Annotated in this window: 52 protein-coding genes and 2 riboswitches (1 of these 54 cut by a window edge); of the genes, 47 read left to right on the top strand and 5 right to left on the bottom strand. The window is 33.7% G+C overall.

Annotation, left to right across the window (positions count from 1 at the left end; all coding sequences use genetic code 11):
- Positions 1 to 47 precede the first annotated feature (47 nt).
- The 13 genes from NH288_RS01160 (at position 48) to NH288_RS01100 (ending at position 15,026) form a co-directional block, all read left to right on the top strand.
- A complete protein-coding gene (locus NH288_RS01160; protein WP_265212430.1) occupies positions 48 to 2,141 on the top strand; it encodes a Tex-like N-terminal domain-containing protein in 2,094 nt (697 codons plus the stop codon).
- Entirely contained in the window at positions 2,142 to 3,848 is a 1,707-nt protein-coding gene (locus NH288_RS01155; RefSeq protein WP_265212428.1) for a proline--tRNA ligase, read from the top strand.
- A 66-nt stretch (positions 3,849 to 3,914) separates the two neighbouring features.
- Positions 3,915 to 4,781: a class II fructose-1,6-bisphosphate aldolase gene (gene fba, locus NH288_RS01150; RefSeq protein ID WP_265212426.1), complete on the top strand. Its 867-nt coding sequence runs from the start codon at positions 3,915 to 3,917 to the stop codon at positions 4,779 to 4,781.
- Between the two features lie 60 nt (positions 4,782 to 4,841).
- Positions 4,842 to 6,149 (top strand): transcription termination factor Rho, encoded by a 1,308-nt coding sequence (gene rho / locus NH288_RS01145; protein WP_265212425.1) that lies wholly within the window; start codon positions 4,842 to 4,844, stop codon positions 6,147 to 6,149.
- 67 nt (positions 6,150 to 6,216) lie between these two features.
- Positions 6,217 to 6,420 carry a 50S ribosomal protein L31 gene (gene rpmE / locus NH288_RS01140; RefSeq protein WP_106460557.1) on the top strand — a complete coding sequence of 68 codons (204 nt, stop codon included), beginning with the start codon at positions 6,217 to 6,219 and terminating at the stop codon, positions 6,418 to 6,420.
- Positions 6,421 to 6,469: 49 nt separating this feature from the next.
- On the top strand, positions 6,470 to 7,264 hold the full coding sequence (gene prmC / locus NH288_RS01135; protein ID WP_265212424.1) for a peptide chain release factor N(5)-glutamine methyltransferase: 795 nt from the start codon (positions 6,470 to 6,472) through the stop codon (positions 7,262 to 7,264).
- A 3-nt stretch (positions 7,265 to 7,267) separates the two neighbouring features.
- Entirely contained in the window at positions 7,268 to 8,344 is a 1,077-nt protein-coding gene (prfA, locus tag NH288_RS01130) for a peptide chain release factor 1 (protein WP_265212423.1), read from the top strand.
- Positions 8,345 to 9,274, top strand: coding sequence for a cation diffusion facilitator family transporter (locus NH288_RS01125; protein WP_265212421.1), 930 nt, complete (start codon positions 8,345 to 8,347; stop codon positions 9,272 to 9,274).
- 10 nt (positions 9,275 to 9,284) lie between these two features.
- Positions 9,285 to 10,328 carry an L-threonylcarbamoyladenylate synthase gene (locus tag NH288_RS01120; protein ID WP_265212419.1) on the top strand — a complete coding sequence of 348 codons (1,044 nt, stop codon included), beginning with the start codon at positions 9,285 to 9,287 and terminating at the stop codon, positions 10,326 to 10,328.
- A gap of 2 nt (positions 10,329 to 10,330) precedes the next feature.
- Positions 10,331 to 10,960: a uracil phosphoribosyltransferase gene (gene upp / locus NH288_RS01115; RefSeq protein WP_106460552.1), complete on the top strand. Its 630-nt coding sequence runs from the start codon at positions 10,331 to 10,333 to the stop codon at positions 10,958 to 10,960.
- Positions 10,961 to 10,969: 9 nt separating this feature from the next.
- Positions 10,970 to 12,250 (top strand): UDP-N-acetylglucosamine 1-carboxyvinyltransferase, encoded by a 1,281-nt coding sequence (gene murA / locus NH288_RS01110; protein ID WP_265212417.1) that lies wholly within the window; start codon positions 10,970 to 10,972, stop codon positions 12,248 to 12,250.
- Entirely contained in the window at positions 12,251 to 14,407 is a 2,157-nt protein-coding gene (locus NH288_RS01105) for an ATP-dependent RecD-like DNA helicase (protein WP_265212416.1), read from the top strand.
- Positions 14,397 to 15,026: a ComF family protein gene (locus tag NH288_RS01100; RefSeq protein ID WP_265212415.1), complete on the top strand. Its 630-nt coding sequence runs from the start codon at positions 14,397 to 14,399 to the stop codon at positions 15,024 to 15,026. The genes NH288_RS01105 and NH288_RS01100 overlap by 11 nt, the downstream gene beginning before the upstream one ends.
- Positions 15,027 to 15,059: 33 nt before the next feature.
- Here NH288_RS01100 and scfB read toward each other — a convergent pair whose 3' ends face one another.
- The 3 genes from scfB to NH288_RS01085 all read right to left on the bottom strand — a co-directional run bounded on the left by scfB (position 15,060) and on the right by NH288_RS01085 (position 18,119).
- A complete protein-coding gene (gene scfB / locus NH288_RS01095; protein WP_265212414.1) occupies positions 15,060 to 16,448 on the bottom strand; it encodes a thioether cross-link-forming SCIFF peptide maturase in 1,389 nt (462 codons plus the stop codon).
- A gap of 136 nt (positions 16,449 to 16,584) precedes the next feature.
- Positions 16,585 to 16,734: a six-cysteine ranthipeptide SCIFF gene (gene scfA, locus NH288_RS01090; RefSeq protein WP_106460548.1), complete on the bottom strand. Its 150-nt coding sequence runs from the start codon at positions 16,732 to 16,734 to the stop codon at positions 16,585 to 16,587.
- 44 nt (positions 16,735 to 16,778) lie between these two features.
- Complete coding sequence (locus tag NH288_RS01085) at positions 16,779 to 18,119, bottom strand: aminotransferase class I/II-fold pyridoxal phosphate-dependent enzyme (protein WP_265212413.1); 1,341 nt, start codon at positions 18,117 to 18,119, stop codon at positions 16,779 to 16,781.
- 87 nt (positions 18,120 to 18,206) lie between these two features.
- Between NH288_RS01085 and NH288_RS01080 the strand changes: the two genes are divergently transcribed.
- The 9 genes from NH288_RS01080 to NH288_RS01040 all read left to right on the top strand — a co-directional run bounded on the left by NH288_RS01080 (position 18,207) and on the right by NH288_RS01040 (position 28,071).
- Positions 18,207 to 19,076, top strand: coding sequence for an LCP family protein (locus tag NH288_RS01080; RefSeq protein ID WP_265212412.1), 870 nt, complete (start codon positions 18,207 to 18,209; stop codon positions 19,074 to 19,076).
- A 39-nt stretch (positions 19,077 to 19,115) separates the two neighbouring features.
- The gene (locus tag NH288_RS01075) at positions 19,116 to 19,634 is read left to right on the top strand and encodes an adenine phosphoribosyltransferase (RefSeq protein ID WP_265212410.1); all 519 of its coding nucleotides are present in this window, start codon (positions 19,116 to 19,118) and stop codon (positions 19,632 to 19,634) included.
- Positions 19,635 to 19,787: 153 nt separating this feature from the next.
- Positions 19,788 to 20,711: a DnaJ domain-containing protein gene (locus tag NH288_RS01070; protein ID WP_265212408.1), complete on the top strand. Its 924-nt coding sequence runs from the start codon at positions 19,788 to 19,790 to the stop codon at positions 20,709 to 20,711.
- Between the two features lies 1 nt (position 20,712).
- Positions 20,713 to 23,298, top strand: a complete 2,586-nt coding sequence (clpB, locus tag NH288_RS01065; RefSeq protein WP_265212407.1) for an ATP-dependent chaperone ClpB — start codon at positions 20,713 to 20,715, stop codon at positions 23,296 to 23,298.
- A 189-nt stretch (positions 23,299 to 23,487) separates the two neighbouring features.
- Positions 23,488 to 25,608, top strand: coding sequence for an anaerobic ribonucleoside-triphosphate reductase (nrdD, locus tag NH288_RS01060; protein WP_106460542.1), 2,121 nt, complete (start codon positions 23,488 to 23,490; stop codon positions 25,606 to 25,608).
- A complete protein-coding gene (gene nrdG / locus NH288_RS01055) occupies positions 25,605 to 26,105 on the top strand; it encodes an anaerobic ribonucleoside-triphosphate reductase activating protein (RefSeq protein ID WP_265212406.1) in 501 nt (166 codons plus the stop codon). The genes nrdD and nrdG overlap by 4 nt, the downstream gene beginning before the upstream one ends.
- A 24-nt stretch (positions 26,106 to 26,129) precedes the next feature.
- Positions 26,130 to 26,717, top strand: a complete 588-nt coding sequence (locus tag NH288_RS01050; protein ID WP_265212405.1) for a LemA family protein — start codon at positions 26,130 to 26,132, stop codon at positions 26,715 to 26,717.
- 10 nt (positions 26,718 to 26,727) lie between these two features.
- Positions 26,728 to 27,555: a TPM domain-containing protein gene (locus NH288_RS01045; protein WP_106460539.1), complete on the top strand. Its 828-nt coding sequence runs from the start codon at positions 26,728 to 26,730 to the stop codon at positions 27,553 to 27,555.
- 9 nt (positions 27,556 to 27,564) lie between these two features.
- Positions 27,565 to 28,071, top strand: coding sequence for a nucleoside 2-deoxyribosyltransferase (locus NH288_RS01040; protein WP_106460538.1), 507 nt, complete (start codon positions 27,565 to 27,567; stop codon positions 28,069 to 28,071).
- Positions 28,072 to 28,226: 155 nt separating this feature from the next.
- On the opposite strand, the gene NH288_RS01035 is transcribed toward NH288_RS01040, so the two are convergent.
- Complete coding sequence (locus NH288_RS01035) at positions 28,227 to 28,742, bottom strand: folate family ECF transporter S component (protein WP_265212403.1); 516 nt, start codon at positions 28,740 to 28,742, stop codon at positions 28,227 to 28,229.
- Positions 28,743 to 28,764: 22 nt separating this feature from the next.
- Positions 28,765 to 28,854: riboswitch (THF riboswitch) on the bottom strand.
- Positions 28,855 to 28,888: 34 nt separating this feature from the next.
- Positions 28,889 to 29,644, bottom strand: a complete 756-nt coding sequence (locus NH288_RS01030; protein WP_265212402.1) for a nitroreductase family protein — start codon at positions 29,642 to 29,644, stop codon at positions 28,889 to 28,891.
- A gap of 56 nt (positions 29,645 to 29,700) precedes the next feature.
- On the opposite strand from NH288_RS01030, the gene NH288_RS01025 reads away from it, so the two are divergent.
- The 25 genes from NH288_RS01025 to NH288_RS00905 all read left to right on the top strand — a co-directional run.
- Positions 29,701 to 32,043, top strand: coding sequence for an ATP-dependent DNA helicase (locus tag NH288_RS01025; RefSeq protein WP_265212401.1), 2,343 nt, complete (start codon positions 29,701 to 29,703; stop codon positions 32,041 to 32,043).
- On the top strand, positions 32,024 to 33,394 hold the full coding sequence (gene rlmD, locus NH288_RS01020) for a 23S rRNA (uracil(1939)-C(5))-methyltransferase RlmD (protein ID WP_265212399.1): 1,371 nt from the start codon (positions 32,024 to 32,026) through the stop codon (positions 33,392 to 33,394). The genes NH288_RS01025 and rlmD overlap by 20 nt, the downstream gene beginning before the upstream one ends.
- Positions 33,395 to 33,396: 2 nt before the next feature.
- The gene (locus NH288_RS01015) at positions 33,397 to 33,657 is read left to right on the top strand and encodes a DUF2700 domain-containing protein (RefSeq protein WP_265212398.1); all 261 of its coding nucleotides are present in this window, start codon (positions 33,397 to 33,399) and stop codon (positions 33,655 to 33,657) included.
- An 18-nt stretch (positions 33,658 to 33,675) separates the two neighbouring features.
- Positions 33,676 to 34,572, top strand: a complete 897-nt coding sequence (locus NH288_RS01010) for an NERD domain-containing protein (RefSeq protein WP_265212397.1) — start codon at positions 33,676 to 33,678, stop codon at positions 34,570 to 34,572.
- A gap of 218 nt (positions 34,573 to 34,790) precedes the next feature.
- Positions 34,791 to 36,917, top strand: coding sequence for a catalase (locus NH288_RS01005; RefSeq protein WP_265212396.1), 2,127 nt, complete (start codon positions 34,791 to 34,793; stop codon positions 36,915 to 36,917).
- Positions 36,918 to 37,005: 88 nt separating this feature from the next.
- Positions 37,006 to 37,650 carry a hypothetical protein gene (locus tag NH288_RS01000; protein ID WP_265212394.1) on the top strand — a complete coding sequence of 215 codons (645 nt, stop codon included), beginning with the start codon at positions 37,006 to 37,008 and terminating at the stop codon, positions 37,648 to 37,650.
- A gap of 33 nt (positions 37,651 to 37,683) precedes the next feature.
- The gene (locus tag NH288_RS00995) at positions 37,684 to 38,523 is read left to right on the top strand and encodes a hypothetical protein (protein ID WP_265212392.1); all 840 of its coding nucleotides are present in this window, start codon (positions 37,684 to 37,686) and stop codon (positions 38,521 to 38,523) included.
- Between the two features lie 32 nt (positions 38,524 to 38,555).
- A riboswitch (Fluoride riboswitch) is annotated at positions 38,556 to 38,635 on the top strand.
- Between the two features lie 43 nt (positions 38,636 to 38,678).
- Positions 38,679 to 39,875 (top strand): cation:proton antiporter, encoded by a 1,197-nt coding sequence (locus tag NH288_RS00990; protein WP_265212390.1) that lies wholly within the window; start codon positions 38,679 to 38,681, stop codon positions 39,873 to 39,875.
- Positions 39,876 to 39,931: 56 nt separating this feature from the next.
- Positions 39,932 to 40,705: an FAD-dependent thymidylate synthase gene (thyX, locus tag NH288_RS00985; RefSeq protein WP_106460101.1), complete on the top strand. Its 774-nt coding sequence runs from the start codon at positions 39,932 to 39,934 to the stop codon at positions 40,703 to 40,705.
- 74 nt (positions 40,706 to 40,779) lie between these two features.
- Positions 40,780 to 41,481, top strand: coding sequence for an ABC transporter ATP-binding protein (locus tag NH288_RS00980; protein WP_106460102.1), 702 nt, complete (start codon positions 40,780 to 40,782; stop codon positions 41,479 to 41,481).
- A 1-nt stretch (position 41,482) separates the two neighbouring features.
- Positions 41,483 to 44,779, top strand: a complete 3,297-nt coding sequence (locus tag NH288_RS00975; RefSeq protein WP_265212388.1) for an FtsX-like permease family protein — start codon at positions 41,483 to 41,485, stop codon at positions 44,777 to 44,779.
- A gap of 76 nt (positions 44,780 to 44,855) precedes the next feature.
- On the top strand, positions 44,856 to 45,425 hold the full coding sequence (locus tag NH288_RS00970; protein WP_106460104.1) for a histidine phosphatase family protein: 570 nt from the start codon (positions 44,856 to 44,858) through the stop codon (positions 45,423 to 45,425).
- Positions 45,422 to 46,432, top strand: coding sequence for a metallophosphoesterase family protein (locus tag NH288_RS00965; protein WP_265212386.1), 1,011 nt, complete (start codon positions 45,422 to 45,424; stop codon positions 46,430 to 46,432). Before NH288_RS00970 ends, NH288_RS00965 begins: the two co-directional genes overlap by 4 nt.
- Positions 46,425 to 48,281, top strand: coding sequence for an ATP-binding protein (locus NH288_RS00960; RefSeq protein ID WP_265212384.1), 1,857 nt, complete (start codon positions 46,425 to 46,427; stop codon positions 48,279 to 48,281). The genes NH288_RS00965 and NH288_RS00960 overlap by 8 nt, the downstream gene beginning before the upstream one ends.
- Positions 48,278 to 48,958, top strand: a complete 681-nt coding sequence (locus tag NH288_RS00955) for a metallophosphoesterase (protein WP_106460107.1) — start codon at positions 48,278 to 48,280, stop codon at positions 48,956 to 48,958. The genes NH288_RS00960 and NH288_RS00955 overlap by 4 nt, the downstream gene beginning before the upstream one ends.
- The gene (locus NH288_RS00950) at positions 48,958 to 49,485 is read left to right on the top strand and encodes a class IV adenylate cyclase (protein ID WP_265212382.1); all 528 of its coding nucleotides are present in this window, start codon (positions 48,958 to 48,960) and stop codon (positions 49,483 to 49,485) included. The genes NH288_RS00955 and NH288_RS00950 overlap by 1 nt, the downstream gene beginning before the upstream one ends.
- A gap of 54 nt (positions 49,486 to 49,539) precedes the next feature.
- Complete coding sequence (gene pyrB / locus NH288_RS00945; protein WP_265212381.1) at positions 49,540 to 50,466, top strand: aspartate carbamoyltransferase; 927 nt, start codon at positions 49,540 to 49,542, stop codon at positions 50,464 to 50,466.
- Positions 50,459 to 50,887 (top strand): aspartate carbamoyltransferase regulatory subunit, encoded by a 429-nt coding sequence (locus tag NH288_RS00940; protein WP_265212380.1) that lies wholly within the window; start codon positions 50,459 to 50,461, stop codon positions 50,885 to 50,887. The genes pyrB and NH288_RS00940 overlap by 8 nt, the downstream gene beginning before the upstream one ends.
- Position 50,888: 1 nt before the next feature.
- A complete protein-coding gene (locus tag NH288_RS00935; protein WP_265212379.1) occupies positions 50,889 to 52,079 on the top strand; it encodes a dihydroorotase in 1,191 nt (396 codons plus the stop codon).
- On the top strand, positions 52,066 to 52,929 hold the full coding sequence (gene pyrF / locus NH288_RS00930) for an orotidine-5'-phosphate decarboxylase (protein ID WP_265212378.1): 864 nt from the start codon (positions 52,066 to 52,068) through the stop codon (positions 52,927 to 52,929). The genes NH288_RS00935 and pyrF overlap by 14 nt, the downstream gene beginning before the upstream one ends.
- Positions 52,916 to 53,635 (top strand): dihydroorotate dehydrogenase electron transfer subunit, encoded by a 720-nt coding sequence (locus tag NH288_RS00925; RefSeq protein ID WP_265212377.1) that lies wholly within the window; start codon positions 52,916 to 52,918, stop codon positions 53,633 to 53,635. The genes pyrF and NH288_RS00925 overlap by 14 nt, the downstream gene beginning before the upstream one ends.
- Complete coding sequence (locus tag NH288_RS00920) at positions 53,632 to 54,531, top strand: dihydroorotate dehydrogenase (RefSeq protein ID WP_265212376.1); 900 nt, start codon at positions 53,632 to 53,634, stop codon at positions 54,529 to 54,531. The genes NH288_RS00925 and NH288_RS00920 overlap by 4 nt, the downstream gene beginning before the upstream one ends.
- A 9-nt stretch (positions 54,532 to 54,540) precedes the next feature.
- A complete protein-coding gene (pyrE, locus tag NH288_RS00915; RefSeq protein WP_265212375.1) occupies positions 54,541 to 55,113 on the top strand; it encodes an orotate phosphoribosyltransferase in 573 nt (190 codons plus the stop codon).
- 60 nt (positions 55,114 to 55,173) lie between these two features.
- On the top strand, positions 55,174 to 55,884 hold the full coding sequence (locus tag NH288_RS00910) for a glucosaminidase domain-containing protein (protein ID WP_265212374.1): 711 nt from the start codon (positions 55,174 to 55,176) through the stop codon (positions 55,882 to 55,884).
- A gap of 20 nt (positions 55,885 to 55,904) precedes the next feature.
- Positions 55,905 to 56,385: the 5' portion of a GlgB N-terminal domain-containing protein gene (locus NH288_RS00905; protein WP_265212372.1), read on the top strand. 1,181 nt of this gene lie beyond the right edge of the window; the window shows 481 of its 1,662 coding nt (coding positions 1–481); it begins with the start codon at positions 55,905 to 55,907; the stop codon falls past the right edge of the window.

The raw sequence follows: 56,385 nt of genomic DNA, 5'->3' as shown, positions 1-56,385 counted from the left end.
TTTATTAATTATATATATATTGAAAATTATTTTATTATAAGGGATTTATGAATATTACAGAAATTTTATCAAAAGAATTAAATATTAAAGAAGACTCAATAGACAATGTTATCAAACTCTTGGATGAAGGCTCAACAGTAGCCTTTATAGCAAGGTATAGGAAGGAAGTTACAGGTAACCTTACAGATGTTGAGATAAGAGATATTGAAAAAAATCTCAACAAGCTAAGAAATATCGAAAAAAGGCAGGAAGAAATAATAAATGCCATTGATAATAAGGGCCAGCTAACAGATGAATTAAAAGAAAAAATCTTAGCAACCAACACCCTTACAATCCTTGAAGATATCTACGCTCCTTTTAAATCCAGAAGAAAGACCAGGGCTGATATAGCAAGAGAATTTGGACTTGATAAGTTTTTAGATAAGCTTCTTACAGATATTAGCGATGAAGAAGCAGCCATAAAGGAAGCTATTAATTATAAGCAAGAAAATTTAGAAGATGAAAAGGAAATTATAATAAGAGCTCTAGATATACTTGCAGAAGACATTGCGAATTCAATAGAAGCTAGAAATATTATAAGAAGAGATGGCCTTGTGAGGGCATGTCTAGTGAGCAAGCTTAAGGCAGAAGAAGATGATCTTTATGAAAATTACCACGACTTTTCTAAAAAGCTTAAGGATTTGAAATCTTTCCAAATTTTAGCTATAAATAGGGCTGAAAAAGAAGATATATTGAATGTAAAGATTGAGTTTACTGATGACTACAACAAAAATTTAATCTATAAACTAGTAAGTCAGGATAAGACCTATAATTCTTACCAAGAAGGCTTGGTAAAAGCTACAATCGATGATGCTTACAAGAGACTGATGCTTCCATCAATTACAACTGAACTTAGAAATAAGTTTACAGAAGAAGCTAGCGATGAGTCTATTAGAGTCTTTGGAGATAATCTAAAGCCTTATTTATTGCAAAGGCCTATCAAAGGTCAGGTTGTAATAGGCCTTGACCCAGGTTTTAGGACGGGTTGTAAGGTAGCTGTTGTAGATAAAAATGGAAAATATTTGGATAAGGCAGTAATTTATCCGGTAGAACTCCATAAGAAAGAAAAAGAAGCGATAGCAATTCTTAAAGGTCTCATAGAAAAATACGGGGTAAGTCTTATAGCTCTTGGTAATGCAACAGCATCTAGGGAAACTGAGCTAGTTGTAAATAAACTCCTTAAGGAAGTAGAAGGTGTAAGCTATGCTATAGTAAATGAGGCAGGTGCTAGTGTTTACTCAGCTTCAGCCCTTGGAGAAGAAGAATTTCCAGACCTTGATGTAACAATAAGAGGGGCCATCTCCATGGCAAGAAGACTCCAAGACCCTATGGCAGAGCTTGTAAAAATTGAACCAAAACATATAGGAGTTGGTCAATACCAACATGACCTTGATGGTAAAAAGCTAGATTTAGAGCTTGCCAAGGTGGTTGAAGATGCAGTAAATGAAGTGGGAGTTAGTATAAATAATGCTTCCTATAAGCTTTTATCATATGTATCAGGTCTAAATCAAAATCTTGCAAAAAGAATTGAAGAAGATTTTAAAGATGGAAAGATTAAATATAGGAAGGACCTTTTAGATGTAAAGGGACTTGGAAAGAAAACCTACGAGCTTGCTGCAGGATTTTTGAGATTTCCATCATCACCCGAGATTTTGGACAATACAGGAGTCCACCCTGAAAGCTACAAGATAGCAAAAAAACTTGAAGGTTTAAACTTAGATGAGATAAACATAGAAGAAACTGCCCAAAAATTAGAGGTAGGAGAACCGACCCTTAGAGATATCATAAAAGAGCTAAAGAAGCCCGGAAGGGACCCGAGAGATGATAATCCCGAGGTTTTGACAAAAAAAGAAGTTATGAGTCTTGATGACCTAAAAGAGGGTATGATACTTAAAGGGAAAGTTAGAAATATAACTGATTTCGGAGCTTTTGTAGATATTGGAGTAGGAACAGATGGTCTTGTCCATATATCAGAAATTTCCGATAAGTTTATAAAAAATCCTCACGATGTTTTGACAAACTCTGAGGTAGTTACTGTAAAAATTATAGAAATAGATAAGAAAAAAGAAAGAATTGGTCTTTCAATGAGGAGTGTTAATTAAATGAGATTATCAAATTATTATATGCCAACCCTAAGAGAAGATCCTGTGGATGCCGAAACAGCAAGCCATAAGCTTCTAACTAGAGGTGCTTTTATCAGACGTCAAGCTTCAGGAATTTATTCCTTCCTACCACTTGGTAAAAAGGTTATAAATAAAATCGAAGCAATAGTAAGAGATGCCATGGATAGCCATGGAGCAATTGAGGTATCAACATCAATCCTACAACCTAGAGAAATTTGGGATGCATCAGGCAGATGGGAAACATTTGGTCCTGAGATGTTTAAAATTAAAGACAGACACGATAGGGAATACGCCCTAGGTCCAACAGCCGAAGAATCTTTCGTAGATTTAGTAAAAGACGAGCTTAATTCTTATAAGCAACTTCCACTTAATATCTACCAAATAGTAGATAAGTTTAGGGATGAGAAAAGACCTAGATTTGGTATAAATAGGTCACGTGATTTCCTAATGAAAGACGCCTACACCTTTGACCAAGACTATGAGGGCCTTGAAAAAGCATATGACAATATGTGGAAGGCTTATGAATATGCCTTTGACAAAATGAAGCTTGACTACAGAATAGTTGAAGGTGATACTGGAGCTATGGGTGGTAGAAAGAGTCACGAATTTATGGCCCTTGCTGAAAGTGGTGAAGGAGTCATCCTATATACAGAAAATTCTGATAAGGCCTATACAGACGAAAAGGCAAGAAGCATAGTTCCGGTTATAAAAGAAGAAGAAAAAGAATTGGAATTAGTAAAAACTACTGACAAGAAAACCATAGAAGATGTAAGCGAATTCTTAAATGAAGAAAAAATCAAATGTGCAAAGGCAGTAGACCTTTTGGTAGAAGGAGAGCTTGTATTTGTCTTTATCCCTGGTGATAGGGACTTAAATATGGCTAAACTTATTGCCTACCTAGGTGTTCCAGAGCATGAAATTTTCATGGCAGATGATGAAAGTATAGAAAAATATACTGAACCTGGCTATACAGGACCAATCGGCCTAAAGGATGTAAGGGTAATAATTGATAAGTCACTTACAGAAATTAATAACCTTGTAGTGGGAGCTAACAAGGCTGGCTACCACTATATAAATGCAAACTATAAGAGGGATTTTGATGGGGAGATTGCAGAAGATTTAACCCTAGCCAAAGAAGGCGATGATGCTTATGATGGCAGCGGAAAATATCTATCAGCTCGTGGTATAGAAGTAGGAAACATCTTCCAATTAGGAACTAAATACTCAGAAGCGATTGGGGCAAATTTCCTAGACCAAAATGGCGTTTCAAAACCATTCGTTATGGGCTCTTACGGTATAGGTGTATCAAGATCTGTATCAGCAATTGTAGAGCAAAACCACGATGATAAGGGAATAATCTGGCCTACATCTGTAGCACCATTTGAAGCCATAGTTACAATTGTAAATCCAAACAAGGAAGAGCAAAAAGAACTAGGTGAAGAGATTTATAAAAATTTAAAAGATGCTAGGATAGATGTTCTTCTTGATGATAGAAAAGAACGCCCAGGTGTTAAATTTAACGACAGGGACCTAATAGGAATTCCATATAGGATAACAGTAGGTAAGGATGCAAGTGAAGGAATAGTAGAATATTCAAAAAGATCTGATCTTGAAAATATTAACCTAAATAAAGAAGAAGCTGTAGAGACAATTATAGAAAATATCCATAAAGATTTGCAAGACTAAGGCAATAATGGGTATCATAGTAGTAAAGGATATAAATTTTAGGGCATAAGCCCGGAGGAGAAAATAATGTTAGTAAATGCAAAAGAAATGTTAGACTTAGCTTATGAAAATGGTTATGCAATTGGCCACTTCAATACAAATAACCTTGAATGGACAAAGGCAATCTTACTTGCTGCAGAAGCAAAGAAGACTGCAGTTATTATAGCATCAAGTGAAGGTGCTGCAAAATATATGGGAGGCTTCAAAGTTGTAGCTGACCTAGTTAGAAATCTTCACGATGCTCTAAATATAACTGTTCCTGTAGCAATTCACCTAGACCATGGTTCATACGAAGGTGCAAAAGCTTGTATAGAAGCTGGCTTTACATCAGTAATGTTTGATGGTTCACACTTCCCAATAGATGAAAACCTTGAAAAAACAAGAGAAATTGTTAAACTTGCTCACGAAAAAGGCATCTCAGTAGAAGGAGAAGTAGGTGGCATTGGTGGAGAAGAAGATGGTGTTACATCAGCTGGTGAACTTGCAGATGTTGAAGAATGTAAAAATCTTGCAGCATGTGGTATAGACTTCCTAGCGGCAGGTATCGGTAATATCCACGGTGTATATCCTGCTAATTGGCAAGGACTTAACTTTGAAAGACTACAAGAAATTTCTGATGCAGTTAAAATGCCAATAGTTCTTCACGGTGGTACAGGTATTCCAAGCGATCAAATCAAAAAAGCAATCAGCCTTGGAGTATCAAAAATCAACGTAAATACAGAATGCCAAATCGAATTTGCTAAGGCAACAAGAGCTTATATAGAAGCTGGCAAAGACCAACAAGGCAAGGGCTTTGATCCAAGAAAACTTCTAAAAGACGGTACAGATGCAGTACAAGCCCTAGTAGAAGAAAAAATCGAAATGTTCGGTAGCACAAATAGTGCCAAAAACTAAATAGCGATATTAAAAGAAAAAGAATAGGGGCCTTGTGCCCCTTGATTTTTTATAAGACTTATGGATAATTTAAAAGATAAAAAATTAGTTGATTTAAGAGAAATAGCAAAAGACTTAGGCATAGAATCAATTAGTAAATATAGAAAAGATGAACTAATAAAACTTATTGAAGAAGAAAATAAAAATAAGGAAGAAGAAAGTCAAGAAGCAAGAGAAAATGACCTAGGTTCTAAATTTGATTGTGACGGAATACTTGAAATATTACCAGATGGATTTGGATTCTTAAGAACCCAACTTTACGAGTCAGGTGATGATGATATCTATGTCCCACCTAAACAAATAAAGATGTTTAGGCTAAAAACAGGAGACTACATAGAGGGAATAGCTAGAGAAAAACACGACAAGGATAAGTTTTCTCCTTTAATATTTGTATCAAGTGTAAATGGGATAAAGCCAGGGGATGCCTTTAATAGGCCACCTTTTGAAGACCTAACACCAATTTATCCGAATGAGAGAATAAGTGTGGAGACAGAATCTAAACACTTATCTGGCAGAATAATTGATATAATAAGCCCTATAGGCAGGGGACAAAGAGGTCTTATAGTTTCCCAGCCAAAGGCAGGTAAGACAACCTTAATCAAAGAAATAGAACGAGCCCTAGAAAAAAACTACGATGACCTTAAAATATTGGTCCTCCTAATCGACGAAAGACCAGAAGAAGTAACAGATTTCATAAGATTTGTAAATGAATATAGGGATCCAGAAAATGTCTTGATGAGAACTGAGGTAGCTGCATCGACCTTTGACATGCCACCACAAAACCACATAGACATAGCAGAAATGGTCCTAGAGCGAGCTAAGAGGTTTGTTGAGGAGAAGAAGGATGTAGTGATTCTTCTTGACTCCATCACAAGGCTTGCAAGGGCCTATAATATCATGACACCTCAATCAGGCAGGACCCTATCAGGTGGTCTTGATCCACTAGCCCTTGTTGGTCCAAAGCAATTTTTTGGTGCTGCAAGAAATATTGAAAATGGTGGCTCACTTACAATACTAGCCACAGCCTTAGTAGATACTGGTTCTAGGATGGATGATATAATTTTTGAAGAGTTTAAGGGAACTGGCAATATGGAAATCCACCTAGATAGACGTTTATCAAATAGAAGGATATTCCCAGCTATAAATATCGAAAAATCATCAACAAGACGTGATGATCTTCTTTTATCAAAAGAAGAAATGGAAGCTATTTATAAGCTAAGAAATTCAGACCTAAATACAACAGAATCTATTCTGGAGTTAATCGATTGGATGAAAAGGACAAAATCTAACGAAGATTTTGTTAAACTGATAAATTCATCCCTTAAATAACTTGATTTAAGTATACAAAGCAGGTATAATTTTAATTGCTTATTGAAATGGAAGATAGAGGTGAATTATGAAAAAAGAATTACATCCAGAATATCACCAAGCTAAGGTAACTTGTGTGTCTTGTGGCAACGAGTTTACAGTAGGTTCAACAGAAGAAGAAATCAAAGTAGAAGTTTGCAGCAATTGTCACCCATTCTACTCTGGTAAACAAAGAACTGCTGAACGTGGTGGTAAGGTAGAAAGATTTAACAAGAAATACGGTAGAAAATAATAGAAAGAAATATAAGGTAAGGCAACTTACCTTATTTTTGTGTAAAATAATGAAAATATCAGAATTTTTAAAAAAAGATTACAACACAACACTCATAGCTCTTTCCTATATTTTAGATAAACCCAAATCTTTTATACTCTTAAATCAAAATTTAGACCTAAAAGAAGAAGAATCTAGAAAATTAAACGATATAATAAATATGAGGAAAGAATCTATTCCCCTCCAATACGCCATAGGCTGGTGGGAATTTTATAATTTAAGGCTTAAGGTTGATTCTAGAGCCCTTATACCAAGGTTTGAAACAGAGATAATTGTTGATTATATTATAAAATCTAACTTTAATAAGAAAAAAATCCTAGATATAGGAACAGGTAGTGGTGCTATAGCCCTAAGTCTTGCCTATAATCTAAAGGACTCTCTTGTCATTGGATCAGATATAGAAGATAAGGCTCTAAGCTTAGCAATTGAAAATAAAGAGTATCTAGATATAAATAATGTCGGCTTTATCAAATCTGACTTATTTGAAAATATTGAAGGCAAATTTGATTTAATAGTATCAAACCCACCTTATATCAATGAAGTAGATTATGAAAATCTCGATAAAGAGCTTTTTTATGAACCTAAATCAGCCCTTTATGGCGGTGTAGATGGCTTAGATTTTTATAGGCAAATTGTAAAAGATGCACCAAACTATCTAAATGATGGAGGACACCTAATTTTTGAAATAGGTTATGATCAAAAAGATGAGATTAATGAATTATTGAAGAATGAAAATTTTATTAAGATAAAAAACATAAAAGATTTTAACGATTTTGATAGATTTATTATTGCACAGAAAGGATAAATTATGTTTGAAAATCTAGAACATGTTAGAGAAAATTACAAACAACTTGAATTAAAACTTGCAGATCCCGCAGTTTTAGCAGATATGGATCAATTTAGAAAAGTTTCTAAAGAGTACAATTCACTAAAACCAGTAGTTGAAAAATACGAAGAAATTAAAAACGCAGAAGATACAATAGAAGAAAATCAAGAGCTTCTAAACGAGACAGATGATCAAGATATGATTGCTATGCTCAAAGAAGAAATTGATGAAAACAAGAAAAACCTTGAAGTCTTCAAAGATGAAATGCAAATTCTTCTAATACCAAAGGACCCTAACGATGAAAGAGACGTAATTGTTGAAATTAGACCAGGGGCTGGAGGTGATGAGGCAGGACTTTTTGCTGGAGACCTTTACAGAATGTATAACATGTATGCTGATAAGGCAGGCTTTAAGACTGAAGATATTGAGGTTAACACCCAAGGGGTAGGTGGAATTAAGGATGCTACCTTTGTTGTAAGAGGTGAGGGAGCTTATTCTAAATTAAAATACGAATCAGGAGTTCATAGGGTTCAAAGAGTACCTGAAACAGAATCTGGTGGTAGGATACATACATCTACAGCAACTGTTGCAGTTCTTCCAGAAGTCGATGAAGTAGAGCTTCACATAGATCCTAACGATATTAGGGTGGATGTTTATAGGTCAAGTGGTAATGGTGGCCAATCAGTAAATACAACTGACTCTGCTGTAAGACTTACCCATATTCCAACAGGCCTAGTTGTAGCCATACAAGATGAAAAAAGTCAGATAAAGAATAAAGACAAGGCCATGAGAGTTCTTAGGGCTAGACTTTATGAGTTAGAAGAAGAAAAAAGAAATAAGGAAATAGCAGATAACAGAAAAAGCCAGGTAGGTACTGGTGATAGGTCTGAAAGAATAAGAACCTATAACTTCCCTCAAGGAAGAATAACCGACCACAGGATCAATAAGACTGTTTACCAACTAGATGATTTTCTAAATGGAGATATAGAAGATATGATTAACTCCCTAATAGCAGAAGATCAAACTAGAAAGTTAGAAAAAATAGGCGAGGAAGAATAATTGTTTGATTTCCTTGCTAAAAGATTGGTAAAGGATTATAAAAATACAGATAATCCTGATGTAAGGCTAGATTTAATAAGTGTATCGTCTCTTATTGGCATAATAATGAATATCATACTTTTTATAAGTAAGATTATTTTAGGTTTTGTAAGTAAGTCTACAGCTATCTTAAATGATGCCTTTAACAACCTTTCTGATTCGGTAGTCTCAATAATGGCCTTAGTTGGTTCTAGTTTTTCTAAAAAACCAGCCGATAAGGACCATCCATTCGGGCATGGTAGGATAGAATATGTGGTATCCTTACTTGTTTCGATAGTGATTATCTATGTGGGACTTATGCTTTTTATAAACTCTGCAAAGTCTTTTAATGATAATAACCCCAACGGTCTTAGTTTACTAAGTTTTATAATATTATTTGCCGGTATCTTGATAAAAGTATACATCTATAGGTTAAATGCAAAATTATATAAGGATTTGGAATCAGACCTAAACCTAGGTGTAATGCTTGATGCTAGAAATGATATGATTTCAACCAGCGCAATTATTTCAGGTGTATTTTTGCAAAGATTTGTAAGTTTTAACCTAGATGCTGCAATGGGTATTGTAGTAGCGTTTTTTGTTATAAAGCCTGGTATAGACTTATTTAATGAAACAGTAAAATATTTATTAGGTGAAAGAATTGATGAGCATATAGAAGAAAAGATTTCTGAAATATTATTATCTGGCCAATATATAAAGGGCATGCATCATTTGGATATTCACCAATATGGTAGGGGACAGATAATAGGGTCGTGCCATGTTGAGGTTCCAGGAAATTTGACTGTCAGCGAACTTCATAGTGAAATAGACAGGATCGAAAAAATTATTAGGAAGGAAACAGGAGTGATACTTACACTTCACGCTGATCCGACTTATTGTATTTTAGATTAAAGAAGGCTAAATGAAAACAGAAGTTTTAGAGTTAGATAGAAATAACATTGATGAAAAAATAATAAAAAAGGCAGCAAGCTTGATAAATGAGGAAGAACTTGTAGCCTTTCCGACTGAAACGGTCTATGGACTTGGGGCAGATGGCCTAAATGATAAGGCTTGCCAGAAAATTTTTAAGGCTAAACATAGGCCGGCCGACAATCCTTTGATTTTACACATTTCAGATCTAGAAATGCTAGAAAAATTAGTAGATGATATAAAAGAAATGGATAAGGACCTATTTAAGCTTTGGCCAGGGCCATTAACACTGATTTTTAAGAAATCCAAGCTAATACCTGATTCAGTCACAGCTGGGGGAGATACTGTAGCTATTAGATTTCCATCAGATAGGATTGCAAATAAGCTTATAGCTTTTGCAAATACACCAATAGCAGCCCCATCTGCAAATATTTCAGGTAGGCCATCGCCAACTAATGCAGCTGATGTATTTTTTGATATGGAAGGTACCATACCAATGATCTTAGATGGTGGAGAGTCTAATATTGGTATAGAATCTACTGTTCTTGACTTATCAGAAGATGTGCCAGTGATACTTAGACCTGGCTTTTATACCTTTGAGTTTCTAAAAGAGATTATCCCTGATGTGAGACTAGATGATAGCCTTGTAGATGCAAGTGTCAGACCAAAATCTCCAGGACAAAAATATAAGCACTACGCCCCAAAGGCTAAGATGAAAGTATTTGTAGGCCAAGGAGCAAAAGATTATATTTATGATCTTGCAAATTCTTATAAAGAAAAATCTTATAGGGTAGGAATATTAGGATTTGAGGATTCTAAAGAAATATTTAAAGATTTTAATTTTATAAGCTTTGGTGATAGAAATGACTTATCTACAATGAGCCATGTTTTATTTTCTGCCTTAAGGCAGATGGATAGGATGGATGTAGATATTATTCTAGCAGAAGGTGTTAAGGAAAATCATTTGGGTAAGAGTATAATGAATAGGATGAAAAAATCGGCAGCAGGCGATGTGAATTATATAGGAGATAAATAACAATGAAAAATGTAAAAGTATTAGACCATCCAGTAATCAAACACAAAATTTCTATTTTAAGAGATATAAATACAGGATCAAATGAGTTTAGATCTCTAGTTACAGAAATAGCTATGATGTTAGCCTATGAAGCAACATCAGATTTAGAGCTTGAAGAATATGAAGTAGAAACACCAGTTGCAAAGACAACTGGCTATAGACTAACAGGGAAAAAAATCGGTATTGTTCCAATTCTCAGAGCAGGTCTTGGCATGGTTGATGGGGTATTAGAAGTCCTACCAGCAGCTAAAATTGGCCATATTGGTATGTATAGAAACGAAGAAACCCTACAACCTGTAGAGTATTATTGCAAACTCCCTAGTGATGTGGAAAATAGAGACATACTCGTAGTAGATCCAATGCTTGCTACAGGTGGTTCAGCTTGTGATGCTATAGATAGACTAAAAGAATATGGTTGCAAATCTATCAAATTATTAAGTGTAATAGCAGCGCCTGAAGCTTTCAAATTACTTGAAGAAAAGCATCCAGATGTAAAAATATATATAGCTCAATTAGATGAGAAATTAAATGAAAATGGCTATATAGTACCAGGACTTGGTGATGCCGGCGATAGGCTATTTGGCACTAAATAAGGACTTGATATGGCGGGAAAAGAAATTTTAGTAATAAATTCTAATGGACCTCTACAGGGAGAAGTGAATATTTCTGGAGCGAAGAATTCGGCTCTTCCAATACTAGCTGCCTGTGTCTTAGGTACAGAAGAAATAATATTGGATGGTGTTCCTGAGCTTAAGGATGTAGAGATAATGGTCGAAGTCCTTAAGCATTTAGGAAGTGAAGTAAAGTATTTAGACACTAATACCTTAAGCATAAATTCAGCTTCAATTAATACCTGCGAGACACCTTTTGATTTAATGGATAAGATGAGAGCTTCATTTGTTGTTATGGGTCCTCTCTTATCAAGATTTAATGCAGCTTATACAAAGGCTCCAGGCGGATGCAATATAGGAAGCCGTCCAATAGATTTGCACTTAAAGGGTTTTGAGGCTTTAGGAGCATCTAATATAATAAATGATGATGAGATATCTATAGAAGCAAAAGATGGTCTAGTAGGTACAGAGATATACCTAGACTTCCCATCAGTAGGGGCTACACAAAATATTATCATGGCAGCGACTCTTGCAAAGGGTAAGACCACTCTAGAAAACGCAGCCAAGGAACCAGAAATAGTAGACCTTGCTTCTTTCTTATCAAAAATGGGAGCAAATATAAAGGGAGCTGGTACATCAACAATTGTAATTAATGGTGTAGAAAAGCTAAAGGGAACAAGACATACCATAATTCCTGATAGGATAGAAGCAGCAAGCTATATGACAGCTGCAGCAATGACTAGGGGAGAGGTATTGATTAATAATGTTATCGGCAGCCACATCAGACCTGTTATAGCGAAGCTTGTTGAGATGGGCGTTGAAGTAGAAGAGATTGAAGATGAGGATAAGATTATTGTAAGGGCAAATAAGGGCAAGCTTAAGGCTACCAACATTCAAACCCTTCCTTATCCCGGTTTTCCAACAGATGCTCAAGCTCAATTTATGGCGCTAATGACAGTTTGCGAAGGTGAGAGCAGGATTCAAGAAACTGTTTTTGAAAATAGGTTCATGCACGTAAATGAACTATCAAAAATGGGGGCTGTTATCGCAACATCTGGTAATAGGGCGACAATTGCAGGTGTTGAAAAACTTCATGGAGCAGATGTAAAGGCAACAGATTTAAGAGCAGGCGCTGCCCTTGTAATGGCAGGACTTGTAGCTGAAGGCACTACTAGAGTATTTGACATTTACCACATAGATAGGGGCTATTCAAATCTAGTAGAAAAACTTACCAAGCTTGGAGCAGATATTAAGAGAGTTAGAGTAGAATAAATGAAAATAGAAGGCATAGTAACAAACATTAGGTATAGAAATGATGAAAGTGGTTATAGTGTAATGACCCTTGAAACTACTGATTCAGATATTACCATTGTTGGTACTATGCCTATTTTTAATGAGGGAGATAGGATACAAGTAGAGGGAGATTTAACCTATCATGATAAATATGGTGAGCAGATAAATGTCAGAAATGTAAGTCTTAAAAAACCATCAGATAAAGAATCAATAATTAAATTTCTATCAAACTCAAATATAAGAGGAATTGGACCTAAAACTGCTAAGGCCATCTATCAAAAATTCGGAAATGAGTCTCTGGACATCCTATATGACGATACAGAAAGGCTTATAGAAGTAGAAGGAATTGGCAAGAAAAAACTAAGAGATATAAGCTTATCGGTAGAAGACACTAGAGATTCTAGACAAACTATGGAATTTTTAAATAAGCTAAGAATTTCTTACAATCTTTCTATGAAAATCTATAATAAATATGGTGAAAATACCAGAGATATAATAAGGGCAAATCCTTATAAGCTTATAGAAGATATAAAGGGAATCGGTTTTAATATGGCAGATAGCCTTGCTCGTAGTATGGAAATGAAAGTCAATTCATCATTCCGTATATCAGCAGGACTTTCCTATGTGATTGATTATGAGGCTGATTTTAATGGCCATACAAGCTTAAAATTAGAAGATTTGATAATTAAGACCCAAAATTTACTAAAAGTAGATAAAGACCTAATATCTAGACAAGTTGAAGAAGATTTGCTTTCTGGCAAACTTGAGCTGGTAGTAATAGATGATGTCTCCTATGTATATGCCAAAAGTCTTTATAAGGCAGAAAAATCTGTAGCAATGAACTTAGCCAAAAAAATTGCTGCCTCTTACATTTTTGATGTAAGTATAAATGAGGACTTAGATCCATATTCCAAAGAACAAAAAGAAGCAATAAATAAGGCCTTTGAGAATATGCTACTTGTAATAACTGGTGGGCCAGGTACTGGTAAAACAACCATAATCAACGCTATAACAAAGATACTTGATGATAATGATCTATCCTATGCCTTGGCAGCTCCAACTGGTAGGGCGGCCAAAAGAATGCAAGAATCAACAGGTAAGGAAGCTTACACCATCCATAGACTTGTGGGTATCAGGCCAGATATGCCGATAGCTGAATATAACGAAGAAAATCCAATCGAAAAAGACTATATAATCGTCGATGAGATGAGTATGGTTGATATTTACCTAATGAAAAATCTTCTTGATGCGATCGGGGAAAATACTGCTCTAATTCTAGTGGGAGATAGCGACCAGCTTCCATCAGTAGGCCCTGGTAATGTCTTATCAGATATTTTAGAAACCAATATTAATTCAGTGAGGCTTGAAAAAATATTTAGGCAGGCAGGAGAATCTAATATAGTTTTAAATGCCCACAGGATAAATAAGGGTGAATATCCATTTTTAAACCAACCGGGCAAGGATTTTTTCTTTATAAATGCAAATTCTAAAAATTTTAAAGAAAGACTTCTGGAATTAATAAAAGATAGGCTACCAAATTTCTATAAACTTGATCCAATAAATGATATCCAAGTTTTATCTCTATCAAGAAAGACAGCTTGGGGAGTCGATTCTATCAATGAAGCTATCCAAGAAACTATAAATAAGCAAAATATTTTTTTGAAGATCAATAATAAGACTTTTAAACTCTATGATAAGGTCATGCAGGTTAGGAATAATTATGATTTAAAGGCAATAAATATAGTGGAAAATGACGATGGGGTTTATAATGGAGATATTGGCATTATCAAAGAAATAGACACCAATGAAGAAAGTCTTAAGGTTGAGTTTGAAGATGGTAAGGTCATAAAATATAAAAAAGAAGACATAAAAGATCTTGACCTATCCTATGCCATCACAGTTCACAAGTCTCAAGGCTCAGAATTTAAGTGTGTAATAATTCCTATGATGCAGGTGGCACCTATGCTTTTAACTAGAAACTTACTTTATACTGGTATAACTAGGGCTAAGAGCCTTGTAATACTATTGGGTGAGAAGAGATTTATAAAAACAATGGTCGACAATAATAGGTCAAATAAGAGAAATACCAACCTAGCCTATTGGATAGGGGAAATGGAGTCTATACTTGCTGATTGATTTTTTATTTTTAGACCCTAACAAGTGTTATATTTGTAAGGAAGAATATATCTACAAATACCATATCTGTAGAAATTGCTTTGACAAACTAGACTATGTAGACAATGAATTTCTAGTAGGAGATACCAAGGCCTATGCCATGTTTTTTTATGATGATTTTTTTAAAAAACTAATAGGGGATTATAAGTTTGAAAGAAATACATCCCTTTCCAGAGTTTTTTCTGAATTTCTGTATGAATATGGGACTAGGAAAGGCTTATTTGATGCTGATTATATATTGACATCTCCATCTTCAAAATCAACTCTAATAGATAGGGGATTTGATCAAATAAGGATGATTACAGATGACTTTATAGGAAAGATAAGGCCAAGCTATCTGGATGAATTTAGAAAGGTTAAAGACACCAAGACCCAGCATGATTTAGGCAGGGAGGAAAGGAGTCTCAACCTAGTTGATGCTTTTGCTTGCCAAAAAGATTTGACAGGCAAGTCTGTTCTTATTATCGATGATATCTTAACAACGGGAAATACAGCTAAGGAAATCATTAAAGTATTAAAAGCATCTCATGCCAAAGAAATAAAAGTATTGGCCCTTGCTTCAGAAAAAAGGGTAATCTAAAAGCCAAGCACAAGCTTGGCTTTATTTGTGCCTTTAGGCAAGACTTTCTTCTTTTTCAGCTTCCTTAAGGAATTCATAAATTTTTACGGCTAGGGCCATTTCAATTCTTTTTCTAAATAATTTGCAAGAATATTCGTGGGTGTGATTTAGATCGCCTGTGGCATTGTAGTTATTTGCCGCACAGCCTCCTGAACAATACATATTGGCCCAGCATGACCTACACTCTTCTTTAGAATAGCAGTTGCAGGTTTTAAAGCGATTTACAAGCCCCTTATTTTTTACTCCATCATAGATATTTCCGATTATAAAGTCTTCATTGCCTACAAATTGATGGCAAGGATAGAGGTCGCCTGTAGGGGTTACTGCCATGTACTCTGTACCAGAACCGCATCCAGAAAGTCTCTTGTGGATACAAGGCCCATTTTCAAGATCAATCATATAGTGGTAGAAAATAAATTTATCATCCTTATCGATTGCTTCCATCATTATGTCAGCAAGTTTCTCATATTGATCATAGAGGATATCAAGGTGCTCATCTTTTAGAGCATATTCATTATCAGGTGAACCAACAACAGGTTCAAGGGATGTCCTCTTAAAACCTAGGTCAAGATAAGTCTTGATATCTTCTGTAAAATCAAGGTTATTGGCTGTATAGGTTCCTCTCATGTAATATTCCTTATCACCACGTCTTTCGACAAGTTTTTGGAATTTTGGAACTATAAGGTCAAAGGAACCTGTTCCCTTCATAGTTTTTCTGAAATGGTCGTGCTTTTCGCGTCTTCCATCTAGGGATAAGACAACATTTTTCATGTTCTCATTTAAGTAGTCAATATTTTCGTCGTTTAGAAGTAGGCCATTGGTTGTAAGGGTGAAGTTAAAGTGCTTGTTAAATTCTTCTTCCTTACTTCTAGCATAGTCTACTGTGTATTTTACAACGCTTAGGTTCATCAAAGGTTCACCACCAAAAAAGTCAATATCTAAATTATAGTGGCTTCCAGAATTTTCTAGTAAAAAGTCAATAGCAGCTTTGGCTACTTCCTTAGACATAATCGCATCAGGTCCATGATAGGTTCCACCCTTAGCAAAGCAATAATCGCAGGTAAAATTACAGGTATGGGCTACATTTAGGCAAAGGGCCTTGATAGTTGTAGGTTTTTTTGTTACATCTATGGCAAGGTCCTTGAAATTATCTTCTGTAAACAATTGGCCGCTTTCAATAAGGTCGCTTACTTCATTGAAGGCAGCTTCTAATTCTTCATCTGTCACATTGTACTTAAGGCTTAAATCTGTTTTTAGCTTATCTATGTCAGAATTCTTGTAAGATTCTATTATGTCGTATGTAAGGTCATCTACTAGATGAACAGAACCACTGTATATATCTAAAACAATATTAAAACCCTTAGCTTTATATTGATGTATCATTATTCCTCCTATGGTTTTTTAACCTAATATATTATACTTAATTACTAGGAATATAAAAGTTAAGAATACAAAAAGACCCTCGCAATTACCCAAAAAATCAGATAAGATTTGCAAAGGCCTTCTAATATGTAAGCTCTTATTTATTTTTTTTGCTAACACATTCTTGGTTTGCAACTCCGCAAGATGTTTTGCAAGCAGATTGGCAAGAAGTTTGGCATTCACCACAACCACCATCTTTTTTGCTCTTGTGTAAGTTTCTTGTATTTAATGTAAGAATTCTTTTCATAATACACTCCTTATAATTCATCTTTGTATATAATTATAGCATTTTTATTCACTTTTGTCAATAAGGCAAGAAATTTCATCTTCGATATTTAAAGAACGACCCTTTGATTTCATAAAATCTAGGCAAGCCAAGGTATTTTCATCAATGATTTCTCCTGGTGTAAGGATAGGAATGCCAGGCGGATATGCATAGATAAATTCTCCTGCAATGTGACCTACAGAATTTTCTAGTTTTATCATGATCTTTTCTTTTTCGTAGGCCTCATATAGTTCGTATTTTTTTATAGGCTTTGGATAGGTAAACTTATAAGAATTATTTCCTTTTAAAAGTGCCTTATCAATTTTTATTAAAACTTTTTCTAAATATTTAAAAGCTTCTTCACTATCAAAAATACTTGCTATTAAAAGGGCGTAGGATGGATAGGCCATCTCTATTTCTATCTTATTATTTCTAAGTATTTCTTGTAAATTTACACCGTTTATATTTGTATCTTTGCAAGAAATTAAAATTTTAGACCTATCTTTATCCTTATGGTCAATTAGCTTTAAGTTTTTAAGCTTAAGGTCATATAGCTTATCTAAATTATCATTTAAATCATCCATCATCCCATAAAACTTGTCGAAATTTTCTATCATTTCATCTATGGATTGTAAAATTAGATAAGATGGGGATGATGTTTGAAAAATCGCCATACTTTCCTTAAGACTTCCTATCAAAGATTCATCATTTACCAAAAGAGCGGCTGATGGGGTAAGGGCTGAGAGATTTTTGTGAAAGGATGTAACAGCTAGGTCAAAGCTATTTTTATAAAGTTCATTTAGGTATAGGTGGCTCCCGTGGGCTAGGTCTACAAAAAGTTTGGTCTCATATTTTTGGCATATGCCATAAATTTTTTCTAAATCTAGTATATAACCTTCATAGGAAGGACTTGTCACCACTACAGCCCCATAGGATTTGTTTTTTAATTTATTCTCTAAAACATTATAATCGATACCTGCTACAGCGCTTACCTCATCTGTTATTATATCGATGTAGTCAAGTTTGCATTTATTTATGAGAGCGGCATTATAAACAGCCTTATGGGATGACCTCTCTATTAGAAGATTTTTATTGTTTTTGCTGAGGCTTCTTATTGCTGCAAGGATGCCATTTGTTGATCCATTTGTAGAAATTATAGCATCTTTTACTCGATAATTTTCGGCAATAGCTATCTGCATTTTTACAAAGATTTCTTTGGGGTCATTGAGGTTATCAAGTCCTTCTATTTCTGTAAAATCTCTTAAATATCCCAGGTCATTTCTTAAAAGCTTCGATCTTTTGTGGCCTGGCATATGGAAGGGATAGGTATTTTCATTTAGATATTCATCAATTTTTTTAATTAACATGATTCCTCCTGTCTTTATTATAGCCTAACTTACAAATATTTTAAGAAAATCTTTTAAAAAGGGTGTAAAATAGTCATAGGTGATAAAATGAAAAATAATATGATAAAAATAATTAAATCGGTACTTGTATTTTTGATGTTTGTAGTGGTTTTTGCTGCAGGTTTTCTCTTACTAAACTTTTTTAAAAATGATGGAGCTGGTGGTGAAATTTTTGATATTTCAAATGACAGAGGGTTTATGTTCTTGCTTGCAGGAGTAGATTCGACTGGAGAAGATACTGGCACAAGAACAGACACGCTTATGCTTGTCAATGTAAATAAGGATAAAAACACCATAGACATGATTTCAATCCCAAGAGATTCCTATGTTTCAATTAGGGGGTCAATGGATAAGATTAATGCAGCCCACTCTTATGGCGGAATTGATTTGACAATGGAAGTTGTGAGAGACTTTCTAGGAATAAATCTGGATAAGTACTTTGTTATTTCATTTGATGCAGTTATTGCAGGGATAAATGCCCTTGGCGGTATGGATGTAGAAGTAAGTAATGAAGTAGCAAGTGCCATGGGCATTAGCCCAGGAATAAGGAAAATGGCAGGTGATGAGGTCTTAGCCTATGTTCGCTTTAGAAAGGGCTATCAAAATGCAGACCTTGGTAGGATAAATACCCAACAAGATTTTATGAAACAGTTTATAAAGGAAGCAACAAAGGCAGAGAATATAAGCAAGCTTCCATCAGTATACAAGGCTATGAAACCATACATTAAGACAAATATAGGTCTTAAAAACCTTTCGTCCTTAGCTTTAGAATTTAAGAGTGTAGACCCTTCAAATATTAATTCTATTCGCCTTGAAGGTGAGCCATTTAATGCAGGTGGTATATCTTATTTTAAGGTTTATCCTAATTCTATAGAAGAAATTAGGCAAAATTATCTAAAATCTTATTTAAGAAATTAATAATAGGGTATAATACAAATGTACAAAGATGGAGGAGATATGGACATAAAATCATTAATCAGGGTTATAGAAGATTATCCAGAAAAAGGTATATCTTTCAAAGATATCACAACCCTACTTAAAAATAGGGAAGGCTTTAAAGAAACCCTAGATAGGTTAGAAGAAGCATTAAAAGATTACGAGTTTGACTATATAGCAGGAGTAGAATCAAGAGGACTTATTTTTGGTGCACCCCTTGCTGATAGACTAAACAAGGGCTTTATTCCAATTAGAAAACCAGGAAAATTGCCTGGAGAAATTGAAAGAGTATCCTATGAGTTAGAATATGGTTCAAACGAGCTTGAAATCCACAAGGATGCCCTAAAAGCAGGGGACAAAATTGTAATAGTAGATGATCTTATAGCCACAGGTGGATCTGCTAAGGCAAGTGCAAAACTAGTTGAAAGCCTTGGAGCAGAAGTTGTATGCTTTGAATTTTTAATCGAACTTACAGGCCTAAAGGGTAGGGAATATCTAAAAGATTACGATGTAATATCAATAGTAGAATACGACCACTAAAATTTGGAGCTTTCTTAGTAAAGCTCTTTTTATTGGTTAAATTTATATAGAAATTATTGGTCAAAAAGTTATAAATATACTTGAAATGCATATTTAAGTCAGTATAATTAAATTAAGGTCAGAGATGGTCAAACGAAAAAGATGGAGGTAAATATGCAATATAAAGATTACTATGAAGTGCTAGGGGTGGACAAGAAAGCTAGCGCTGATGAGATCAAAAAAGCTTATAGAAAATTAGCTAAAAAATACCACCCAGACCTTCATCCAGATGATGAAAGTGCACACAAAAAATTTACAGAAATAAACGAAGCCTACGAGGTTTTATCAGATCCAGATAAGAGACAAAAGTATGATACCTTTGGTTCAGGAGCCAATTTTACAGGTGGTCAAAATTTTGATCCGAGAGATTTTGGATTTGATTTTGGAAACTTCGGCAATGGCTCATACACATATACAAGTTCAAATGATTCAGGTTTTTCAGATTTTTTTGATACCTTATTTGGAAGCTTTGGATCTAAAAGTCAAAGCACAAGCCACAGTTCAAGGTTTGGGGGTTTTGGCAACGGATTTTCAAAAAAAGAAAAATCGAAGCTAAATACCGAAGTTACTATATCAATAGATGAAGCCATGGAAGGTACATCTAGAAAGATATCTGTTAACTCACAAGGAAGGCTTACCGATATAGATGTTAAGATACCAAAGGGTCTTAAAAACAAAAATAAGATTAGAATTGATGGTTCAAAATACGGCCTTGCAGCAGATATATATGTAAAAGTTAATATAAAAGATGATGAAGACCTTGCTCTTGATGGAATAGATTTAATCAAAAAAATTAAGCTTAGCCCATGGGATGCCTACTTTGGAAAAAAGGTAAAGGTAGATACTAAGTCAGGGGCCTTGCTTGTAAATATTCCAGAAAAGATAACCACAGGCAAAAAAATTAGACTAAAAGATAGGGGCTATGTAGATAGGAAAAATAACAAGGGTGATTTAATCCTTGAAATCCAAATAGATAACCCAGATCTTAATGAAGAACAAGTCGAATTATATAAAAAGTTAAAAGAAATCGAGGGATAATATGGATAACAATAAATTAACACAAAAATCAATAGAAGCAATTAATAATGCAAATTCAATGGCTATAAAAGATGCAAACCCAGAAGTAACTGAGTTTCATCTTGGCCTAGCCCTAGTAGAAAGTTCAGATTCCTATGTATCAATGGTTTTAAAGGACATGAGAGTAGATGTAAATTCTTATAAAAACGATCTAGAGAAAAAGATAGAGTCTTTGCCAAAACAATCAGGTAATGCTAAGACCTATCCATCACAAGTATTTCAAAGAATATTCCTAAAAGCAGAAGATGAAGCACAAGCAATGGGGGATTCCTTTATATCAGTAGAGCACATCTACCTATCACTACTTAAGGAAAAAAGTGAAATCACTGATCTTAACAAGAGATATAATATTACCTATAAGGCCTTCAAAGATACTGTCCTAAAAGTCAGGAATGGTCAAAAAGTTACAAGCGATAACCCAGAAGAAACTTCAAATCCTCTAGAAAAATTCGGTAGAGACCTAACAGCAGAAGCTAGGGAAGGTAAGATTGACCCAGTTATTGGTAGGGATAGCGAAATTAGAAACGCCCTTAGAATTCTAAGTAGGCGTAAGAAAAACAACCCTGTACTAATTGGTCAACCAGGTGTTGGTAAGACTGCTATAGTTGAAGGTCTTGCCCAAAGAATTGTAAATAACGATGTTCCAGAGCCACTTCAAGGCAGGAGGATTTTCTCACTTGACATGGGTGCCCTAGTAGCAGGTGCTAAATACAGGGGCCAATTTGAGGAGAGACTCAAGGCAGTAATTGAAGAAGTCAAAAAATCTGAAGGTCAGATTATAATGTTTATAGATGAGATCCACACCATAGTTGGCGCTGGTAAGAGCGAGGGTGCAATGGATGCATCAAACATCATGAAACCAATGCTTGCCCGCGGAGAAATCAAGGTAATAGGTGCTACAACCCTAAATGAATATAGGGAATACATCGAAAAAGATGGGGCCCTAGAAAGAAGATTCCAAAAGGTAATGGTAGATGAACCATCAGTAGAAGATACAATTTCAATTTTAAGGGGAATCAAAGAAAAATATGAAGTCTACCACGGAATTAGAATTCAAGATAGTGCTGTAATAGCAGCAGCTGAATTATCAGACAGGTATATATCTGATAGGTTTTTACCAGATAAGGCAATAGACCTAATGGATGAAGCTTGTGCTACAGTTAGGACAGAGATAGATACCATGCCTAGCTATCTAGATGAGCAAAAGAGAAAGCTTTTACAATTACAAATTGAAATAACAGCTCTTAAAAAAGAAGAAGATGAGTATTCTAAGAAAAGACTTGAAGAATTAGAAAAAGAATTGGCAGATTTATCTGAAAAATATAATGAAGATTTCCTAAAATGGAAGGAACAAAAATCTGCTATCGATGAAGTTAAGGATATAAAAGAAGAAATCGATAGGGTAAAGATAGAAATTGACCAAGCTGAGAGATCTTATGATTTTGAAAAATTATCTGAACTTAAATATGGTAAGCTAGTTGCTCTTGAAAATAAATTAAAAGAATTAAGTGCTAAGTCAGAAAATGAAAATAAAGAAAGCATAAAAGAGGAAGTTACTGATGAAGATGTAGCTGATGTAGTAAGTTCTTGGATAAATATACCAGTATCAAAACTTGTAGAAAGCGAAAGAAGTAAAATCCTCCACCTAGATGAGACTCTTCATCAAAGAGTAATTGGACAAGATGAAGCTATCAAGGCAGTAGCAGATGCTATAATAAGAGCTAGATCAGGTCTTAAGGATGAAAATAGGCCAATAGGATCCTTCATTTTCCTAGGTCCTACAGGTGTTGGTAAAACAGAGCTTGCAAAGAGTCTAACAGAGGCCATGTTTGATGATGAGCATAATATGATAAGGATAGATATGTCAGAATATATGGAAAAATATTCTGTATCAAGACTTATAGGTGCAGCTCCTGGCTATGTTGGCTATGAAGAAGGTGGCCAACTAACAGAGGCTGTAAGACGTAAACCTTACTCAGTAATCTTATTTGATGAGATAGAAAAAGCCCATCCAGATGTCTTTAATATACTTTTACAAGTCTTAGATGATGGAAGGCTTACAGATAGTCAAGGTAGGACTGTAGACTTTAAAAATACCATCATAATAATGACTTCAAACATCGGTAGCCAGTACCTAATTGATGGTCTAAAAGAAGATGGCACAATCAAGGAAGAAAACAAATATCAAGTAGAAGAATCCCTAAGACATTCCTTTAAGCCAGAATTTTTAAACAGGATTGATGATATAGTTATGTTTACACCATTAACTAGCGATCAAGTTTATGAAATAATAGATCTACAAATCGACAATATAAGAAAGAGATTAGCTGATAGGGATATCAAACTTGAAATAAGCCCAGCAGCAAAAGAATATATCCTAGAAAATTCTTATGATGTTGAATATGGTGCAAGGCCAGTCAAGAGATTCCTACAAAGAAACGTTGAAACTATGCTAGGTAAATTGATTATAGAAGGAAAGGTAGCAGAAAAAGATACAGCAGTCTTAGTTCTAGATGAGAATAATAATTTGACCTTTGAAGTTAAATAGCTTAGTTAAGACAAGTAGAAAAATAGACAGAGTGATTTAATAGATTGCTCTGTTTTTTATTTGGCTATTTTAAGCCAAAACTACTATATGTAGTATTTAATTGCTATTCGAGCACTATATATAGTGCTAAATATTTTACAGAAAATCTTATTTGTGGTATCATATATACATAAGATTTCGGAGGTAAAAATGTTACAAGTAATAAAAAGAGACGGGACTAAAGTCGATTTTTATAAAGATAAAATTACTCTAGCCATAGAAAAAGCCATGCATTCCCCAAGTGGTATTTATGTGGAAGGCCAAGCGGCTGAGATAGCTAGTGAAATTGAGGAGAGATCTAAAAATAAAAGAGAAATCTCCATTTATGAAATTGAAGACCTAGTCTACTACAAATTAATAGATAGGAAAAATCCTGCAACAGCTAAGGCCTACGAGTCCTACAAGGCAGTTCAAGCCTACAAGCGTGAGCAAAATACATCTGACGATGAAATAATCGGTCTATTAAATCAGACAAATATAGATGTAATGGATGAAAACTCAAACAAAAATCCAATAATTGCCTCAACACAAAGGGACCTAATAGCAGGAGAAGTTGCAAAAGATATAGCAAAGAGAAAACTAATCCCAGCTGATCTTGTAGAAGCTCACGAATCAGGAGCCATACATATCCATGATCTTGATTATCTAATCCAGCCAATTTTTAATTGCTGCCTAGTAGATATGAAAGATATGTTAGATAATGGGACAGTTGTCAACGAAAAGATGATAGAAAGTCCAAAATCATTCCAGGTAGCTTGCAATGTTATGACTCAAATCATAGCCCAAATTGCATCAAACCAATATGGGGGCCAATCAATAAATATATCATGCCTAAGCCCATATCTTAAAAAATCATATGCTAAGAACCTTAAATTATCAAAAGAAATTCTGGCAAATGAAGAAGATATCCAAAAAATGGCCAAAGCTCTTACCCAAAGAGATCTGGAAAGCGGCATACAAACAATCCAATACCAGATAAATACCCTCATGACAAGCAATGGTCAATCACCATTTGTAACCTTATTTATGCATACAGATGAAAATGATCCATATTTAGATGAGACAGTCCAAATAATAAGAGAAATCCTAAAGCAAAGAATAGAAGGAATCAAAAACGAGCAAGGAGTTTATGTAACTCCAGCCTTCCCTAAGTTAATATATGTCTTAGATGAAAATAATATCCATATAGATTCAAAATATTTTGACCTAACAAGGCTTGCAGCCAAATGTACTGCAAAAAGAATGTATCCAGACTATATTTCAGCTAAGAAAATGCGTGAAAATTACGAAGGCAATGTATTTTCTCCAATGGGATGTAGGGCCTTCCTACCTCCTTACAAGGATAAGTATGGGGATTATAAATTTGATGGTAGGTTTAACATGGGAGTTTGTACAATTAACCTTCCTCAAATTGCAATCCTTGCAGATGGTGATGAGAAACTCTTTTTTGAAATATTAGAAAAAAGACTAGATTTAGTAAAAAGAGTAGGACTCTTAAGATATGAACACTTATCAAAGGTCACAAGTGACTCATCACCAATCCACTTCCAACATGGAGCGATAGCAAGACTTAAAAAACACGAGTCAATAAAACCACTTCTAGAAAATGGTTATGCAACTGTAACTATTGGCTATATAGGAGTCTATGAAGCAACCAAGCTTACAAAGGGAGTATCCCATACCACAAAAGAAGGCTATGAATTTGCCATGAAAATCATGGAACTTCTAAATTCCAAGAAGGAAGAATGGACAGATAAATACCATATAGCCTTTGCAGTTTATGGAACACCAGCAGAAAGCTTAACCCACAGGTTTGCATCAATTGATAAAGAGAGATTTGGAGATATAGCTGATGTAACAGATAAGGGCTATTATACCAACTCCTTCCATGTGGATGTTAGAGAGAATATAACAGTATTTGATAAGTTTGATTTTGAAAGTAATTTCCAAAAATTATCAACTGGAGGATGTATTTCTTATGCAGAAATACCAAATATGACCAATAACATTGAAGCAGTCCTTACAATGATAGAATATATTTATGACCACATCCAATATGCCGAATTTAACACAAAGAGTGATTATTGTGGCAACTGTGGCTATGATGGAGAAATTCTTCTTGATGATGATAACCAATGGTATTGTCCAAATTGTGGCAACCACGATAGGGCAAAACTTACAGTAGTAAGGAGAACTTGCGGATATCTTGGTGAAAATTTCTGGAATGAAGGCAGAACCAAGGAAATAAAAGCGAGAGTGCTCCACATATGAATTACGGTCAAATAAGAAAATACGATGTAGCAAATGGTCCTGGTATCAGGACCACTTTTTTCCTAACAGGTTGTGATAGAAATTGTCCAAATTGTTTTAATAGGGACTATATGGATTTTTCTTATGGGAAAAAATGGGATAGGACAGCCGAAGAAGAGGTTATTTCTTATCTTAAACTTAAGGAAGTAGAAGGGCTTACAGTCCTAGGAGGCGAGCCTTTTGAAAATCCTTTAGGCCTTAAAGAAGCTTTAATAAACATAAGAAAAGAAGTAGATAAGTCCATATGGGTTTACACAGGTTTTAAGATAGAAGATCTGATGAATATAAAATTAGCTAGAGAGATTTTAGAGGAGATTGATGTCTTGGTAGATGGTGAATTTATAGAAGAGCTCAAGGATTTAAAGCTTAAATTTAGAGGTTCTTCAAATCAAAGAATAATAGATGTTAGGAAAACTTTAGAAAATAATGAGATTATTATCCTAGATGGGTATAAATAGAAAAAGAGTAATTTAGGAGGAAATATGACAGAAAGAAGAAGAGGTTCAGGAAGTAAAGGATTAATTATAGGCATAATTGTAATTATTGCCCTAGGATTATTTATGATCGTTCCAACCTATAACAGACTTGCAGGAAGCAGGGAAAATGTAAATCAAGCCTATGCACAAGTACAAAACGTTGTTCAAAGAAGGGCTGACCTTATACCAAATTTGGTAAACACTGTAAAAGGTTATACAGATCATGAAAATGAAACCCTAACAGCAGTAACAAATGCTAGAGCAGGTATACAAAATGCTAAGGGCCCAGAAGAATTAGCAGAAGCAAATGATCAGTTAACAAGAGCTATAGGTGATATCAATGTAGTAGTAGAAGCCTATCCGGAGCTTAAGGCAGATACACAATTTGTTCAGCTTATGGATGAGCTTGCAGGAACAGAAAATAGGATTTCAACAGAAAGAAAGAACTATAACGAAGCAGTTGGTGAATATAATAAAGATATTAGAAGATTTCCAACAAATATCATAGCTAAATTTACAGGCTATGACCCAGCAGAATATTTCAAGGCTGATGCAGCTGCACAAGATGCACCAAAAGTAGACTTTGGTAACTAGGAGAAATATTATGAGAAAGGCAAGATTTAAAAGGCTAGGAATACTAATAGCGGTTCTTTTCTGCCTTTTTCAAATTAAATCTTATGCTAGCATACCAAGCCCAAGCACCGATTATTACCTGGATGAGCTTGGAATACTAGATGAAGCCACAAAAGAAAATATAAATAAGACCAATAGACAGCTAGAAGATAAAACTGGCTCTCAAGTGGTCGTTATAAGCTTAGAGAATCCAGATGGACTCGATGGTTATTCTTATGGAACTGATATCTTTAATGCTTGGAAAATTGGTGATAAGGATAAGGAAAATGGAGTACTAATTTTATTTTTAGGACCAGGACCAAATGGCAAAAGGCAAATAAATATAATTACTGGTTATGGAATAGAAGGTAGGCTTAATGATGGTAAGGTAGGTAGAATAATTGATAACTTCATGCTCGAAAAGCTTAAAGAAGGCGATTATTCACAAGCTCTAAATGAAGGATTTAATGCAGTTGTTGGAGAAATAGCTGCGGAATATGACATTGAGCTTGAAAAGGACTACTCTTCCTACCAGGAAAGACTTGAGCCTGTTGATAGTGACGATGGATTTCCTATTTCAACACTAATAATGCTTTTGGTAATATTTATAATAGTCTCAAATCTTTTAAATAATAATAACAGAAGAGGCGGAGGCGGCTTTAGAAGAAGAGGCCCGGGTGGCTTTGGAGGATTTTATCCAAGAGGTGGAGGCTTTGGAGGCTCATCTTGGGGAGGATCAAGCTTTGGCGGCGGCTCTGGCGGAGGATTTTCCGGAGGAGGGGGATCATCTGGTGGCGGAGGAGCTGGCAGAAGTTTTTAAGGAGAATAAATGAAAGGATATTTAGCAAGTCATTTTTTTAATGATGCTATGTTTAGGTGGACAGAAGATTTAGCCCAGTATATAGAAAAAAATACTAATCTAGAACTCTATGTTCCACAAAGAAATGCAGATATAAATGATAAAAAGACAAATGATGCAATTATCACAGATATAAAAATATCTCAAGCTGATACTGCCAAATTAAAAGAAGCAAATATATTGATAGCCAACCTTGATGGATTGACTATAGATGATGGAGTGGCAGCAGAGATTATGGCCCATGGAGTAATGAGAGAATTTGAAATAGATCATGGAATAGATTTTCCAAGGATGATTATAGGTATAATCACGGATATGAGATACCTAGGCACAGGTGAAAATAAACTATATAGAAATCTCATGGTTGTTGGAAAGGTAAAGGAGCATGGTCACTTGGTAGTAGGCTATGCTGGGGATGATTCCTTCAAAAAAGAAGTAATAACTCATATAAATAAATTTATAGAAGCAAATAAATAAAGGGCTGTTGCAAAACTATGAATAACTATCGTCCCATCATTAGAGGGTTATCTTAGAAAATTTTTGGCCTAGCCTGCCGGCTCATGGAGGCAAAATTTTCGTGGAGGTTCCTATAATGATTTGGGACGATTTATTCATTCTGCAACAGCCTCTTATTATTTTAATTTATCTAGTAATTTTGTAGCTATGAAATATAAAAGGAAATAGTTTATTATTCCATCTACTAATACTTTAATAAAACGTGAAACTAACATTGCTTTGTAAGGTGTATTCATCAATTGGCTTAACCATAAGGTATTTAAGAACATATGGCAGATATAAAACACAAAAAAAACCATAAGCCCTACTTGAACCTTCATAGAAATGTTTTTATCCTTTGAGTATTCTGATATTATTCCTGGAATTAGACCAGTCAAAACAGATACTAGGGTAAATCCAAAGTGTGGAGTGCCTCCAGCATTTATAGCAACACCTATTAAGTCGGCTGCAAGTCCAGCAAGAGCTCCAGGTATCGGACCTAATAGCATGCCTGCGACCATCAATGGCAAGTGGCCAAAAGAAAACTTAATTGAAGGTGTGATAAAAATACCAAAAAATCTTGAAAAGATGATTGATAATGCTGTTAGCATAGCAGCTTTCACGAGTGAATCAATACTTAATTTTTTATTCATTTTTTTCCCCTTTCTATCAGAGGGCAGCGGTTGCGATAAAGAATCATGAATCTTCTTCGTCTGGAAACAACAACCCATTTTCCAGCACTTAATGCTCTTTACCTACTCTGATAGAAATATTATAAACTTTTATCTTAAATTTGCAATTATTCTTTTGGGTCTAGGACAAAGCCTTGGTTTTTGAGGGTTTCAAACATCTTATTTCTATTTTTTATAATAGTACCCTGTTTTTTAGGAATCTGTGAAGAAAATGATGCGCTCTTTCTGCCATTTTCCCTAAGGTCGTAATAGGTAGTCATTTCCTTATCATAGTCTGAAATCATATCTAGATATGAGTCATAAGTCTTGTAAGAATTTTCAAAAGTTTTTAAATTTATATCCATTCTTGGCTTGATTTGAGGATTTTGGTTAGGAATTCCAAAGCCAACCCCTACTACCGGATAGGTCAATTTCGGCATCTTCAAAAGCTCTATAACTCTGGCTGTGTCATTGTGGATATTTCCAAAATAATTTGCACCTAGCCCCAAAGATTCGACTGCAACTGTTAGGTTTTGGGCAGCTATTACTCCATCAGTAAAGCCTTGGATAAACTTATCAAAGCTTATGATATTATCACTTTCAAGCCCCATTTCCTTGGCAATTTCATAATTTCTCTTTAGGTCAACTATGAAAATCCATAGCTCAGTAGCCCTTGCCATATAGGCTTGGTTGCCATTATCGGCAAGCTCATCTTTTATTTTTTGATCTGTAACTCTGATTACAGACATATTTTGCATACCATTGCTTGATGCAGACATATTTACTACATCTAGCAAGGTTTTTATTGTATCTTTATCAATTTTCTCATCAGTAAATTCTCTAATTGTCCTGTGATTTAATAGGTTTTTTATGGTTTCGTTCATATAGGCCTCCTTACCATACCTATACCCAATATGTTATAATATACTTAGGAGAGACTATGAAAATTAAAACATCTGTTAGAAACCTTATTGAATTTGTTATGAGATCTGGCGATATAGACAATAGATTCCGTGATAATACTAGGATGATAGAAGGCATAAGAGCCCACCAAAAAATCCAAGCCCAATATGGTAAAAATTATAAAAAAGAATACAAACTCACAAATACCACTAGTTACAAGGATGTAGAATTTGTAGTTGAAGGTAGGGCTGATGGTGTTGGAAAAAAGGACGACTTATTTTTAATTGATGAAATTAAATCAACATCTAGGGACCTTGGAGAGATGACAGATAAGAATAAACTCCATTGGGCCCAAGCCAAGTGCTATGCATATTTTTATTCACTTGATAATAATTTAGATAAGATGCTTATCACCCTAACTTATGTTTCCACAGAAGATTATAAGTCAAAAACCTTTGAAAAAGAATTCTCCTTTGATGACCTAAAAGATTTTTATTTTGCCCTATTAGATGATTATCTTGTATTTTCTAAAATATTGGCTAAAAATAGAGAGACTAGAGATGAAAGCCTAAAAGATTTAGAATTTCCATTTTGCTCTTACAGGAAAGGTCAAAGAAAGATGGCGGTTGGGGTTTATACCGCGATTCTAGATAAGAAAAATCTCTTTGTAGATGCACCAACTGGAATTGGTAAAACAATTTCAACTCTCTATCCTTCTTTAAAAGCTATGCCAAATAATCTGGCAGATAAAATTTTTTACCTTACCAGCAAAAATACCATAGCTAAGGAAGCCTTAAAGAGTTTAAATTTATTGAAGTCTAAGGGAATGTTTATAAAAGCTCTTCAGCTTACAAGCAAGGAGAAGGTCTGTATAAATGATGAAGTTTCCTGCAATCCTATTGATTGTCCATATGCCCTTGGCCATTTCGATAGGGTAAATGAAGCCTTAAAGGACATCCTTTCTGAAGAAGAGATAATGGATTATGACACTATTATTGAATATTCAAAAAAATATTCTGTTTGCCCGTTGGAATTTGAGCTTGATATAAGTTTATATGCAGATGTTATTATTTGCGATTATAATTATGTTTTTGACCCAAATGTATTTTTAAGAAGATTTTTTGATGAAGTTATAGATTCTTATGTATTTTTAATTGATGAAGCTCATAATCTCTTAGAAAGGTCTAGGGATATGTATTCTTTTACGTTTTTAGAGTCAGACTTTACATCCCTAGTTAAAAATTTGGATGAGAAAAAGGAAAAAAAGCTAGTTTCTAAACTTTCTAATATTACAGAAGATTTTTATAAGCTTGGCCAAATTGCAAGAGGTAATACCTATTATTTTACAAGTGATTATATAGACATATTAGATAAGGATTTGATTTCTTTATCAAAAACCATGGAGAAATTTTTGGTAGAAGAAAAGGACCACGCATCTTATGATCAGGTCTTAGACTTATATTTTGATATAAATAAGTATCTTAAGGTGTCAGATTATTTTACAGATGGATTTTATAATATAATATCTTATGATCCAGAATCAATGGAGAGATCTTTTGAGATAAAGTGTGTTGACCCAAGAGAAGTTCTAAAGAATAAGTATAAACTAGCAAGAAGCTCTATATTTTTCTCAGCCACCCTCTCACCGATGCCTTACTTTATAAAGATGCTAGCAGGTGAGGAAGCCTTAAAGTTAAGATTAGATATGCCCTTTAACCCTAATCACCTAATGATTCTTAAAAGTCCTATATCAACTAGGTATAGGGATAGGAACAATAACTTGGCAATCCTTGCTGAGACTATAAATGAATTTGTAAAATCAAAAAAAGGCAATTATTTTATTTTCTTCCCATCTTATTCTTATATGGAAGATGTGGCAGAATATTATAGAGAGAGCTTTGATGATAGTATAATAGTTCAAGAAAGAATTATGGATGAATCTAAGCGTATCGAATTTCTAGAGGAATTTACAGAAGATTCTGCTAGGGTAGGATTTTTAGTCCTAGGTGGAATTTTTTCTGAAGGAGTTGACTTAAGAGGGGATAGGCTTATAGGGTCTATGATAATATCTGTAGGCATGCCAGGCTTATCAAACGAAAGAAATCTAATCAAATATCATTTTGACAAAAATCAACACGATGGTTTTGATTATTCCTACACCTATCCAGGCCTAAATAAAGTGTTTCAAGCCGCAGGCAGGGTTATTAGGAGTGAAGAAGATAAGGGAATTATTTATCTAGTTGATGATAGGTATTTCTGGCAGAAATATATGAGATTTTTTCCAAAACACTGGAGAAACCAAGCCTTGGTCAATGATAGCCAAAGCTTACAAAGAGCAATAAATAATTTTTGGAGTGATAATGAAAAAAAGACCAACTAAAGAAATAAAAATAAGCGAAATGAAGTACCCAAATCTTTCCATAGGATATGATGAAAATGGGAGAAGGGTTGAGTTTAAGGGAGGAATCTTAGGTCAAACTATAAATGTAAAGACCGGAAAGAAAAATAAGGAAAGAATAAGGGCCAAGTACATAAATCTTATAGAGGAATCAAAGCTAGAAAATGCAAGGGAGTATTGTCCACATGCAGGAGTGTGCGGGGGATGTGCCTATCAAAAAATTCCTTATGAAACAGAGCTAATGCTAAAGCATGATATGATCAAGACCCTCTTTAAAGACAGTGGAATCACCTATAACGGAAATATAAAAATAAATAGGTCTGCAGTGACAAAGGGCTATAGAAATAAGATGGAATACACCTTTGGAGATGCTGTAAAGGGTGGTCCACTTATACTCGGTCTTCACAGGCAAAGGAGGTTTTATGAAATCGTGGATTGCTATGATTGCAACATAGTAGATGATGATTTTAATAAAATAAGGGATGGAGTTCAAAAATATTTTAGGGAGAAAAACACAGATTTTTATCACAAAACCACTAAAGAAGGTCTTTTAAGACATCTTGTAGTAAGAAAGGCCCATCACACAGGCCAAATCATGGTAATACTTGTGACAAGCTCAGATGAAAGCTTTGATGATATTAGACTAAGGCTATTTATGCATATGCTTCTAGATCTAGATTTGGATGGAAGGATATTTTCAATATATCACGTCCTAAATGATTCTCTTGCAGATGCTGTAATTCCTGAAAAGATAAAGTTAATCTATGGCAAGGAATATATAACAGAAGAAATGCTAGGCCTATCCTTTAAAATATCACCATTTTCATTTTTTCAGCCAAATGTCTTTACAGCGGAAAAACTTTACCAAAAAGCCTTTGACCTTGCAGAAATTGACTCATCTATGAATGTTCTAGACCTATACTCAGGCACAGGAACCATTACCCAGTTAATGGCAACTGTAGCAAATACAGCAACAGGTATAGAAATAGTCGAAGAAGCAGTTGAAAAGGCAAGGGAAAATGCAAAATTAAATGAACTCAATAATGTAAATTTCCTTTGTGGAGATGTCCTAGAAGAGATTGAAAAAGTAGGAGATAAATACGATGTTGTAATCCTTGACCCACCAAGGGCCGGCATTAGTCCAGCATCTCTAGATAAAATCCTAAATATCGACTGCAAGAAATTTGTATACATTTCCTGCAATCCAAAAAGTCAAATGGATAACCTAAAGGTATTTTTAGAAAAGGGCTATGAGATAAAAGATTATGAAATCTTCGATCAATTTCCAAATTCAAGACATTTAGAGGCAATTGCCCTACTTGAGAGGAGCTAGGAATGAATTTAAATAAAATATTGTTTTTTGCCTTAATAATGCTTGTTGTAGCTGTTTATATTATTCTAATAGCTAGGAAAAATAAAAAACAAGATCTTATAGAAGATAGGGCTGAAGATAATAATTACATGTCTGAAGGTATGGCTATAGGAATGTGCTTGGGAATGGCTATCTCTATTCTTATAGATGAAGATAATATGGTAATAGGCTTATCTATAGGGATGATGCTCGGTATGGTAATAGGGATGAATATTAAGAAATGATTTAAGTGAGGTGCGCTTATGTATGATATTTATATTCAATTAGCTATATTTTTGGCCTTTATCTTTGTCCTTAAAATGTTTTTGCCAATAATAAAAGGCCACATGGGTGAATCTATAGTTAAAATTAAACTTAATAGCCTAGATAAGGAAAAATATAAGGTAATTAATAATCTAGTTTTAGAAAATGCAGGAGGGACTACAAAGTCTACCCAAATTGACCACCTTGTAGTGTCAACTTATGGGATTTTTTCAATAGAAACTAAGAACTATAAGGGATGGATATATGGGTCTGAATTTGGTAAAAATTGGACTCAAAATATCTATGGAAATAAGAAAACTTTCATGAATCCAATCTTACAAAATTACGCCCATATAAAGGCTATAGAAAATATTTTAAAAGATTCGTATCCTAATATGAAATACTTTTCTATTATAGCTTTTTCTCCAGAAGCTGAAATTAAGGTAAAGCTTAAGGAGTCTGTAGTTTGTAAGATGTCACAGGTTTCGAAAGAAATAGAAAAATTATCTAATGAAGAGATAATTGATACAGCTGAGTTAGAAAAGATTTTAGAAATAATCCAGGGAAATAGGCTAAATATAAGCAACAGAGATCATGTTAAAAATATAAAAGAAGCTAAGAAAAATAAGCTGAAAGCCCAAACAGATCCTTCAAATAAGATAAAAAATTCCCCAGCCAAAAAGATTGAGAAAGTGGAAGAATCAAATCCTAAAATTATAAAGAAAGAGATCAAAGAAAAGGAAGCTAAGCTAGATATGAAAGAAGAGAAGGATGAAAATATCAAGCTTTGCCCAAAATGTGGAAGTCCTCTAGAGATAAGAACTGGCAGGTATGGATCTTTTCTAGGCTGTACTAATTATCCAGCTTGCACTTATGTGGAAAGTATTAAGGCATAATTTTTATAAGATAGCTTGTAATATCAATTGTGACACCAGTAAATTAGAGAATTCCTTGACTTAATAGATCCATTTATTACCAAAAAAAGTTTACTAAGCATCATATATATGAAATTTAAGTCCAGTTTTTCAACTGGATTTTTTATTTATCTATTTTCGCATATTTTGATGGAAAATGGGTAAACACTAATTGAGAGAGAAATTAATAGGAGGAAAATATGGCAAAAAAGAATGATAAAGGTCAACATGATTTTATTAAAGCACCTTTGACACCAGAAGGAGCTGAAAAGGTAAAAGCTGTTAAGGATAATGCCAAGATTAAAGACTTGGAAAAAAATAAGGTTGATAATAAGGGGAAGGCTTTTACAACTAATAAGGGCCTTAAGATGGCTGAAGATGAATTTTCCCTTAAGGCTGGTAGAAGAGGACCTACTCTTCTTGAAGACTTTCACCTAAGAGAAAAAATCATGCACTTTGACCATGAGAGAATTCCTGAAAGAATTGTTCACGCTCGTGGTATAGGTGCCCATGGTATTTTTAAATCTACCAAGGATATGAGTAAGTACACAAAAGCATGCCTATTTTCAGGCCATAACAAAGAAACTCCATTATTTTCAAGGATATCTACTGTAGCAGGCTTTAGGGGCTCTACAGATACACCTCGTGATGTGCGTGGTTTTGCTATAAAATTTTATACCGAAGAAGGAAATTACGACATAGTTGGAAATAACGTGCCAGTATTTATTATCCAAGATGCGATAAAATTTCCTGACTTTGTCCATGCTGTCAAACCAGAACCAGACACAGAAGTACCTCAAGCCCAATCAGCCCATGATACTTTTTGGGATTTTGTAACTCGTAACCAAGAGTCAGCTCATATGGTTATGTGGCAAATGAGTGATAGGGCAATTCCTTTAAGTCTACGCATGGTTGATGGTTTTGCAGTCCATACTTTTAGATGGATAAATAAAGAAGGTAAGGCATGCTTTGTCAGATACCAATGGAATCCACAACTAGGAGTTCACTCAAGAGTATGGGATGAAACCTTAAAGGTATCTGGTAACGATCCAGACAGTCAAAGAAAAGATATGTATGATGCCATTGATGAAGGCTCTTACCCAGTTTGGGATTTCTGTGTTCAAATTCTTCCTGTTGAAAAAGAGCATGACTTCCCATTTGATATCCTAGATCCAACCAAGGTTTGGCCAGAAGAAGATATTCCAAAGGTAAAAATTGGAGAAATGATCTTTAATAGAAATGTAGATAATTACTTTGCAGAAACAGAGCAAGTTGCCTTTAATCCGGGCAATGTAATACCTGGAATTGATTTTTCAAATGACCCACTGTTACAAGGCAGACTTTTCTCCTACACTGATACTCAGTTATTGAGGCTAGGTGGACCAAACTTTGCACAAATTCCAATAAATAGACCAATAGTTGGAGTTCATAATAACCAAAGAGATGGCTGGCACCAACATATGATAAATAAGGGTCCAGTAGCCTACCATAAATCAACTATAGATGACCAATCTCCATATTATGAAAGCCCAGAAAATGGTGGCTATGAGCACTATCAAGAAAAAATTGATGGTCAAGTAATAAAGGCAAGAGATGATAGTTTTAGAGACCACTTTAGCCAGGCTACAGCCTTCTATAAGTCAGTTAGTAAGGTTGAGCAAGAACATATTATAAATGCCTTTTCTTTTGAACTATCAAAGGTCCAAAGAGAAGAAATTAGGCAAAATGTGGTAGATATGTTTGCCAATGTAGATATGAAAATGGCAGAAGAAATTGCTAAAAATGTTGGAGCAGATAAGCCAGACGCTGATCGTGGTTTTGATCCTGTTGGCATTAAGCCAAGTAAGGAAGCTAAGAAAGTAAAGATGCCAGAATTTGCTCAAGCCAATACAATCTTTAAGCCAGATACCTTAAAAGTTGGTATTTATTCTGATAATGATGATGATTTTGACTTTAAATCTCTAGTAAAGAAGATAAAAGATTCTAAGGCAAAGGCAGAAATTATCCAAGGCAATCTTAAGGATACAAAAGATGGACAAAAGGTAGACCATAGGTATGAGACAATCCATCCAGTTCTAGAAGATGCCCTTATAGTTGTAGTTCCTGAAAAACCTTCTAAAGACTTTAGTAAAAATGTTGGAGAATTTGTAGATGAGACTTTCAAACACTATAAACCAATATGGTTAATAGGAAATCCTGAGGAAATTTTAGATAAAGACCAACAGAAGGCTCCTGGAGTTATTGTAAGTAAGGACATGAAGGAAATTGATAAGTTTATAGAAAACTTAACTAAGCAAAGATTCTGGGAAAGGGATGGTTCAATATAGCTTATAGGGCTTGGGATTTCCCAAGCTCTTTACATATTTAAATTTTACAAATTATATTAAGATAAGCTGGACAATTAGAAAGGGTAGTATGGTTTTTAAGAATACAGTTAGGAAATTTTTTATAGAAGATGGTAGTCATGACCTTTTTTGCTTTATATTTGGCTTGGTATTTTTATTTATTTTTACATTTTTAATGATGCCTAAATGGATATTCTGTCTGGGAATTGGAGTTCTTACAAGTTCAATTTTTAGATATATTACAACAGATGGTCTTTTTTATAAAGAATTTAAAAATTTAGACAATAGAAATAAAAGATTTGATTACATACTTAGTAAAAATATTTTTACCCTTTTATTTCTTGCGGTTTTTATTTTGATATTATATTTTTTATTGATTTTAGGAGATAAATTTGCCTTGACAAGTTATAGTGATTTTAACTCTAAATTAGTTTTTAAATTTATCATATATATACTTGCTAGCGAAAATATAATTTTAATTTTTAGTCATAGGATAGTTCCCAATTATAAATCAGGAAATATAAGAAATATTAATAAAGATATAGAAGTTGGAATGAAAAATTTAAAATCTATAATTCCTTCTTTGCTTGTGAATATAATCTTACTTGTTTTGATTTTTATATACAGAATGAACTTAAATATTGTTGCAGGAATATTATATTTATTTGTTTCTACCGCTCTATTTAGTATAAATAAAAAATTGAGTTTTCAGTGAATTAAATTTAGGTATATAAAAATTATGAAGAAAATGATTGATAAAAAAATAATACTACAAATAGTTTTTTACATATTGTCATTTCCTCTTATATTTTGTATCTTTATATTATGTGCTAAGCTTGACTTTATACCTATATTTAATAATTTACTTCTTATTTTATCTGAGCTTGGATTTTTTGCTTATCAGATTATTTTTATATACAAATTCACTAATATTAAAATAAACTTTTATGTAAAGATGTTTATAAGTCTAGTTTTGATTGGCATAATGCTTTTGTCGGCATACTTTATACTAATAATGAGCATTTTTGCTTTTAAGGATAATGAGCCTTTTACATATCAAGAGGAAAAATATTATATACTAAATGAAGGCTGGCTTGATGATGATTATGAAATTTATATGAAAAAATTCATCACAATGGATAAGCTTGATTTTGAAGATTCAAAGAAAATTTTTAAGGATATCAGTAATATTTCAAATGATCAAGTAAAAGATAAGCTTGAAATCTATTTTGATAAGGACAAGCAAATTATCAAAAGTCAAAAATCATTAGCAGATGAAAAGTCTGAATCTTGTCTTAGTGAAAAAGAAATTTTAAAAGATTTCAGTCTAAGAGATGCAAAATTAATAGCAAATTCACCTTATGGTCTTGTTGAAGTTGATAGGGCAGGAGCGAGGTCAAGGTGGTTTTTCGTTGAAGTTTTAGATAATAAATTAAATTTTATTTCAGAAATTCCAGATACTAGTCCTGATATTAGCGGGGATATTAGTGAGAATGGGACTATTTTACTTAGGTGCAAAGACATTAATGGAAATATAAATATTTATAAGTCAGAAGACTTAGGCAAAACTTTTACACTTACTGATTAAAAATATTTGATTTTAATTTGAATTTGCATATAATTATTTTAGGGAATGAAGTTCTCCCGTGATTATAATCTAAAGAATCTAAAACGCGAAAGCTGATGACTTCTACTTGATTGTAGGGGTGTCAGCTTTTTTTGTTAGGAAATTAAGGAGGTATTATGATTTTATCTTTAGGACTTATCCTACTAGTGGGAATGAGTCTTGCTAGTATTTTTAAGAAAATAGGCTTGCCTGCTATTATTGGCATGCTTTTAACAGGGATTATCCTTGGGCCAGAGCTTTTAAATTTGATTGATAAAAACACACTGGCAATCTCATCAGATTTAAGGACCATTGCCCTTATTGTTATCTTGCTTAAGGCTGGCCTTTCACTAGATATTTCTGACCTTAAGAGGGTTGGTACATCTGCAGTTCTTTTGTCATTTTTGCCAGCATCATTTGAAATATTGGCCTACGCAATATTTGCACCTATGGTTTTAGGCTTGAATCTTATTGATGGACTCCTTATGGGGGCTGTGATGGGAGCTGTTTCTCCTGCCATAGTCGTACCTAGGATGGTTAAATTGATTGATGAGGGCTATGGTAAAGATAAATCTATCCCTCAGATGATCCTCGCTGGGGCATCTTGTGATGATGTCTTTGTCCTTGTTCTTTTTTCATCATTTTTATCTATGGCTAAGGGTGGAAGTTTTTCAGCTGGATCTCTTATAAAGGTACCTATTTCAATAATACTTGGCATAGGAGTCGGAATTTTAATTGGATTTTTGCTTTATTATTTCTTTGAAATGAAATTTAAAAAAGGAGCCTATATCAGAAACTCTAGCAAGGTTATTATTATTTTAGGTATTTCATTTCTGCTCGTAAGTATGGAAGGCTTATTAAAAAATCTTGTTCCAATTTCAGGACTACTTGCAGTTATTGCTATGGCTAGCTCCTATAAAATAAAGGCTACGGATGCCCTAGTTAGTAGACTTTCAGATAAATTTGCTAAGTTGTGGATATTTGCAGAAGTGCTTTTATTTGTCCTAGTTGGCGCTGAGGTTGATATAAAATATATGACTGAAGTAGGATTTTATGGGATAATTTTAATATTTTTAGGCCTAATAATTAGGGCTATTGGAGTCTTTATTGCTGTAGGATTTTCTGATCTTAATAAGAAAGAAAAGTTATTTACTATTTTTTCTTATATGCCAAAGGCTACTGTCCAAGCTGCTATCGGTTCAGTTGCCCTTGCTAATGGCTTATCATCTGGCCTTGCAATTTTATCTGTAGCAGTGCTTGGGATTTTAATTACAGCACCACTTGGAGCAATCTTGATAGATAAGTCCTACAAAAAACTTTTAGTTAGGGGATAAAATACTGAGTTTTTAAAATGGTATAATAGAATTAGATTAGAAGAGAAAGGTATTTTATGACAGAAGCTAAGTTAAAAGTTAAATTATTAAATTATACACCAAATGGAGAAGAGACAATAGCTCAGGCTGGTAAGCTTTGCTATTCTCCAGTTGGGGTGGATGAAATTTCTAAAAAGCAAGATGAAGAAGCTATCGCCAAATATGTAAAGATGCTTGCAAGCATGGGTCATATGTCTCCAATTGAGCATATTTCCTTTACCTTTGCAGTTGAGGGAGTATCTAGGACTTTAACCCACCAACTCGTCCGCCATAGGCTTGCTTCCTATTCTCAGCAATCTCAAAGATATGTCAAATTAGATGGTTTTGAATACATAATCCCACCCCACATAAAGGAAAACCCTGAAGCAACTGAAATTTATATAAAGGCTATGGAAGAAGATCAAAAAGCCTATGATAAGCTTACAGATATCTTATTTGATAAGCATTTTAAAGATTTTATATCAGAAGGACTGGATGAAAAGACAGCAAAAAGACAAGCTAGCAAGAAGGCTATAGAAGATGCAAGGTATGTATTTCCTAATGCTTGCGAGACTAAAATTGTCTTTACCATGAATGCTAGAACCCTTCTTCATTTTTTCTCCTTAAGGTCATGTAACAGGGCCCAGTGGGAGATACGAGAGCTTTCTGATCAGATGATTAAGCTTGTCAAAGGGATTTATCCAAATATCTTTGCCAATGCAGGTCCATCATGCATTGGAGGACCTTGTCCAGAAGGTAAGATGACTTGCGGGAAAATCAATGAAGTTAGAGAAAAATATAAAAATATTTAAGGGCCATAGGGCTCTTTTATATTTGCTAAAAATGGGTATAAATACATATATGATATAGACAGGAAGGAATAATTATGTCTTATATAAGTTTAAAAAATGTGAGCAAAAAATACAAGTCTGGTACCAGCGAGATAGTTGCTAACGACAATATAAGTTTTGACCTTGATGAAGGGAAACTTCTTATAATTGTTGGGGCATCAGGTGCTGGTAAGACTACTCTACTAAATATAATAGGCGGAATGGAGCAAGCAAGTTCCGGAGATATATTAATTGATGGTAAAAACCTATCAAAATTAAATGATAAAGACCTTACCACCTATAGGCGTGATGACGTTGGTTTTGTATTCCAACATTATAATCTTATACCAAATCTCACAGCCCTTGAAAATGTTGAATTAGCTAGCGAATTATCAAAAGATTCCCTAGTGGCAGAAGAGGTCTTAGATGAGGTAGGTCTTAATTCTAGGTATGAAAATTTTCCGTCACAATTATCTGGAGGAGAACAGCAAAGAGTTGCAATTGCAAGGGCTCTAGCTAAAAATCCTAAGCTTTTATTATGTGATGAGCCTACAGGTGCTCTTGATTATAAAACGGGAAAAAATATCCTAAAACTCTTACAAGATGCTTCAAGAAGGCTTGGAGCAACAGTTATAATAATAACCCACAATTCCCTTATTAAGCCAATGGCTGATGAGGTAATAGAACTAAAAGATGGGAAAATCCTGAAAGCATATAGCAATGAAAACCCAAGACCAGTTGGAGAACTGGAGTGGTAAGATGAATACTTTTTATAAAAATATAATAAGGGATATGAAAACAACCCTAGGAAAGGTATTTTCAATTGGAGTCATGGTTGGTCTTGCAACGATGATAATTGTAGGCCTGAATCTAACAGGCCCATCTATGAGAAAAAGCCTTGACGAGTCACTTAATATCTATAAACATCCCGATATAATAGTAAGGTCAACTTATCCAATGGATTATGAAGATCAGATTCTTTTAGAAAATGATGATGATATCAAAGATATTTCCTTTATAAAAATCATAGATTTAGAAAATCAGGATAATATTATAAGAATAAAATCTTTTGATAAGAATTTTGAAAAAATAGATATGGTCGATGGTCAAAAGTTAAAGGCAAAGAACGAAATAATTCTAGATAAGGCCTTAAAATCTACTTATAAGATTGGCGACTATGTAGATTTTTCCTATATAAATGACAAGCAGAAGGATACTAATAAGCTTAAAAATACAAAATATAAAGTTGTTGGATTTTTTAATACCAGCCAGAGATTTCTTGAAGATATGAAAGAAATATCTCCAGTAGGCAAAAAAGAAATAGCTGGCCTTGCCTTTATTTCAGAAGAAAATTTTGAAAAAGAAGAATTTGATGAAGTAAATATTTCTTATAAAACTACTGAAGAATTAAATAAAACAAGTAATGAATACAAAAAAATTGTAAAAGATAAGAAGGATACCATAGATAAGGCCATCCTCTCTAGACCAAAGGAAGTATTAGAGAAGATAAAAACTGAAGCTAATGATAAGATAAATAAGGCCGAGGGCGACTTATCTGATGCTAGAGAAAAAATATCTGATACAGAAAAAGATTTAAAAGATGCTAAGATAAAAATTGATGATGGATTTAGTAAATACGGGACAGAAAAAGCAAAATATCATAGAGAAATTGAAAATGCTAAGGCTAAGTTATCTAAGGCAAGAAATGACTTAATTACAGGTCAAGCAGAGCTTGATAAGGCCAAGCTTGAATTAGAAAATTCAAAAAATAAATATGATGAAGAGATTAAAATAAATGAAGAAAAGTTAAATGAATCCTATCAAAAGATTAAGGCAGGCCAAGATGAAATTTCAAGCAAAAGGCAAGAAATAGAAAATGGTCTAAGTCAGATAGATGCTTCTTTTAAAGAATCTTTACAAGTTAATGGTCAATTACCAGATTCTAATGAAAATCAGACGGAATTAGGACTTGATACATTAGGCCTGGCTAATTCTGATGATTTTGAAGAAGAAATAGCTAAGCAAAAGGTACCCCTACTAGCTGGCCTTGAAGAAATCAAGAAAAAGGAAGCTGAATTGAATAGGTCCCTTGCTACTTACAACCAAGGAAAAGCTAAGTTTGAAGAAGAGAAAAAATCAGGAGCAGCAAAACTTGACCAGGCTCAAAAAACAGTAAATAGTAAGCAAACAGAAATCAACAGAGGATGGACATCATATTATCAGGGCCTAGATGAGCTTGAAAAAAATAGGGTAAAGGGCGCAAATGAATTAGAAAAAGCCTACAAGGACCTTATAAAATCAAAAGCTGATTATGAAAAGGGTCTTAAGGAATTTGAAGATAAAAAAGCAGAGTCCTTAGATGATATAGAAGAAGGCGAAGAAAATATAAAAGATCAAAAGGAAACCCTTCTAAAGCTTACAGATCCTGAATATAAGGTGAGTACAATCTTTGATAACGAGGGTATAGATACTTATTATCAAAACTCCCTAAATATGGACAAATTATCCCTAGTATTTCCTGTATTTTTCTACATGGTAGCCATGCTTGTTACCCTTACAACCATGAAAAGATATATAGAGGAGCAAAGGCTAATAAATGGTAGTCTAAAATCCTTGGGCTATTCAAATAAATTAATAGCCAGGAGATTCTATATTTATGGTTTGATACCTACTTTGATAGGGTCAATAATAGGTGGGATTTTGGCAAGGTATCTAATAGCGGGGATAATATTTAAGGCCTATTCAACAGGTTTTTCTATAATAAATATGAGCTTCACATCATCGCTTCTTTTGATTATAGGGTCTGTAATTCTTTCAGCAAGTTTAGTAGCTTTAACAGTATTTTTCACCTCTAAGGAAACAGTAAACGAGTCCCCAGCAAGGTTACTTCAGGCAAAGGCACCGGAAAAAGGATCTAAAATCCTTTTAGAAAAGATAAGGCCGATTTGGAAGAGACTTTCCTTCATGCAAAAAATAACAGCTAGGAACCTATTTAGGTATAAGTCAAGGATGTTTATGACCCTCTTTGGAGTAGCAGGATGCACAGCCCTAATATTTTTCGGCTTTGCAATGATTGATTCCTTAAAGGATACATCAGCTATTCAACAAAATGAACTCTTTCACTACCAGTCAATAGCAATCCTAGATCAAAAGTCAGATAGGAAAGCTTTCGATGATTTGATAGAAAAAGATAAGAGGCTTGAGATTAGAAATGAAAGTGCAAGTCTAAATAGAAATGGCACAGACCTTGATCTATCAATTATAATACCTAAGGATATGGCTAGGTTTAATGATTTCGTATCTTTAAGAAAAAATAAAAGTAATCCTATAAATTTAAAAGAAGCTAAGGCTGTAATTACAAAAAATGCTAGCAAAAAGCTTAAATTGAAGGAAAATGACAAGATAAAGGTAGAAGTTGATAAGAAATTAATAGAAATTGAGATAGGAGCAATTACAGAAAATTATGTAGGAGATTATCTATATATTTCCAAGGACTATTATGAAGATTTGACCTCTAATAAACTAAGGGTAAATGCAGATTATATAAAGGGTGATCCCGATAAAATTACCCAGAAATTAGAAGATATTGACGATATTCTTGCAGTAATAAATACAAGCAGAGCCTATGAATCAATGGATGCCTTGCTTGCTAATTTAAACTTAGTAATAGTTGTAATAACCCTAGTTTCATCAGTGCTTGCAAGTGTCGTTTTATATAATATAACCGATATAAATGTAAGCGAGAGGAAAAGAGAGCTTGCAACAATAAAAGTTCTAGGCTTTTATCCAAAAGAAGTTACAGCCTATATTTATAGGGAAATATTTATCCTAAGCCTTATAGGCATAGGAGGTGGATATTTGTTAGGTTATCTAATGTTTAGGTATATAATTGACCTGGTTGCTCCAAGAGATATTATGCTTTCCTATAAGCTTCACCCTATAAGCTTCATAGTAAGTGCGGCCATAACCCTTATCCTATCAATGATTATGCTTATATATGTACACAATAAACTTAAAAATATCGACATGGCTGAGGCCATGAGCAGTGGAGAATAAGGCGGATTTTCCGTCTTTTTTCTTTTTATTCCTAGATAAAATTTGAATCTTTGCTATAATTATAGGGAGGTGAATTATGAAAATTATTTTAGTAAGACACGGATTAACAGAAGCTAATATGAAGATGGTCTACTCTATTGATGAGACAAAATTAGAACAAAGTGGCCTATACATATTAGATAGGACAAAAGAATTACTTAAAAATTATCAAATAGATGAAGTTTACACATCAAACCTTTATAGGGCAAAAGAAACTGCGGACTACCTGGGCTATAAAGATTACAAAAGCGATGGACGCTTAAATGAGATGAACTTTGGCGACTTTAAGGGCAGAAGCCTTGTTGATGTAAGAGAAAATGAAAAGGAATTTTTTATAAAGGAAAAGTCAGACTATTTTGGCCTAAAATATCCAAATGGTGAATCAAGGCTTGATGTAATAAAAAGAGTAGGAGATTTTCTTGAAGAAAAATCCAAGGAAGATAAGACAATCTTAATAATAAGCCACGGGATTGCCATAAGATCATCACTATTTTGGATATTAAAAGATCTTGATAATTGGCCATCATTTTGGATAGATAATGGATCACTTACAGTTTATAAGATTGAAGATGGCAAAAGACTTATAGAAAGTGTCAACCTAATATGAAATTTATCCATCTAGCAGATGTTCATCTGGCAGATAATTTAAATTTTAAATCAGACCTATCTTCTCTCATCAGAAAGAAAAATAAAGAATCTTTTTATAAAATCTTAGAAGAGAACCAAGATGCTGATTTTATTTTAATTGCCGGAGACCTTTACGAGAGGGATTATTTTACCCTAAATGATTACAAAGACCTATTTGAAAAAATTGGTGCTTTTAAAAAAGATGTCTTTTATGTTGCAGGAAATCACGATTATATAGGAAGGGATAATTATCTTTATCTAAAAAATAAACCAGATAATTTACACATTTTTTGGGACGATGATCTTTCTTATTTTGAGATCGATAATATAAGAGTTTATGGACTTTCATACGTGGATAGGATTTATAATAAGGATTTTCCTTATGATATAGATTTAGAAGATTCATATTTTAATATTTTACTTGTCCACGGGGATGTCTATAATAAAAACTCATCATACTTAAATTTAGATATAGGAAAGCTTAAAAATCTTGGCTTTGACTATGTAGCCTTAGGTCACATTCACAAGAGAGATAAGCTTTATGATAATATTTATTATGCAGGAGCAATCGAGCCTATGGATTATAGCGACCTTTATGACTTTGGTTATATTAAATATGATGAGGGAAAGGTTTCTTATGTAGATTCATCGCTAATGAAATTTTATGATTTAAATATAGACCCAAGTGATTTTAATAATCAAGATGACTTGGTTGATTATATTAATTCTAAGTTAGAAGATAAGATAAATTTTTTAAGACTAAGGACAGACAAGAACATCTCTCTAAATTCTTTTAGAAAAAATGTTAATGCTTACGATATAGATTTAAAAATAAATGAGCAAATTGATTATAAAAAACTTGCAAGTCTTTATCCTAATTCAATTCTTTCAAAATTTTTAGAGAAATTTGAGGGCAAAGATGATGAAATATCTAGTAGAGCCTTAGATTTAGGCCTAGAAGCCTTATTTAGGAGCCAAAATGACTGACTTATATATAAAGGAATTAAATATAAAGGCCTTTGGTAAATTTATAAATAAGAAAATTACATTAGATAAGGAATTTAATCTTATTTATGGCCTAAATGAGTCGGGTAAGTCTACTATTAAAAATTTCATTGAGGGGATGTTTTATGGTTTCGATGAGGGCAAGCAGAGAATTAGTTTTTCATCAAAAAGAGAAATATATAGGCCCAAAGAAGCCTATATCTATGCTGGTAGCTTAATTATTTATAAGGATTGGGAGAATTTCAGACTTGATAGGGATTTTGATAGTGGTGCCTACAAGATTTATAACCTTAGCAAAGGATTAGAGCTTGACACTAAAGCCAGTGACCTAGCTTATCCTGGGAAATATTTCTTAAATTTGGATTATGATCTCTATAAAAATTTTATATCTTCCTACCAGATGCAAGTTACATCTGCTGATAGCAAGAAAAAAGTAATAGAAAAGCTAGCAAGCAAGGATATTGACTATAATTTTTCTATTAAAGGCGCTATAGAAATCCTAGATAAAAAGCAAGCAGACCTTGGAACAGAAAGGGCCTACACCAAGCCCTATTACAAAATCAAAGAAAAAATCACAGAGATTAAAGAGTCCTTAAATGAAATAGGAAGTCTTAAGCTAAAATTTAGGAAAGAATTTGAAAACTTAAATATAAATAGGGAAAAACTTATTAAGCTTGAAGAAAAATATAAAAATTTAAAAAATGAGAATGAAATATTCAATTCACTAAGGTCTGACCAAAACTACAAGGACTATAAAAAATGGGCAGATAAGTTATATGAACTTGATCAAGACCTAAAAAAATATGAAGATCTAAAATCCTACAGGAGCGAGGATTTTGAAGACATAGAAATTTATCAAAAAGACCAAGTCTCTATTAGGTATATCTATGTATTTTATATTTTTCTATTATTAATAATCGGTCTTAGTATTTTTACAAGAAAGCTCTATTTGCTTTTGCTTATAATTCCTACTTTATTTTTCTTATTTAAGGATAGAAAAGAGAAGGTCGAGCCTGATTTTATACGACTTGGAGTAAATAACTTAGCTGAGTATAATAGGCTAAGGATGAGATTTTTAAAATACAAGTCCTTATTAGAAGAAAAAGAAAAAATAGAAGAAGTTGTATCAATTATAAAAAAACAAGACCTAACAGCTCTAGATCATGACTTAGAATACGATTTTGATTTTGAATCTTACGACAATATAAAAGCTCAGGAAGAGATTGATAGCTTAGATAAAGAAATTAAAAACTTAAAAATATTTCTTAACGCTAGGGAGAAAGAACTTTTATTAATTGATAATAAGCTAAGAAAAGAAGTTGATTATAAAGATGAGCTTAAATATTTAGAGGGTAAATTTCAAGAAATTGTAAGAGAAAAAGAAGCAATCGACCTTGCCAAAACAACTATTTTAGCTATAGCTGATGAAAACAAAAATGATATGGCAAAATTAAATAGAAAAATTAATTCTTTAATTACAAGTATTAGCAGGAATAATTTTAAGGTTTCCTATGATTCTGACCTAAATATTGATATTAGAGATAAAAATTTTAATTCTTTTGATTTAAATCAATTATCTCAGGGCTTTTTTGACCAATTAAATCTTGCCTTAAAGCTTAACCTAGTTAACGAGAGCTTTGGACAAGTTTTTATGATATTTGATGATGCCTTTATTAATTATGACATTGAAAGATTGATCAGATTTTTATTCGTTCTTCTTGACATGGCAAGGGATAAGCAAATAGTCTATTTTACCTGCCATAGGAGAGAGGAAGAATTTTTCTTAAGTGAAAATATTGAAGTAAAAGTAATAAATTTGGAGGATAGATGATATATGCTATCGCAGACTTGCATCTAGACTACACAGAAGAAAAATCTATGGAAGTCTTTGGCGATGCTTGGAAAAATTATCAAGAGAAAATTTTTAATAATTGGAATAAGCTAATAAAAGATGGAGATACAGTCTTAATTCCTGGCGATATTTCTTGGGCAATGGATATTGATCATGCAAAAATTGACCTTGAAAAATTAGAAAAGCTTCCTGGAAGGAAAATTTTAATGAAGGGCAACCACGATTATTGGTGGTCTTCCTTAAATAAGCTCAACCAGCTTGGTTTTTCAACTATCGAATTTTTGCAAAACAATTCCTTTGAAATAGAAGACTATATAATATGTGGTACTAGGGGCTGGATATCAAGAGATTCTAGAGATTTTGATGACCATGATGAGAAGATATTTGCTAGAGAATTATTAAGGCTTCAAAATTCCATAGAATCTTCCAGACAAGATAAAAAGTTAATCATTAACTTTCATTACCCACCAATAAATGGCGATGGAAGTCTTAATGAATTTTTTGATTTGGCAAAAAATTACAATACTGATACAATTATCTATGGACACCTCCATGGAAGTGGTCATAGACTTATAAGAGAAGGGAATATAGATGGCATTAATCTTGTGTGTGCTTCGGGCGATTACATAGATTTTAAGCCAGTGAGGATTAAATAATGCAAAGAGAAATAGAAATAAAGGTATTAGATATAATACCAGAAAAACTTGAACAAGAACTAATTGAATTAGGGGCGGAAAAGATTGTTGAAGAAAAACAAGTAAATTACACTTTTGCTCCAAAAAATTCTGAAGACTTTGACACAGGCTATCTTAGGATAAGGGAAACTTATATTGAAGGAAAGCGAGAATCAATTGAGCTTACCTTCAAAGAGATGAAAAATTCCGAAGATGTAAGGATTAACAACGAATTTACAACAAGAATTGATTCTGTAACTATGATGACCCAAATCCTAGATAGGATTGGCGTGAAGATAAAATATAAGGGCCAAAAGCAAAGAATATCCTATAGATATAAGGGTCAAAGATTTGATATTGACACTTGGGATAAGGCAACCTATCCTCATCCATATCTAGAGATTGAATTTACTAACCAATCAAAAATCGATGAAATACTCGATGATTTAGGCATTGATAGGGATAAGGTCACTACAAAATCAATTTCTGATTTAATAAGCGAGTTATAATTTTGACAGATAAAAATTTCCTGGTATAGTTTTAAAAAATCCAAGGAGATGAATATGATTTCTATAAAAAATTTATTAAATTCGCACGATTTGTCAAAAGAAGATTTACTTGAAATTATAGAACTAGGAAATGATATTTATAAGAGTCCTACCGATTTTTCTCATTATGCAGATGGGAAGATATTGGGGACTCTTTTTTTTGAGCCTTCAACAAGGACAAGACTATCATTTGAATCAGCTATGCTAAGATTAGGTGGTTCTGTAATAGGTTTTTCAGACTCTAGCAATTCTTCAACAACTAAGGGAGAAAGCTTACAAGATACAGTTAGAACTGTAAGCCAATATGCAGATATAATAGCCATGCGCCACCCTCAAGAAGGTGCGGCCTACCTTGCTAGTCTTGCTGCTGATTGTCCAATAATAAATGCAGGTGATGGGGGCCACCAACATCCAACTCAAACCCTTACAGACATCCTAACAATTTCAAATTATAAGGAAAGTCTTGATAACCATGTAATAGGTATATGCGGTGACCTTAAATATGGCAGGACTGTTCACTCACTTATCAAGGTCTTAAACCTATTTTCAAATAATAAATTCATCCTTATATCACCTGATGAATTAAAACTTCCTCAATATGTAAAAGAAGAAGTTTTTGATGAAAACAATGAATATGAAGAAGTCAGATCTCTTGATGCAGTAATAGATAAGATTGATATATTGTACATGACAAGAATTCAAAAGGAAAGATTCTATTCAGATGCCCAATATACAAGGCTTAAGGACTCATATCTTTTAAATAAGGAAAAAATGAGCCAAGCAAGAGAAGACATGATAGTCCTTCACCCACTACCAAGGGTTAATGAAATTGCAAAAGAAGTAGATAGCGACCCAAGAGCAGTATATTTTAAACAAGTTAAATTTGGTATGTATGTAAGAATGGCACTAATTATAAAACTTTTGGAGGCAAACAATGCTTGAGATTACTAGTATAAAAGATGGAATTGTAATAGATCATATAAGAGCAGGTCTAGGTATGAAAATTTACGAATTATTAGATTTAGAAGACCTAGATAGCGAAATAGCAATAATATTAAATGCAAGCTCAACCAGATTTGGCAAAAAAGATATTTTAAAGATTGCAAATAATATCAAAATAAACTTAGATGCTGTTTCAATAATTGATCCAACAGCTACAGTTAATATCATTAAGGATGAAAAAGTAATTGAAAAACTTGAGCTCAAACTTCCTGAAAAGGCTGTTGATATCTTAACATGCCAGAATCCAAAATGTGTATCAACTAGCGAAAGAGAAGTGTCTAGTGAGTTTATTTTGATAAATAGAGAAGAAAAAACATATAAATGTGCCTTTTGTGGACACATTTACGATGTGGAAGAATAAAATGAAGCAAATTTTTACAAATTTTTATGGATTTGATGATGTAAAGATTACACGTGAAGAAATCTTTGTTGAAGATGGGGTAATCGTAGAAGAATTTTCTAGGGATGAGGCTGATGAGATAATTGACTGCCAAAACCTAGCCCTTATACCATCTTTTACAGACCTTCATGTACATTTTAGAGACCCAGGTTTTACCTACAAAGAAGACCTGAAAACAGGCTCTCTTGCTGCCCTAAAAGGAGGAGTGACAAATGTCCTCCTTATGGGTAACACCAAGCCTACTGTATCATCAAGAGAAGTCTATGAAGATATAATAAAAAGAGCGGAAGAACTTGATTTAATCGGTATTGACCAAGTTTACACTATCACCAAAAATTTTGATGGGAAAAGTCTAGATCATCTTGATACCATGCCTCACTCAGTTAAATTTATCTCTGATGATGGCCACGGGGTTGATGATGGGGAAGTTATGTATAAGGCTATGCTTAAGGCAAGAGAGCTAGGAGTAAACATGACCCTTCATGAAGAAGTGGCAGGCGTATCAGCTATAGATTATGAAGTTGCGGAAGATGCCATGACCCTTAGGGATTGCTATTATGCCTATAAGCTTGATATGCCAGTTCATTTCTCTCATGTATCAACAAAGGGTGCAATGACTGCTATAAAATATTTCAAGGACCTAGGGGCTAAAATAACTTGTGAAGTAACACCCCACCACTTATACTTTAGCGAAAAATCCAGAGGTGAAATGAAGGTTAATCCTCCAATTAGAAAAGAGGAGGATAGGCTATTTTTACTAGAAATGATAAAAGAAGGCTATGTGGATGCAATTGCGACAGACCATGCCCCTCATTCAAAAGAAGAAAAGGAAAATGGAGCCCCAGGCTTTATAGGAATAGAAACATCCTTTTCAACTTGCTATGAAGTTTTGGTAAAATCTGGTCTTATTTCCCTAAACCAACTGATAAAAATTATGTCCACCAGGCCATCAGAAATTTTGGATATTAAAAAAGGAAAATTAGCCCCAGGCTATCTTGCTGATTTTAATCTAGTTGATCTTGATAAATCCTATATTTATAAAGAAGAGGATATTAGGTCAAAATCTAAAAATTCACTTATGATTGGTAAGAAATTATATGGACAAATTCAAAAAGTCTACAGAAAGGGTGTTTTAAAATATGAACATAATTGATAAACTATATGAAAGAATCGACAAATTAGGATTTGTTTGCGTAGGACTTGATACATCTCTTGATTATATACTTGATACCATGAAGGAAGGAAAATCAACATCTGATGCCCTATTTGCCTATAATAAGGAAATTATAGATGCTACAAAAGATGTGTGTGCTATCTATAAGCTTCAAATTGCTTATTATGAATCATATGGCTTAGAAGGCATGCTAGCTTATAAAAATACCCTTGATTACCTAAGGGATAATGATTTGCTAAGCATAGGGGATGTTAAAAGATCAGACATAGCAGCCTCTGCAACAATGTATGCTAAAGCTCACTTTGAAGGAGACTTTGAGGTTGACTTCATAACCTTAAATCCATATATGGGTATGGATTCAATTGAGCCTTACGAAAAATATTTAGCATCCGGCGAAAAGGGAGTTTTTGTTTTACTTAGGACTTCAAATCCAGGAGCCAATGATTTTGAAGTCCTAGATGTAAATGGTGAGGAACTATTTTATATAATTGGCGATAGGCTAAAAGAAATAAATGACAAATATATAGGAGAAAATGGCTACGGACCTGTAGGCCTAGTAGTAGGTGCTACCCATAGCCAAGAGGTAGAAAAAATCAGAGAAAGATACAAAAATATGTTCTTTTTAATCCCTGGTTTTGGAGCTCAAGCTGCTGATTCTATGAATGTATATAAGCTTTTAAATGATTTAAATGCAGGGGTTGTCAATTCTTCAAGAGCCATCCTTAAAAATTGGATGAACTATGATGATGGCAAGACGAATGTAGGCAAATATGCTAGAGAAAAAACAATAGAAACTTATAAGGAAATATCTAAAAATGCAAACATATAGACCATGCAAAGTTATTGAAAATATTGAGATTGCACCAGGTATTTTACAAATTAGTCTAGATGTAAATCTTAAGGGCAAGCCTGGCCAATTTTTTATGTTAAGGGCAGATTCTTTTAGAGATGACCCTATTCTTGCTAGACCCTTTGGTATATGTGACCAAAGGGAAGATAGGCTGGTTTTCCTATGCCAAGTCGTTGGCAAGGCTACAAGGCTAATAGGCGGACTAAAAGAGGGTGATGACGTATCAGTTCTAGGCCCACTTGGAAATGGATTTTCTTTAAGTAGTGAAAAGAAAATCGCTATAGTCGCAGGCGGTATTGGAATTGCTCCGCTTTTAGAACTTGCTAAAAATCTTGATAATAAAGCAGATTTTTATGCCGGTTTTGCAGATGACCCATATTTTGTAGAAAATTTTAAACCTTTTGTAAATAAAATAGTAACAAGTTCTGAAAGGGATGAAAATAAGTTTATCTTAGAAAAGATAGATTTAGATAAATATGACATGATTTATGCCTGTGGTCCAAATCCAATGCTCAAGGCCCTTTGGGATCAAAATACCAAGGCTAAAGCCGAAATATCTATGGAAGCTCATATGGCTTGTGGTATTGGAGCCTGCTTAGGCTGTACAGTAGAAAACAGTGAGGGAGAATTTGTAAGAGTCTGTAAGGATGGGCCAGTATTTGATGCAGAAAGGATATATGGATGAGTTTAAAAGTAAATATAGCTGGAGTAGACTTTAAAAATCCTGTAATAGCAGCAAGTGGTACCTTCGGTTTTGGTGAAGAATTTTCTAATTACATAGATATAAATAAGCTTGGCGGCATATCTTCTAAAGGCCTAACTCTTAAGAAAAATCCAGGCAATCCTGGCATAAGAATATATGAAACAGCTGCAGGAATTATGAATTCCATAGGCCTTCAAAATCCAGGTGTAGATCATTTTATAGAAAATGAACTTATTTTTATGAGAAAATACCAACCTGTTGTAATTGCTAATCTTGGAGGCCACTCCTATGATGATTATAGAATTGGGGCAAGCAAATTAGAAGATAGCGATGTCGATATGATTGAGCTTAATATCTCATGCCCTAACCTAAAAGAAGGTGGCATGGCCTTTGGAACCGATCCTCACAAAGCAAAAGAAGTCATAAAACAGGTAAGAAAGGCTACAAAAAAGCCTCTAATAGTAAAATTATCACCAAATGTAACAAGCATAGGTGAATTTGCAAAAATTGCTGAAGGTGAGGGAGCTGACAGCATATCACTTGTAAATACCTTTAATGCAATGGCAGTTGACATAAAAAGGAAAAAATTTGTTTTTAATAACAAAACAGCAGGCCTATCAGGTCCTGCAATTAAACCAATAGCCCTAAGGATGACTTATGAAGTAGTAAATGCTGTAAAACTTCCTGTTATTGCCATGGGTGGAATAATGAATGTAGAAGATGCTCTTGAATTTTTGATGGTCGGAGCCAAGGCCATCCAAGTGGGCACAGCTAATTTTAAAAGACTTGAAACAATGATTGATATAGTAGATGGTTTAGAAAAATATTTAGCAGATAATAATATATCTGATATAAATGAGATTATAGGAATATTATAGGAGGAAATTATGGATAGAACTGTAGAATTATTAAAAAAATCTGATGCACTTTTAGAAGGACATTTTATTTTATCAAGTGGAAAGCATTCTGATAAATATGTTCAATGTGCAAAACTTATACAAAATCCTGTTTATTGTCAAGAAGTGGCTGAAATAATTGCAGGAAAAATAAAAGAAGCTGGAATTAAGGTAGACTTATGTGTAGGTCCAGCTATGGGCGGAATAATTATAGCCTATGAACTAGCAAGAGCCCTCGGTGTAGATGCAATCTTTACAGAAAGAGAAAACAATGTGATGACTCTTAGACGTGGTTTTGACATCAAAGAAGGCCAAAAAGTAATCATCGTAGAGGATGTAATAACTACAGGTAAGTCTTCATTTGAAACCGTAGATGTAATAAATAAGTGCGGGGGAGAGGTAGTAGCTCTAACATCCATCGTAAATAGGTCAAATAAGGATGAGATAAATGGACTCCCTATAATATCAGCTACAAAGATAGAGGTAAATGCATGGGATCCTGATAATATTCCGGAAAATTTAAAGGATATACCAGCTGTAAAACCAGGCTCAAGAAAGTTCTAATCTTGATAATTAGGTCATTAAGGATATAATTTTATTATAATGATATATTAAAGGAGACTTATGATATATAAAAAGAATATATTTAGTAGTCTTATATTTTTAATGGCAATAGTCATATCCTTTATAAATTTTGCAAAAATTTCTTATGCTGATAAGGCTAAAAAGCCTACAAAAGATTCTCTGCTTGATGGTCTTAGGCAAATTTCAGCAGAAACTTACAATCTAAAAGATATGAGAGATATAAGATTTAATAAATTAAAAAAAGACCTTGAAGAATTTAGAGACAAGGGCTCAGCAAAAATATCAGAAAAAAATTATTTCTATCTCTTAAATCCTACTAATTTTACAGCCGAAGAATTAGAGTGGGGCCTTGCAGGTACAAACCTTAAGTCCTTGGGAAAGGATTTTAAAGAAGTTAGTGAAGGTGTAGAAATAAATCCAATATTACTTATGGCTATGGCCAAGCATGAAACTGGAAATGGTACAAGTGAGCTTTACAAGAATAAGAAAAATCTTTTTGGATTCAATGCCTATGATTATGATCCATACAATCAAGCTACAGACTTTAAGAATGAGAGAGCTTCCATTGATACAGTAGCAAAACATTTGAAAAACGAATACCTCAATAAAGAGGGCAAGTTTTACAATGGGATTTCTACTGATGGAATAGGAAAACTTTATGCAACTGATAAAGATTGGTCTAAAAAGGTAGATTGGATGATGATAGAAGTAGCCCAGGCTATGATCAAAGCTTATAAAGTTTATGACTGATTATTAAGAAAGGAATAATAATGAATACTAGAGATTATTTAAATGGTAGATCTACGGATGGCTATGAATTTTTTGGAGCTCATAAGAGAAAATCAAATGATTATATTTTTAGACTTCTAGCACCAAATGCAAAAGAAGCTTATATTGCTGGAGATTTCAATAAGTGGGAAAAGACTCCTATGCGTAAATATAGCACGGGAGTCTTTTCTGTAACAATTGAAAATGCTAAAAATCTTGATGAATATGAATATGAAATTATTGATAAGGATGGTAATTCTTACAAAAAACTAGATCCTTATTCCAAAAAAATCAATTTAGATGAGGGTACATCCTTTATTCTTGATGAAGGCTATAAATTTAAATATAAGAAATCTAAAAATGAAGCTAAAAATATATGCCAAATTCATCTAGGAGCTATGTTCAGATCTAACAAGGACAAATCCAAAATCTATGATCAAATAGTTAAACATGCCAAAGAAAATAATTTTTCCCATGTTCAGC

Source organism: Anaerococcus sp. NML200537 (genome assembly GCF_026131715.1).
GTDB classification, from domain to species: Bacteria; Bacillota; Clostridia; order Tissierellales; family Peptoniphilaceae; genus Anaerococcus; species Anaerococcus kampingae.
The sequence above is the reverse complement of the archived record's forward strand: the minus strand, read 5'-3'. Positions and strand labels throughout refer to the sequence as shown.

Coding starts and splice junctions, on each gene's coding strand:
- NH288_RS01160 (WP_265212430.1), top strand. CDS start 48: ATGAATATTACAGAAATTTTATCAAAAGAATTAAATATTAAAGAAGAC.
- NH288_RS01155 (WP_265212428.1), top strand. CDS start 2,142: ATGAGATTATCAAATTATTATATGCCAACCCTAAGAGAAGATCCTGTG.
- fba (WP_265212426.1), top strand. CDS start 3,915: ATGTTAGTAAATGCAAAAGAAATGTTAGACTTAGCTTATGAAAATGGT.
- rho (WP_265212425.1), top strand. CDS start 4,842: ATGGATAATTTAAAAGATAAAAAATTAGTTGATTTAAGAGAAATAGCA.
- rpmE (WP_106460557.1), top strand. CDS start 6,217: ATGAAAAAAGAATTACATCCAGAATATCACCAAGCTAAGGTAACTTGT.
- prmC (WP_265212424.1), top strand. CDS start 6,470: ATGAAAATATCAGAATTTTTAAAAAAAGATTACAACACAACACTCATA.
- prfA (WP_265212423.1), top strand. CDS start 7,268: ATGTTTGAAAATCTAGAACATGTTAGAGAAAATTACAAACAACTTGAA.
- NH288_RS01120 (WP_265212419.1), top strand. CDS start 9,285: ATGAAAACAGAAGTTTTAGAGTTAGATAGAAATAACATTGATGAAAAA.
- upp (WP_106460552.1), top strand. CDS start 10,331: ATGAAAAATGTAAAAGTATTAGACCATCCAGTAATCAAACACAAAATT.
- murA (WP_265212417.1), top strand. CDS start 10,970: ATGGCGGGAAAAGAAATTTTAGTAATAAATTCTAATGGACCTCTACAG.
- NH288_RS01105 (WP_265212416.1), top strand. CDS start 12,251: ATGAAAATAGAAGGCATAGTAACAAACATTAGGTATAGAAATGATGAA.
- scfB (WP_265212414.1), bottom strand. CDS start 16,448: ATGATACATCAATATAAAGCTAAGGGTTTTAATATTGTTTTAGATATA.
- scfA (WP_106460548.1), bottom strand. CDS start 16,734: ATGAAAAGAATTCTTACATTAAATACAAGAAACTTACACAAGAGCAAA.
- NH288_RS01085 (WP_265212413.1), bottom strand. CDS start 18,119: ATGTTAATTAAAAAAATTGATGAATATCTAAATGAAAATACCTATCCC.
- NH288_RS01080 (WP_265212412.1), top strand. CDS start 18,207: ATGAAAAATAATATGATAAAAATAATTAAATCGGTACTTGTATTTTTG.
- NH288_RS01075 (WP_265212410.1), top strand. CDS start 19,116: ATGGACATAAAATCATTAATCAGGGTTATAGAAGATTATCCAGAAAAA.
- NH288_RS01070 (WP_265212408.1), top strand. CDS start 19,788: ATGCAATATAAAGATTACTATGAAGTGCTAGGGGTGGACAAGAAAGCT.
- clpB (WP_265212407.1), top strand. CDS start 20,713: ATGGATAACAATAAATTAACACAAAAATCAATAGAAGCAATTAATAAT.
- nrdD (WP_106460542.1), top strand. CDS start 23,488: ATGTTACAAGTAATAAAAAGAGACGGGACTAAAGTCGATTTTTATAAA.
- nrdG (WP_265212406.1), top strand. CDS start 25,605: ATGAATTACGGTCAAATAAGAAAATACGATGTAGCAAATGGTCCTGGT.
- NH288_RS01050 (WP_265212405.1), top strand. CDS start 26,130: ATGACAGAAAGAAGAAGAGGTTCAGGAAGTAAAGGATTAATTATAGGC.
- NH288_RS01045 (WP_106460539.1), top strand. CDS start 26,728: ATGAGAAAGGCAAGATTTAAAAGGCTAGGAATACTAATAGCGGTTCTT.
- NH288_RS01040 (WP_106460538.1), top strand. CDS start 27,565: ATGAAAGGATATTTAGCAAGTCATTTTTTTAATGATGCTATGTTTAGG.
- NH288_RS01035 (WP_265212403.1), bottom strand. CDS start 28,742: ATGAATAAAAAATTAAGTATTGATTCACTCGTGAAAGCTGCTATGCTA.
- NH288_RS01030 (WP_265212402.1), bottom strand. CDS start 29,644: ATGAACGAAACCATAAAAAACCTATTAAATCACAGGACAATTAGAGAA.
- NH288_RS01025 (WP_265212401.1), top strand. CDS start 29,701: ATGAAAATTAAAACATCTGTTAGAAACCTTATTGAATTTGTTATGAGA.
- rlmD (WP_265212399.1), top strand. CDS start 32,024: ATGAAAAAAAGACCAACTAAAGAAATAAAAATAAGCGAAATGAAGTAC.
- NH288_RS01015 (WP_265212398.1), top strand. CDS start 33,397: ATGAATTTAAATAAAATATTGTTTTTTGCCTTAATAATGCTTGTTGTA.
- NH288_RS01010 (WP_265212397.1), top strand. CDS start 33,676: ATGTATGATATTTATATTCAATTAGCTATATTTTTGGCCTTTATCTTT.
- NH288_RS01005 (WP_265212396.1), top strand. CDS start 34,791: ATGGCAAAAAAGAATGATAAAGGTCAACATGATTTTATTAAAGCACCT.
- NH288_RS01000 (WP_265212394.1), top strand. CDS start 37,006: ATGGTTTTTAAGAATACAGTTAGGAAATTTTTTATAGAAGATGGTAGT.
- NH288_RS00995 (WP_265212392.1), top strand. CDS start 37,684: ATGATTGATAAAAAAATAATACTACAAATAGTTTTTTACATATTGTCA.
- NH288_RS00990 (WP_265212390.1), top strand. CDS start 38,679: ATGATTTTATCTTTAGGACTTATCCTACTAGTGGGAATGAGTCTTGCT.
- thyX (WP_106460101.1), top strand. CDS start 39,932: ATGACAGAAGCTAAGTTAAAAGTTAAATTATTAAATTATACACCAAAT.
- NH288_RS00980 (WP_106460102.1), top strand. CDS start 40,780: ATGTCTTATATAAGTTTAAAAAATGTGAGCAAAAAATACAAGTCTGGT.
- NH288_RS00975 (WP_265212388.1), top strand. CDS start 41,483: ATGAATACTTTTTATAAAAATATAATAAGGGATATGAAAACAACCCTA.
- NH288_RS00970 (WP_106460104.1), top strand. CDS start 44,856: ATGAAAATTATTTTAGTAAGACACGGATTAACAGAAGCTAATATGAAG.
- NH288_RS00965 (WP_265212386.1), top strand. CDS start 45,422: ATGAAATTTATCCATCTAGCAGATGTTCATCTGGCAGATAATTTAAAT.
- NH288_RS00960 (WP_265212384.1), top strand. CDS start 46,425: ATGACTGACTTATATATAAAGGAATTAAATATAAAGGCCTTTGGTAAA.
- NH288_RS00955 (WP_106460107.1), top strand. CDS start 48,278: ATGATATATGCTATCGCAGACTTGCATCTAGACTACACAGAAGAAAAA.
- NH288_RS00950 (WP_265212382.1), top strand. CDS start 48,958: ATGCAAAGAGAAATAGAAATAAAGGTATTAGATATAATACCAGAAAAA.
- pyrB (WP_265212381.1), top strand. CDS start 49,540: ATGATTTCTATAAAAAATTTATTAAATTCGCACGATTTGTCAAAAGAA.
- NH288_RS00940 (WP_265212380.1), top strand. CDS start 50,459: ATGCTTGAGATTACTAGTATAAAAGATGGAATTGTAATAGATCATATA.
- NH288_RS00935 (WP_265212379.1), top strand. CDS start 50,889: ATGAAGCAAATTTTTACAAATTTTTATGGATTTGATGATGTAAAGATT.
- pyrF (WP_265212378.1), top strand. CDS start 52,066: ATGAACATAATTGATAAACTATATGAAAGAATCGACAAATTAGGATTT.
- NH288_RS00925 (WP_265212377.1), top strand. CDS start 52,916: ATGCAAACATATAGACCATGCAAAGTTATTGAAAATATTGAGATTGCA.
- NH288_RS00920 (WP_265212376.1), top strand. CDS start 53,632: ATGAGTTTAAAAGTAAATATAGCTGGAGTAGACTTTAAAAATCCTGTA.
- pyrE (WP_265212375.1), top strand. CDS start 54,541: ATGGATAGAACTGTAGAATTATTAAAAAAATCTGATGCACTTTTAGAA.
- NH288_RS00910 (WP_265212374.1), top strand. CDS start 55,174: ATGATATATAAAAAGAATATATTTAGTAGTCTTATATTTTTAATGGCA.